Source organism: Xanthomonas sp. GPE 39, from assembly GCF_000963005.1.
In the GTDB taxonomy this organism is placed as follows: domain Bacteria; phylum Pseudomonadota; class Gammaproteobacteria; order Xanthomonadales; family Xanthomonadaceae; genus Xanthomonas_A.
In genome coordinates this window covers 544,412-600,956 of the sequence record NZ_JZHZ01000007.1, presented here as the reverse complement: position 1 = coordinate 600,956, position 56,545 = coordinate 544,412, and the positions used below count along the sequence as shown (strand labels likewise).

Below are 56,545 nucleotides of genomic sequence, written 5' to 3'. Positions count from 1 at the left end.
ACAGCATCCTCGACAACCGCCAGCACTGCGGCCACCGGCAAGTGCGACAAGGTTCCCGACCATCCCTACGACCTGCCCGCAGGGCGCTTCGATGAAGTCTCCCAACAACTGGCCCATGCCACCGGCTGCATGATCGTCTACCGCGACAGCACACTGGCGCCCATGCCGGTCAATGCCGTGAAGGGGCAGATCAGCATCCGCCAAGCGATGCACCAGGCAGTGGACGGCACTGCGCTCAAAATAGAGCAGGAACAAGCGGACACGATTCAGATCGGACGCCGCTGACCCTCGCAACGTTTCCATGCGAACATCGTCAGGCGATTGAATCGTCCATCCGACCTCCCAGACATCTTCCGTGATGCGCAGGCAGATTCAGCACCGTGCCAACATCATCCACAACGGCGCAACGTTTGTGCATCGCCTGACGCGCCTAACGCCGCACTGATCTGTGCCGCCGCCGCGCACATCGCCACCTGCGCATCCATCTGCTGCGCACCGCATTGGATGAACGCAACGATGGGCGCATAGCGTGCGCCACCGTCGCGACGTGACCGAGCAGCGCATCGAGACTGGTCGGCTCCTGGATTCAGGCGATGCGCATCAAGCCGCGTCAGCGGGCGTCGCGCGGATGGGCGACCACGCGCTGACGCTGCTGGCCCAGACCTTCGATCCCCAGCTCCATGACGTCGCCCGGCTTCAGGTAGACCGGCGGCTTCTGACCCGACCCCACACCCGGCGGCGTGCCGGTGCTGATCACATCGCCAGGCATCAACGTCATGTAGCGGCTGATGTGACTGACCAGCTCGGCCACGCCGAACACCATCGTGCGGGTGCTGCCGTTTTGGTAACGGTGGCCGTTGACCTCCAACCACATCGCAAGGTTCTGCGGGTTGGGGATCTCATCGCGGGTGACCAGCCATGGGCCGATCGGGCCGAAGGTGTCGGCACTCTTGCCCTTGACCCACTGGCCACCGTGTTCGAGCTGGAACTCGCGCTCGGACAGGTCGTTGATGACCGCATAGCCAGCGACATGATCCAGCGCCTGCTCCACGCTGACATCGCGTGCCACATCGCCGATCACCACACCCAATTCCACTTCCCAATCGCTCTTCACCGAGCCGCGCGGGATAATCACCGTGTCGTTGGGGCCGCACACCGCCGTGGTGGCCTTCATGAACAGGATCGGCATCTTGGGCACTTCCATGCCGGATTCGGCGGCATGGTCGGCATAGTTCAGGCCGACGCAGATGAACTTGCCGATGCGGCCAACCGCCGCGCCGTAACGCGGTGCACCGTCGATGATCGGCAACGTCGCGACATCCAGCGCGCGCAACCTGTCCAGGCCGGCACGGGTGAGGTGCTCGCCAGCGACATCGTCAATCACACCGCGCAAATCGCGGATATGGCCCTCGCCATCGATCAAGCCAGGAATTTCCTGCCCTGGGGAACCAATGCGTACAAGTTTCATGCAGGTGTCCTATGTAGAAAGGAAATCAGTTGGACCAACCGCCATCGATGATATGGGCCTGGCCAGTGGTGAACGACGATTCGTCAGACGCCAGGTAGCCCACCAACGGCGCAATCTCGCGCGGATCACCCAGCCGGCCCATCGGCTGGCGGTCGGTCAAGCGCTTCAACACCGCCTGTTCGTCGCCGCCCAATGCCTTGACGCGCTCGCCCAGCGATGGGGTCTTGATAGTACCTGGACAAATCGCATTGCAACGCACGCCCTTGGCAACGTAGTCGGCGCCGGCGGCGGTCATCAGGCAGCGCTTACCATGTAGCCGGCCGCTCATGCGCAGCTCCCCAGGGTGAACGATGACATGGCCATGGCGCAGTGCTCCTGCTGGTGCGGGACACAATCGGATCGGAAAGACGATCAACACGCGCCCCGCACAGCAGACAGTCATCAGCGAATACGGAAACCCATCGTCGCCTCCACCGCCTGTTGCCAGCCCGCGTACAACGCCTCGCGACGCTCGGCCGGCATCGTCGGTTCGAAGCGGCGGTCCACCGCCCAATGCTGTGCGATCTCGCTGCGATCCTTCCAGAATCCCGTCGCCAAGCCCGCCAGATAAGCAGCCCCCAGCGCGGTGGTCTCGGCCACCTCCGGGCGCAACACCGGCACATCGAGGATGTCGCTCTGGAACTGGGCCATGAAATCGTTGGCGATCGCACCACCATCGGCGCGCAGCTCCTTCAACTTGATACCGGCATCGCTCTGCATCGCCGTCAACACGTCGCGGGTCTGGTAGGCCATCGACTCGATCGCGGCACGAATGAAGTGTTCTTTGGTGGTACCACGGGTCAGGCCGAACACCGCGCCACGGATGTCGCTGCGCCAATATGGCGCCCCCAGGCCAACGAAGGCCGGTACCAAGTACACGCCATCGTTGTCGCTAACGCGCTCGGCATAGGCCTGCGAATCGCTGGCTTTGCCGAACATGCGCAGCCCATCGCGCAGCCATTGCACCACCGAACCGGCGACGAAGATCGCCCCCTCCAACGCGTACTCCACCTTGCCGTCCACGCCCCAGGCGATGGTGGTGAGCAAGCCATTGTTCGACGCCACCGCCTTTTCGCCCGTGTGCATCAGCATGAAACAGCCGGTGCCGTAGGTGTTTTTCGCCATGCCCGGCTCGAAACAGGCCTGGCCGAACAATGCCGCCTGTTGATCGCCCGCGATCCCCGCAATCGGCACGGCGTGACCGTAAAAATACTGACCCTGCGTACTGCCGTAGATTTCGCTGGACGAGCACACCTGCGGCAACATCGAAACCGGAATATCGAGCATGCGCAGCAGGTCTTCATCCCAGCGCAGTGCATGAATGTCGTACAGCAGGGTGCGCGAGGCATTGGTGTAATCGGTGACGTGCGCCTTACCCCCGGTGAGGTTCCAGATCAACCAACTGTCGATGGTGCCGAACGCCAGTTCGCCGCGCTGCGCGCGTGCGCGTGCGCCTTCGACATGGTCGAGGATCCACTTGATCTTGGTGCCGGAAAAATACGCATCGATCAGCAACCCGGTCTTGGCCCGCACCATGTCCTCATGACCATCGGCCTTGAGTTGATCGCAGATGTCCTTGGTCTGCCGCGACTGCCAGACGATGGCGTTGTAGATCGGCTGGCCAGTGGCACGGTCCCACACCACCGCGGTCTCACGCTGGTTGGTGATGCCAATACCGGCGATCGCACTCGCGTCCACCTGATGGGTGTTCAACAACTCGGTGATCGTGGTGTAGACGCTGGTCATGATCTCGCGCGGGTTGTGTTCGACCCAGCCCGGCTGCGGAAAAATCTGCGTGAACTCGCGCTGGGCCATGGCGACGCTGCGACCATGGCGGTCGAACAGGATCACGCGCGAACTGGTGGTACCTTGATCGATGGCCAGGATGAATTGCTTCTCCATCGGTGACTCCTGCAAGACATGCGGCGCGCGGCATGACGGCGCCAACGGGGAACGGATCGCGCATGTGGCGCGTGGCGAAAATAGCATCGGCCCTAGTGACGGCGCGCGGCGACATCCTCTTGCTGCGCTCTCAGCCGCGCTGGCAGGAACGGGTAGATCAACACCTGGTACGCGGCACCGCCGATCACACCACCGATCAACGGGCCGACAATCGGAATCCACCAGTAATGGCCGGCGGCAGGAAACGCCGAGGCATCCCAGCCGGCGAAATAGGCGAACAGGCGTGGTCCGAGGTCACGCGCCGGGTTGATTGCCCACGCCTCCAGATAGCCCATCGAGGCACCAATGGTCGCCACCAGCAGGCCGATGATCAATGCGCCGGAATTGGCGCTTGGCGCAGCGTCGTTGTAGCGCTCGGTGATGGCAAAGATGCCGAATATCAGCAACGCGGTCAGGATGATCTGATCGCACAGCGCATGCAGCGGCGTGATCGCCAAGCCCGGTGCGGTGAAGAACACGCCGGCCGCGCCACCATCGGCACGGGTCAGATGCTGCACCTGGTTGTAGTGGTCGATCACTGGCGCGAACAACAAATACACGATGCCCGCGCCAAGGAATGCACCGAGCACCTGCGCCGCGCAGTACGGCACGACCTTGCGCCATGGAAAACCACGAAACAGCGCCAATGCCAGCGTCACCGAAGGGTTGGCGTGGGTACCGGATACCGAGCCGGTGACGTAGATCGCGATGGTCACCGCCAAGCCCCAGGCGATGCAAACACCCCAATAGGCGTGCTGATATGGACTGGGGTCGTACAGCACGTACATACACGCCACCGAGCAGCCGAAGACGATGATGATCAGCATCGCGATCGCTTCGGAGATCAGTTCGCCCACCAGTTGCCGGCTCATGCGCGCGACTCCCGAATGACCAATGTACTGCCTGTCGATGTCGTCATCTTTTTCACCCTCCACGGTGACGTTCAGGTGTCTGCGCTGCGGCGGAAACCGTACTTACTCGCCATTGTTGTGTGCCTCCCACCGCACACCCTCCCACAATGGCGAGGACACCGGCGTCATGAGTGCGCTGACGCCAGCTTGGTCTGGCCCTGTTGCAAATAAGCACTTAGACGCTGGCGGCCACTCGCATCGATGCGCAGGCCAAGCTTGCTGCGTCGCCATAGTAGGTCGTCGGCTTCGACCACCCATTCGTGTTCGCGCACATAATCCACTTCCACCTGGTACAGATCGGCACCGAAATGCTCGCCCAACTGCTGCTGCGAAGTCGCCGCGCCGAGCAGCACGCTGGCACGGGTGCCGTAATTGCGCGCCAGCCGCTGCGCAGTGGCCTCGGCCAGCCATGGCCGGTCCGCGCGCAACTCCCGCGCCAACGCATCGATATCGGCGCGCTCGCCGCCCGGTAACGGTGCGCCGTGTGCGGTCCACGCTGGCGCCTTGTGTCCGGCGTGTGCGGTCAGCCGGTCCACCGCTTCTTCGGCCAGTTTGCGGTAGGTGGTGAGCTTGCCACCGAACACGTTAAGCAAGGCAGCACCATCACGCGCATCCAGTTCCAGCAGGTAATCGCGGGTGACCTCGGCGGCGTTGTCCTGCGCATCGTCGAGCAACGGGCGCACGCCGCTGTAGCTCCACACCACATCATCCGGGGCAATCTGCTTACGAAAATATCGGTTGGCCGCCGCGCAAAGGTAATGCGTCTCCTCGGCATCGATGCGCGGCGCAGCCGGATCGGCGCGGTAATCCACATCGGTGGTGCCGATTAAGGTGTAGTCCTGCTCATAGGGAATGGCGAAGACGATGCGTCGGTCGGGCTGCTGGAAGATGTAAGCATGGTCGTGGTCGAACAACCTTGGGACCACGAGATGGCTGCCCTTCACCAGGCGCAAGGCATGGTCGTGCCCGATCTGCACCACCTCATCCAGAAACTGCACCGCCCACGGCCCGGCGGCATTGACCAGCGCACGTGCCTGCACCTGCTCCCTGCGACCGTCCGCGCACTGCAGCCCGACGTGCCATGCACCGTCCACGCGCCGCGCACTGACGCAGCGGGTACGGGTGAGGATACGTGCGCCGCGTTGCGCCGCATCCATCGCATTGAGCACCACCAGCCGCGCATCCTGCACCCAGGCATCGGAATAGACGAAACCCGTGCGGAACTCCTCGCGCAACGGCGCGCCCACCGGATGCGTGCGTAGCGCCAAACGCTGCGAACCCGGCAAGGTGCGGCGACCGCGACCAAGGTGGTCGTACAGGAACAGGCCCGCACGCAGCATCCACGCCGGACGCAAATGCGGCTGATGCGGCAGCAGAAAGCGCAGCGGCCAGATAATGTGCGGTGCCAACCGGAGCAACACCTCGCGTTCTGCAAGCGCTTTGCCGACCAGGGCGAATTCGTACTGCTCCAGATAGCGCAGCCCACCGTGGATCAGCTTGGTGCTGGCGCTGGAGGTATGTGCGGCCAGATCGTCGCGCTCGCACAGGCATACCGACAGCCCCCGGCCCACCGCATCGCGGGCGATGCCAACGCCATTGATGCCACCACCGATCACTACGACATCGTAAGTCTCACGCATTGCCGACTCCGAAGAGGTCGCGTCCCGGATCAAGCGCGCCACCTGAAGCAGGACCAAAAACGAAAAGATCGCAATCGCAAACCAGTGCCTGCGAACATATCACGCCACACCGCAACGCGACCTCTACGGCATCGTGCACGCCACTTAAATGGGAGGCAACCTGGAGCGCGCCACTACAGCGGCGCACACCTCGACGCATCCCAGGTAGCGTCACACTCACTTCAAGCTGCATCGCACGCTCTAGACTACGCACCCCACCGAAGACAACGGCACTCCCCCAATCGGCCATGCTCAACAACGACATCCTGCGCTCCATCCGTTACATGCTCGATCTGAGCGACCAGAAGATCGTGGACATCGTGCAACTCGCCAACCCGGCGTTTCCCATCGAAAAAGCACAGATTCCCGCCTGGCTGAAGAAAGAAGACGAAGCAGGCTTCGTCGAATGCCAAGATGCGGTCCTGGCGCATTTCCTTGACGGGCTGGTATTCCATTACCGTGGCCGCGACGAGCGCCTGCCACCGCGCCCGGTGGAAACGCGCATCACCAACAACGTGGTGCTGAAGAAGCTGCGGGTGACGTTTCAACTCAAGGATCTGGACATGCACCAGATCTTCGACGCCGCTGGCATGCCGGTATCCAAGCCGGAGCTATCGGCGCTGTTCCGGCAGCCGGAGCACAAGAATTTCCGCCTGTGCGGGGATCAGCTACTGCGCAACTTCCTGAAGGGTCTTACCCTGCGCCTGCGCCCAGCCGGCTGAGCGCGGCCAGGCATGCACAGCACCGGCCAGAGCGGTTCCAGCGGCGATGCACGCCCCGCCCACAGCGATTCGGTCTAGGATGCGCCAGTTCCGCCACCAGGCGGGCGCGGCCGCCCAGCGCGCAGTGCCTGCTTCCCGTTCCATCTTGAGGCTTTCATGAAACTAGAGGCGCTGTTCGACCAGTTGCACACCCTGCCGACCATTCCCCAGGTGGCGCAGGACCTGATCCTGCAATTCGATTCCCCCGGCACCAGCCTGGATGCGGTTGCGCGCAACATCGAGCGGGATCCGGTGATCGCGGCCAAGGTACTGCGTCTGGCCAATTCGGCGCGTTTTCGCGGCGCACGCGATTCGACCACGGTGGAAGACGCCGCGCTGCGCCTGGGTTTCAACACCCTGCGCACACTGGTGCTGGCCTCCTCGATGACCGGCGCATTCCAGGCCCCCGCGCATTTCGACCTGCGCGGGTTCTGGCTGCATAGCTTCGAGGTCGCCGGGGTCTGTCGGTTGCTGGCACGGCAGAAGGGCCTGGACCCGGAAACCGCCTTCACCTGCGGGATGATGCACAACATCGGCGAACTGCTGATCCAGACCGGCGCGCCGAGCTATGCCGCACAACTGCACCCGGGCAGCTCATCCAGCGGCCGTGCGGCCGACGAAACCGTCCAACTGGGCTTCGGCTATCCCGAAGTGGGCGCGGAACTAGCGCGGCGCTGGCAGTTGCCGCAGGTGATCCAGACCGCCATCGCCTACCAGGTCCACCCGTTGCAGGCACCAGAAGGCGAACCGATGCCGCGCGTGGTCGCACAAGCCGCGCTGGTCGCCGATGCCCTGAGGCGCTACGGCGGCGCGACCGCCGAAGCACGCCAAGCGGTGACTGGGCCACTGTTGGAAGAGGTGGACCTGGACGCACTGTTCGCCGCCCTGCCCGAGGTGATCGAGGCCGACCGCGCCTTTACCGAAATGCTGCGCTGAGCACGGCCAAGACAAGGTCCCGAGTCGCTATCGGGCATGCGCGCGCGTCAGCAACCCAGCAACGCGCGAACGCCGCGCGTTGCTGAGCTGGCACACCGCCATCGAAGCAAGCACGTCGGTGTCGGCTACCATCGCAGCGGTCGTGCGCGACCGCCCGCCTCCTTGAGTTCTGCTTGCCCATGCCCCCCGACGCTCCGCTTCGCTCTACCGCCGCCCCCCTCCTCGGGCGCCTGCGCATCGTCTTCAAACTCGCCGCCTGCGTGCTGGCCAGCCTGCTGCTGATGCCGCTGCAATGGTTACTGATGCGTTTCATCCGTGGACGTGGCGCGTTCGTGCTGCCACAGCTTTGGTTCACCTGCCTGCGCCAAGCGCTGCGTCTTCGCATCGAGGTGGTCGGCCAAGCACGCGCCGATGGCGGCACTTTGTTTGTCGGCAACCACCTCTCCCACTTCGACATCGTCGTGCTGGGCAGCCTGCTGCACGCACGCTTCATCGCCAAGAACGACATGGAACGCTGGCCCGGCATGCGCCACATTTGCGCAATGGCGCAGACCGTGTTCATCAGCCGTCGTCGGCAGGATGCGGCCGCCGTCGCCGCCGCCGTCGCCGCGCAACTGCGCCCGGACCATGACCTGGTGCTATTCCCCGAGGGCACCACGTCCTCCGGCGAGTGCGTGGCGCCGTTCAAATCCAGCCTGTTCTCGCTATTCCTGGACGCGGACGCGAACACGCCGCGCTGGACCTTGCAACCGTTCACGCTGGAACTGCGCAGCGTGGACGGCCAGCCACTGACACAGGGCGGCAATCGCGATGCGTATGCGTTCTACGGCACGATGCAGGCCGGCGCACACGTAGCGCAGTTCCTGCGCCTGTCCGGTGCAGTGGTACGAGTGACCTTCCACACGCCGATCGCACTCGACCGCAAGGCGTTGGCCGCACATCTGCACGGCATCGTGTCGTCGGCGCTCACCGCACCGAGTCACCCGGTCACGCCATAACCTGCCTCTCTCCCGTGCACGGGAGAGAGGATGCAACACGACGGCTTACTTCTTTGCCCGGCTGGCGGCAACCTTCTTGCCCGCGCTCTTGCGTACAGCGGTCTTCTTCACCGTGGCGCCCTTCTTGGCGACCTTGGCGACAGTCTTCTTGGCCGCCTTCGCCACCTTCTTGACCGCCTTTTTGGCGACGACTTTCTTCGCGGCTACTTTCTTCACTGCTTTCTTGACCGCGACCTTCTTCGCGGCAACCTTCTTGACCGCCTTCTTCGGCGCGGCCTTTTTAGCGGTCACTTTCTTCGCCGGAGCCTTTTTGGCAACGGCCTTCTTTGCCGCCGCCTTCTTTGCGGGAGCTTTTTTGACCGCCGCCTTCTTGGTGGTCTTCTTGACCGCCTTCTTCAGCGCGGCGGCTTCGGATTGGGCGCTGGCCTTGGCCGCTTCCAGCTTCTTGCGCGCACTGGCGACTGTCTTCTTGACCGCCTTGCCGGCCTTCTCGGCACGCTTGGCGACGGCCTTTTCGGCCTGCTTCACCGCCTTACGGGTCTTGGCGACTTGGTCCTGCACACGCTTTTGCACGTTCTCAGCGGTGTGCTTGACGCTGGCGACAGCCTCGCTGGCGGTCGCCGCGATGGTCTCACCCACGTTGGTGGCGGTTTCTTTCATGTTCTCGGCGACTTGCGTCAGCGTCGCCGTTACTCCATTGCCATTGCTCATAAAACCCTCCTCAGGGTGTCGGTGTTTGATACCACACGGGCGATGCTATACCGATTGCAGCAAAGCGGGGAGCCAACGCGGGCGACATGTCGCGGATGGTCGACAAACGCGCGCCATCGCCGCAGGACACCGCCTTGCCCTGCGTCGATACGCCGGCACGCAGACGTCGCCTGCACGACTGAATACGACCACTCAACAAGGAGCACACGGGTCGCCGTGCCATCGCCCGGCATTGCCCCCCCATTGCCTCCAGATACAGCGACCAAGATCGCGGCAGGCCAGCAGTGGGCAGACCGGCCCTCAAGGCAATCAGCGGCATGATGACGATCACGGCACACGCCGACGAGGTGGCGGCTTTTCACTGAGAGTTAAACGCCGTGCGTTCATCTTGATTTATGCCATCAGGCGCCCATTTTCCCAATCCGTCTCCCGCGTTCCCCGGAATCCGACTCATGCGCCCGCTGCCCACGCTGCTGACCCTGACCGCCGCCGCTGCCTTCGGCGGTTTCGCTGCCACCGCGATCAACGCGCAATTGGACAATCGCGCCGATGCCGCGCCGACACCCGTGACGCGAACGGTGGCGAACACGGCCGCATTACCGACATCCGTCGCCGGCACCCCGCTGCCATCGCTGGCACCGATGCTGCAAACGGTCATGCCCGGCGTGGTGAGCATCAATACCAAGCAGGTGGTGCGGGTACGCAACCCGTTCTTCAACGACCCATTCTTCCGCCGCCTGTTCCCGGACATTCCGCAAGAACGCATCAACGAGTCGCTGGGCTCGGGGGTCATCATCGATGCCAAGAACGGCTACGTGCTGACCAACCATCACGTGGTGGAGAACGCCGACGATGTGCAAGTGACCCTGGCCGATGGACGCAGCTTCAAAGCCGAATTCATGGGCTCGGACGCGGATACCGACATCGCCTTGATCCGGATCAAAGCCGACAATCTCACCGACATCCGCCTGGGCGACAGCGACAAACTGCGCGTGGGCGATTTCGTCGCAGCGATCGGCAACCCATTCGGCTTCACTCAGACCGTAACCTCGGGCATCGTCTCGGCGATGGGACGCAGCGGCATCCGCGGCCTGGGCTATCAGAACTTCATCCAGACCGATGCCTCGATCAACCCAGGCAACTCCGGCGGCGCACTGGTGAACCTGCGCGGCGAACTGATCGGGATCAACACCGCCAGCTTCAACCCGCAGGGCAGCATGGCCGGCAACATCGGGCTGGGTTTGGCGATTCCATCGAACCTGGCCCGCGCGGTGGTCGCGCAGTTGCTCAAGAACAACGGCGTGATGATCCGTGGCACGTTCGGCATCGAGACCCAGAACCTGACCGCGCAGATGGCGCAAGGGCTGGGCCTGCCCTCCCCGCGCGGCGCACTAGTGACGCGAGTGCTGACCGGCTCGGCCGCCGCTGCGGCCGGACTGCAACCGGGCGACGTGGTGATCGGTGCCAACGGCGAACGTCTGGACAGCGCCGAGGCGCTACATAACTACGAAGGTCTGCAGCCGGTGGGCAGCACGGTGACGCTGGAAGTGCGCCGCGAGGGCAAGCCACTGCAGCTCAAAATCGGCCTGAAGGAACAGCCGCGCACGGTGAAAGGCGAATCGCTGGACCCGCGCCTGAGCGGCGCCACCTTCACCGATCTGCCCGAATCGCTGCGCCAGTCCGGCGTCTCCGGCGTGCTGATCGGCAACGTGGCGCGCGGCAGTCGCGCGGCGCAAAACGGCCTGGCCAGCGGCGATATCGTCGTCGCAGCGTCGGCGGGCGAGTTTGCCGACCTGGCCAGTTACCGCGCCAACTTCGCGCGCAAGCCAGCGCAACTGGTGCTACGCGTGGTGCGCGGCGGCGTGCAGGCCGATTTAATGATGCAATGAGCCGGTCGCATTCGGGACAGGCGCGCGGCGCGGCGACTCTCCGCGTGCATCGCCCGTGCCGGTTCGCTGACATTTTTTATACCTTGGCGATGTTATATGTCGCCTATATTTTCAGCAGCGCCCGCCACTGGCGGGCGGCGTGCTCCGCCCCCCGAAGGAGACATGTAGATGAATTCCAGCCCCACGAGCACCGATAACCTCAAGGACAACCTGAGCGAAGCCGGTGCGCATCTGAAGTCGGCCGCCAGCTACGCAGGCGAAGCGATCAAGGGCGCCGCCGGTGCCGCCAGCGAAGAGTTAAAACTGGGCAAAGCCAACGTCAAGGCCGAACTGTCCGACAGCGCACTGTCGGGACTGGCAGCGGCCGAATTCGGCGGGGCGGCGGCGAAAGAGCAGGTGGATGCACTCATGGACAAGGGCCGCGACCTGATCGACAGCGCCGCCGAGCTGATCCGTGAGCGCCCGCTGGCCTCGTTCGGGGTGGCCTTCGCCGCCGGCTGGATCATCGCCAAACTGGCGCGCAGCGGCGGCGACAAGTAAGCCGCGTGGGCGAGGAGCAAGCCTGCGCCGGCACCTCCGACGGCGCTGCGGCGGAACCAGCGGCGGCAACACCGTCGCTGGGGGAAGCGTTGCGCATATTCAGCACAGCCAGTCGCGAAGGCTTGCACGCCACACTGCATACCGGCCGTGCTCTGCACCGGCTGGTCGCCGCCGATCTGGCCTTGGCCCGCGTCGCACTGGTGCGAGCGTTGGTGTGGCTGACCGTTTCGGTGGCGTTCGGCGCCTCGGCCTGGATGCTGTTGATGAGCGCGTTGATCGCATTGCTGCATCGTATAGGCTGGTCGTGGCTGGCATCGATCACGACCACCGCGGGAGTCAGCCTCGTCGTGACCGCCCTCGGTGCCTGGCAGGCGTTGCGCTACATGGAGATGAGCAAACTCGACGCCACCCGACGCCAGCTTGCCAAACTGGGGATCGGCAACGGCGATGAGGACCACAACGACGCGTCCATCCCGACCAGCAAGGCATCCCCATGAAGCTGGATCAATTACAACACCGCGTCGCCCGCGCCGAAGCAGTGCTGGAAGGACGCCGGGAACAGGTGCGCACGCACTGGACCACGTTGCGGCAGGGCTGGCACGAAGGCTGGACGCCACTGCGCATCGTCGTGGTCGGGCTGGGAACGGGTTTTCTGGTGGGCCGCGCCGAGCCGGTCGCGGCGCTCGGCAAACTCGGCGGCAAAATCGGTGGCACGCGCTGGCTACAAATGCTCAGCACGCTCTACAAACTGTTCAATGTGGTCACCGCCAAGACAGGCTCAGACGCTGCCGAGCGCACCGCAGACACGACGCAGGCGGCGGCGGACACTGAGCCCGCGGACTCCAGCGACACGACCCGACGCAGCGATGCGCCTGCCGCGCACAGACCGGAAGCGCCCAACCCGACCGACACGACAGTGGCGCTGTCCGAGCCTTGAAACACCCCACGACCGCGCGACAACCAAGCGCTGGTCATACCGCGCCAGGTAGGATCGGCCTACACTGCGCTTCCTTTTCGAGGCCGGATGCTGCGGGTCTTACAACGCAGGCCAGGTCCACCGTAGCGCAGATGCGATGAGTAACGTTCCCGATTCCGCGACCAACGACCGCGACGCCCTACCGCCGCCACACAACGCGCGGCCACGCGGCCCGGTGTCACTGGTGGTGCTGGCGACCCTGGCCGTCGCATACACGCTATGGGCGGCACAACAGGTGATCCTGCCCGTCCTGCTCGCGGCCTTCTTCGCCCTGATCGGCAACCCGATCCTGCGCCTGCTGCGACGGCTCTACCTGCCACGCTTTCTGGCCGCGCTGGTCGTCCTGCTCTCGGGCATGGCGGTGGCGGCGGCGCTGACCCTGCAACTGGCCGGGCCAGCCGCCGCCTGGGTGCAACAAGCACCTGCACAGATGCGCCACATCGCCACGCAGGTGCACGACCTGACCAAACCGATGCAGTTGGCCAACCAAGCAGCGGAAAGTTTCGCACGCGCCGCCGGTGGCGAAGGCGGCCCCCGCGTGCAAGTGATCCGCACGCAGATGGACGACCCCTACCGGGCACTGGTGCGGACCCCACGACTGGCCGCCTCGGCCCTGGCAGTGGTGTTGCTGACGTTCTTCTTCATGGTGTTCGGCGAGAACCTGCAACGGCACGCAATCGCCCTACTGCCCAGCCGTCAGCAGCAGAAGTTCACCACCGACATCCTGCGTTCGATCGAACACGAGGTATCGCGCTATGTGCTGACCATCAGCGTCATCAACACCCTGGTCGGGCTGGTGTTCGCGGGCATTTTGATCCTGCTGAACATCACACCGCAGGAAGCGTTGCTGTGGGGCACGGTGATGGCACTGCTGAACTTCGCGCCCTACGTTGGACCGCTGATCGGCGTGGTGCTGATGCTGCTGATGGGCCTCGTCGCGTTTCGCGACCTGCTCAGCGCAATGCTGCCCGCACTGTTTTACCTGGCGCTGCATCTGATGGAAGGTCAGGTGGTGACACCGATCGTACTCGGCCGACGCATGGCGATCTCACCGCTGATGCTGATCCTGGCGCTGATGCTGTTCGGCTGGCTGTGGGGAATGATCGGCCTGCTGTTGGCAGTGCCGTTGCTGGTGTGCATCAAGATCGTGCTGGCACGGGTGGATGGCATGCAGCGCTGGGCGCGCCTGCTGGAGTAACGCCTGGATTGGCAACTCGGGAAAGATGGATCGCCCCGCTGTCTACCGGCAACACTGGGGCGCTACCGCGCATGACGTAAAATCCACGCGTGACTCATTCCCCGACTTTCCCCGTTCGCGCGATCACGCTGGATCTGGACGACACTCTATGGCCCTTCGCGCCGATCGGAGCGCGCATCGAACAGGTGCTGCACGACTGGTTGCTGCAACATAGTCCGCGCACCGCTGCACGCTTCCCGATCCCGGCCATGCGCCAGTTGCGCGACACGGTGGTCGCCGCACACCCGCATCTGCGCCACGACATGAGCGCACTACGACGCCTCACCCTGCGTCAGGCACTGCGCGAAAGCGGGGCCGATGAAGCGCTGGCGGAGCCGGCCTACGCGGTCTTCCATGCCGCACGCAACCAGGTGGAATGCTACCCAGACAGCCTGCCCGCACTGCAACGCATCGCCGCATGTGTGCCGGTGGTGGCACTGAGCAACGGCAACGCCGACTTGGCCACAATCGGACTGGAGCGGCATTTCGCCTTCCAACTCAGCGCTGGCGAACATGGCGCGGCCAAGCCAGACCCGAGTATCTTCCACGCCGCCTGCGCGCGTCTGGCATTGCCCTGCGCGCAGGTGCTGCATGTCGGCGACCACATCGAAATCGACGTGCTCGGTGCGATGCAAGCCGGCCTGCGTGGCTGCTGGATCAATCGCCAGGCACAGGTCTGGTCTCCGCCGACACCACCGGATCTGCAATTCAACACGCTCACCGGCCTGGCAGATTGGCTGGAGACCACGCAACCACTGCACACGGCGCACGCATAAGCAGCGCCGCACATCTCCAGCAATTCCCCCTTTCCCTCCCACGCGCAAGCAGGATCTCCCGAATGTCTTTGCCGACAGGCTTCACCGACGCCTCGCACACACCACTGCCGCTGTATGTGCTGGAACGTGAACATCTGGCCGAATGGCGCTCAGCGCAATCGCCGGCGTGGGTGGCGTGGATGGACACGCAGCAGTTCATGGCCGCGCCCGGCACGGTGCTGTTGCTGCCAGGCGCCGATGGCGTCGCGGCGGCGGTCCTGGGCATCGGCGATCGCGGCGATGCCTATGCCTATGCGCACGCGCCGTTCGCATTACCGGCCGGCAGCACCTGGCACTTAGCCAGTGCGCTGGACGCCGATGCGTTGGCCGCGCTGCACCTGGGCTGGGGCCTGGGCAGCTACCGCTATGACCGCTACAAGCAACCGGCACGCTTGCCGGCGTCGCTGATCGCCACACCGCAAGCGGAGGTACTGGATTTACTCCAAGCCTGCGTGCGCGTGCGCGACTGGATCAACACGCCGACCGAACACATGGGACCGGAACAGTTGGAAGCAATCGCCCACGCGATTGCGCAAGACCACGGTGCGCAGTTCGAGAGCATCGTCGGCGACGCACTGCTGGAGCAGAATTTCCCGACGATCCACGCGGTCGGTCGCGCCTCGCACCGCGCGCCACGACTGTTGATGCTGCGCTGGGGCGAGGACACGCACCCGCACGTAGCGCTGATTGGCAAAGGCGTATGTTTCGATACCGGCGGCCTGGATCTAAAACCAGCCGACGGCATGCGCCACATGAAGAAGGACATGGGCGGCGCGGCGCATGCGCTGGCGCTGGCCGGGTTGGTGATGGCACAACGTCTGCCAGTGCGACTGACGGTGCTGCTGCCAGCGGTGGAAAACGCGGTCGGCCCGAACGCATTCCGCCCTGGCGACGTCATCGCCACCCGCCAGGGCACGACCGTGGAGATCGACAACACCGATGCCGAGGGCCGACTGGTGCTGTGCGATGCGCTCGCCTACGCCAGCGAGCAGAACCCGGACACGATTGTGGATTTCGCCACGTTGACCGGCGCGGCGCGCATCGCCCTGGGACCGGACCTGCCGGCGCTGTTCTGCAACGACGACGCGCTGGCGCAAGCTTGGATCGAGGCCGGCGAGCGCCATCGCGATCCGGTCTGGCGCATGCCGCTGTGGCGTCCCTACCTGCGCTACCTGAGCAGCTCGGTGGCCGACCTGGCCAACGCGGGCTCGCGCATGGCCGGCGCAGTGACCGCGGCACTGTATCTGGAACGCTTCGTACCGGCGCGGCAGTCCTGGGCACATCTGGACGTGTACGCCTGGAACGACGGCGAGCGCCCCGGCCGTCCGGCCGGTGGCGAGGCGCTAGCGTTGCGCTCGGCCTACGCCATGCTCAAGGCGCGCTACACGCGATAGACCGTCGCCGCACGGCACACGCACGCCGCTGCAGGAAAACCAGGGGGCTTACGCTCGGCGCACGAGACCGCGCGCCGACATGACGCGCCTTGCGCACGAGGCAATCGCCGACGTTTCTTTCAGCGATTCAATGCCTGTAGCGAATCGCGCTCGATCCCGGCATAGATGGCGAACGCGTCATGCACCCTCGCTCCCAGCGCCTGCTCGAATGCGGCGCGGTTAGCGTGCGCCGTATAGCCGCGCTGTTCGCCGCCACCGAGATTGGACTGGAAGATGCCTGCGGCGCTGACCGGCAGGAAATCCTCGTAGACGATCGGGTCGGCACTGACCAGGCCCTCGGCGATCAACGCCTCGGCCGGCTTGCCGGCCAGCGCCTGCGCCCCGGCAGCACGACCGGCGTCGGTGAGTGCATAGCGAAAATAGCCCAAACCCTCGCGGCGCAGCGTGGCTTCATCGTCGGGGAAATCGGCGAAGACGGCCTGCAGACGCGCCATGTAATCACCAGCGGCGCTGCCGTCGGCGCCGCGCGCACGCTCCAGCAGCGCGTCGTACAGCGCGCGGCCTTTCGGCGTCAGCGCCAGGCCGCGTTGTTCGATCTCGCCGAAACGCGCGGTGTGGGTGCCGGCCTCGGCACTACCCGCAACGCAGGGAAAACGCACGGTTTCTTCCAGTGCCTTGAAACTGGTCTGGCGTAGCAGGATCGGGCAACGCCGACGCGGCGGCCCCTCGATCACCGCCTTGGCCTCGATGCCACGACGCAGCATCTGCGCCTGCGCCGCGTCGATATCCAGCGTGCGCGGAGTCAAATGGTTGATGTGCGGACCATGGAAGCTGACCACGTCGGCAATCAGTTTGTGCGCATCGCTCAGCGCGCGGTAGGTCGGCAAGGACACGGTCGCATCACTGTGCCAGCGGAAGGTCTCCAGCGCCTCGACGACGAAGCGTTGCGCGTCCACCTCGCCCAAACCACCATCGCGCTCGCAGCGCGCAATCAGTTGCAGCGCGCCATCACTGAAGATGCGTCGCCGCGCGAGAATCTGCGCCGCCTGCGCACGCAGTGCCGGGTCTTCGATCAACTCCAGTCGCAACAACGAGGTGAACACGCGGAATGGATTGCGCGCCAACGCTGCCGCATCCAACGGACGGAACGCGGTGGAATGCACCGGCACACCCGCCACCGAGAGATCGTAGTAATCAACCGGTGCCATCCCCATCACCGCGAACAGACGCCGCAGCATGGCCAACTCCTCCGCCGTGCCGACACGGATCGCACCATGCCGCTCCTGATCCAGCCGCGCGCGTTCGTCGTTGCGCCGCAGTTGCGCCTCAAGTGCAGGATCGGCGGCCAGGGTCTGCGCATTGACCTGCGCCACCAGCTCCATCAACGTGCCGTACAACGGCACCTCGGCGCGATACATGTCGGACATGGCCCGCGCGAACAAGCTGCGGATGACGTCGGGCGAAACGAAGGCAGTGGTCATCGGGCGCTCCGGAGCGACGGCAACACCGGCAGCGGGACCGGCTGGAGGGATATTCTCGCGCCGTCGCGACGCCACGACCAGTCGTGCGCTGCGTGCGATCAAATCCGGCGAATCGGATGCTGCGCCTGCGCCGTCATTCCGGTTGTGCAACGGTGCGCTCGCGCTGGGCGCGGTCGCCGAGTTGGCGGCGCAAAAGTGCGTCCAGCACGATCGGCCGGTCCCAATGATCGTCACTGGCGACGATGGCATGGCGTAGCGCGCGGTAGGCCAGCGACCCCGGCGGCGCCTGCAATGCCCGGGTCACCCGCGCCCAACCGACCTGCATGCCGGCGACACTACGGGCGCGCACCACCTCACGGTAGGGGCGTCCGATCGCTTTGGCCAGGAACGCGGCAACGTAGATATCGCGGGCGGGCCAATGGCATTGGCGCAACAACGCCTCAGCGTAGCCGCGCGGCATCTGCGCATAGCGCGCAACCTCGTCGAGAAAACTATCCGGATAGCGCGCGGCATAACGATCGATATCCAGCAACTGGCGATCAACCCAGGCATCGCCGCTGGCGGGCATCTCGGCCGGCACTGCAGCGTCGGATACAGACGCCGACACAGATGCAGGCTGCGCTGCGGCAATGCCGACAACACACAGCAGTACGAGCAACAGCGAACCAGTAGCATGCAAACGAAGCGGCATGCGCCAATTGTGCGGCATAACGTAGGCGCTGTCAGCGCGCCTGCACAGGCCCGCGCATGTGCAGGCGGCGCGCTGCGCTGCAGGTTCGCCGCGTGCCGGTCGATATCGCTCAGCGCTTACAGCCACTCCACGGCGATGAGCATCTCTCACAAACTTGTGCCGATTGCACGCAAGCGTATTGAGCGCAACAACCGCTTGGGCCGTCATCGCTGGGACGTGGAGCGAACGCCTGCCTGGTTGCAGATATGCGCAAACCGCGCATCCGCTTTGAACTGATAGGCCCAGGGTTGCGTAGACACTGATGCCCTTCGTTGCGCATAGCGCCGCTCGAACGCTACAGGCGATAAGTCGCCAGTTGAACCATGGCGACGTTTTGGGTTGCAAAACATCTCGATATAGTCGAACGCGCCGGCGCGTGCGGCATCTTTGGCGGGATAGATCGGCCGCCTGATCCGCTGGCGTTTGAGCAGACCGAAGAAGCTCTCCACGGGTGCGTTGTACCCCAAGGGCAGGCTTCGCGCTCGTGGCAGTTGCCGCGCCGACTTATGCTGCATGCCAAGCGCATTAGAGCGGCCAATAAAACCTCGCGAGAGCTGTCGGGCGGGTGCGAACAGCGCGCAGGAATCACAATGTAAGACGGCACATGAGGATTCCGAGCACTGCCCGCGCCCATCCGGCTGCGACGCAGTGGTTTTATTAACTACTCTTATTTTCCATCACTACCGCTGCCGCCAGCCATGCCAGCCTGATGCTTGGCGACATAGGCTTTGTATTCCTCCGGGGTAAGCTTGCCGTTATGGTCGGTATCGGCCTGGGAGAAAATCTGGCTCAGACCAGCGTTGACCTGCGCCTCCTGCTTGCTGATGGCACCATCTTTATCGGTATCGACATCGGACCAAGTTTGGCCTTGACCGGACGCACCAGATTTTGTCACCTGCCCAGTGGCACTAGTGGAGGAACGAGCCTGCTCCGCCGCATCGCCATGGGCATCCTGGGCGAACGCCGGCAAGGCCAGCGCAGCGGCGAGAAGGACAGCGGAACCGATCAACGGATTGCGAGTGCGAATGTTCACAGATGAATCCTCCTTACTTATGCTTTTTCGGGAAGCGACCATGTCCGGTGAATTCCGGAACACGCCGCTACCGTGCCTCCACCAAACTGAATCCATCCCCCTGCAAAACAAGCCACCAAACGGATTATTAACCACCGTACACAAAGAACGCGCTACGACATTGATTACAATCAAATGAACGCACTGTAATAAATAAATTGAAAAATTAAGATTATAGAAATAAACCGTATGCTTCAGCGTATTTCGTGATCATGATCGGCCGCATTCTCTTTTGAACGCGAACTGAATACGACCCAGGCTAACGCCACACCCGCAAGCGCTCCCCCAACCTCCAACACCACACGGGACCCCAATTCGTCCGGATCGTGGATGCTGCCCAGCGCAATGCGCGCATAAAGTGGCGATTCCAGGCGCACGATGCTGGTATAGAACAAGTTCCAGCAATCGACCCCTGCCGATGCCGCTACCGCCAGCAGGCATGCCCCACCCAGCCGCTGGCCCTCGGACCAGCGCAGACGCTGGCCCAGCCAATCCCACAGCGCATATAGCAAGAATCCAACCGCCAACGCGATCAGTGCGGCTTCCAGCGAGCCCAGCAAACCGAAGTGCAGCGGCAGGTTCATCGGATCGTATCCTCTGTGAGCAAGAACGCCAGTCTAGAGCGTGTCATACACATCGAAGCAAGTGCGACAGCATCTGGAATGCGTTGAAACAAACACCCCTACCCACATACATGACCGGCATGAGACGCGCACGGAGGACGACACGCTAGAATTCGTCATGCTCCATCGGCAGCGGCGACGACGACCACTGAGCCAACAATGGCTGGCTCAGCGCATAAAGAATGCGCAGATCTTCCGCATCGAACGCGGTAGCCTCATTGCCCCGGTAATGGTGATGGAACGCGCGCATGACGGCGGCGCGGTCACCGATTGGATAACCAATCAATGCCAGCGCCTGCCACGGATCGAAGCCGGACGGCGCCGGCGGCGCATCAGCGGCAGGCCAGCGACCATACCCGGCATCGGCCAACTGCTTCCACGGGAACAACGGACCAAGGTCGACCTTGCGCGACGGAGCGAAATCCTCATGCCCGACTATCTGGGTACGCGGAATGTGCAGGCGTGTACACAGATCCTGAAGCAACACCAGCAAACTATCGATTTGCGCTTGCGCAAATGGGGCCTTACCGTCGTTGTCCAACTCGATACCGATCGAGACCGAATTGACGTCGGTGATGGTGCCCCAGCGTCCGGCACCGGCATGCCAGGCGCGCAGTTGGTCGCTTACCAACTGATAGCGTTTGCCATCGCGACCGATCAGATAATGCGCACTGACCAACTCGCCCAAACTGTTTCGCGAACGCAGCGTATCCAAGCTTTCCTGCAATGAATTCTTGCCTGTAAAGTGGATCACGATTAGATCCGCGCGGCGCTGGTTATAATTGGGTGACGGAACCCACTGCGCTAGCGGATTGTGCGGCGGCGCATTTGCGCAGGCACCGAGCAATGTGAACAGAATCAACAACGACAGCCGCTGCACGACAGGCAGCACAGGCACAATCAAACGACCGATCATGAGCAACTCCAAGACGGATAAGCACAAAGACACATCGACAGGTCGAAATCATTTCAGCGCGCGACGGCCACTCTCGACATTGGCCAACCAATTTCATTGTAAAGTTCTTCGTTAGAATTGATTAGAACGCGAGCGACCATTGACGCGGAATGCAGCGCGATCACGATCACAAATTGACAGAAAAATCCGGGAATCGAATATCATCCTCTCGGCATGCGCCGCGCTCCGACATTCTTTCCATATCATCAGGATTTCATGACCACCATGCGCGGCTTGTGCCTGTTACTCGCCGCCGCATTGAACGGTGCGATGACGGCACGCGCCACGGATGCGCAGCCCTGGCAAGTGCAGACAGCGCAATTACAAGCCGACCACTGGATCGCGCGCCTGCATACATGGCAGCGCCCGCTATTGGATACGACTCAGGTACGCGCCTTCAATGCGCACCTGCTGCGTCACGACCCCTCCATGCACGACCTTGCGGCGTTGCCGACGCAGATCAGTGCGGCGCAGGTGCGCGCGCAGATTCTGGCAGTGTCCGCAATACCTATGCACACGCTTTACGACGCTCAGGGCAACACGCTCGATGCCAAGCGGTTGCAGACATTGCAATCGGCACTTGCTCTGCATGCCCTGCCGGAGCAGGTAACCCCGCGTTATGGTCTGGTCGTGCGCCGCGCGGATTTGCGCCGGTTCCCCACTGCGCAACGCGTGTTTAGCACCCCCGACGACCACGAGATCGACCGCTTCCAAGAGTCGGCACTGTACCCGGGCAGCGCGGTGGCGATCCTGCATGCCAGCCGCGATGGGCAATGGCTGTTCGTCCTGGCATCGAACGAGGCGGCATGGATTGCACGAGACAGCGTCGCCGAAGCCGAGCGCGCCACGGTGCTGGGCTACATACAGCGCGAACCACGGCTGCTGGTTACCGGCACCCGCGCGTTCACCGACTTTGCTCCAGAGCTGCCGGCCGCATCGCAGGTGCAGCTGGACATGGGCAGCACACTGCCGCTGCTGCAGCAATGGCCACCATCGCAACCCGTCAACGGCCAATCGCCGCTGGCCGCCTACGTGGTGCAATTGCCGCTGCGCACGCCTGACGGCCACCTGCGGTTGGCACCGGCGCTGATACCGCGCAGTGCCGATGCACACGATGCACCGCTGCCTGCAACCCCGCAGGTTCTACTGCAGCAGGCATTCAAGTTCCTCGGCGAGCGCTATGGCTGGGGCAACAGCTACAATGGGCGTGACTGCAGCGGCTTCGTCGGCGATGTCTACCGCAGCCTCGGCATTCTCCTGCCGCGCAATACCCAGGATCAGGCACGCAGCCCCAGCCTCACCGCCATACCCTACAACGCCAGCGCGCCGCTGCCGCAACGGCAAAAAGTGCTCGCGCAGTTGCAGGTCGGCGACTTGGTGTACATCCCCGGCCACGTGATGCTGGTGATCGGCCACGAGCACGGCGACACCTGGGTGATCCACGACGTGACCACGGCCAGCGCCCGCAACGCGGCCGGACAACTACAACAAGTGCCATTGAACGGCGTCTCGGTCACGCCGCTAGAATCGCTATTGCTCGCCGACGGCACTCCCTTCATCGACCGCATCACCCGCATCCAGCGCATCCAGCCGATTCCAAGCCAATGAAGATCACCGACATTCGCCTGGGCATGCTGCGCGTGCCACTGCACACACCGTTCAAAACCGCATTGCGCAGCGTGCAAGCAATCGAGGACGTCGTGGTGATGGTGCATACCGATAGTGACCATATCGGCTACGGCAGTGCCGCCGCTACGCCACCGATGACCGGCGACACCCATGGCGCGATCATCGCGGCGATCGAGCATTACATCGCGCCACGCCTGATCGGCGAAGACATCGCCGATTTCAATCGGATCATCGGCTTGATCCAGGGCGCGCTCGCGCACAACAACAGCGCCAAGGCCGCGCTGGACATCGCCATCCACGACCTCTGGGCGCAACGCTACGGCGCGCCACTGTATCGCCTGCTCGGCGGCGGCACTCCGGCGCTGTCCACCGACCTGACCATCAGCGCCAACACGATCGACACGATGGTGCGCGATGCGCAGGCGGCCATCGCACGCGGTTTCGGCGCGTTGAAGATCAAGGTCGGCCAGGACACCGCCGGGGACATCGCGCGGATCAAGGCAATCCACGACGCGGTCGGTGTCCGTGCGCAACTGCGGCTGGATGCCAACCAAGGCTGGACACCGAAACAAGCGGTGCACACCATGCGCACGCTGGAGCAGGCCGGCGTGGTTCTGGAACTGCTGGAGCAACCGGTCAAGGCACACGATCTCGATGGACTCAGGTACGTCACCGAACGGGTGCAAACGCCGGTCATGGCCGATGAAAGCGTGTTCACCCCCGCGCAGGCGATCGAACTACTGCGACAGCGCGCGGCGGACATCCTCAACATCAAATTGATGAAAGCCGGCGGCATCGCCAACGCGCGACGCATCGCCGATATCGCCGCATCGTATGGCGTGCCGTGCATGATCGGCTGCATGCTGGAGTCGAGCATTGCGGTGGCTGCGGCGGCGCACCTGGCCGTGGCGAAAGCGGACATCGTCACCAAGGTAGACCTGGATAGCCCATCGTTAGGCATGTTCGATCCAGTACAGGGCGGTGTACGCTTCGACGAGGCGCAGATCCACATCAGCGATGCGCCGGGGCTCGGCATCCGTGCGATTGGTGGCTTGGAGCCATTACCGCGCAGCGCATAATCGCCACGATCCAATCCCGCGCAGCCGAGAGGATTTCATGAGCGAAGATATTCCACAGGCAACACGCAGCAGCGGACCGCACCTGTGCCTGCATCCGTGGCGCGCACCCAACAAAACCAGCAGCGGCAACGCCGCGACCATACCGACCGACGTGCAGGAGCGGCCACCCGCTCGGTGCCCGATGGCGGCATCGCGCGACGTGTTGTCCTCGCATCGAGTCTCCGCTCGACGACGTCTGCGTCGGGCAGTCCAGGCGACACAATCCACGCCATGAACCGACCGACCGCGCCCGCCCTGGTCCGTGCGGTCAGCCGCTGGCAGATCGTCGGCCTGTCGATCAATGACGTGATCGGCAGTGGCATCTATCTGCTGCCCGCTGCCGCCGCTGCACTGCTGGGACCACTGAGTCTGTGGGCGGTGCTGCTGGCCGGACTGGCAGTGGCCTTGCTGGTGTTGTGCTACGCGCAAGCGGCCAGCTACTTCGACGAACCTGGCGGTAGTTATCTGTATGCGCGCGAAGCGTTCGGCCGCTTCGTCGGTTTCGAAATCGGCTGGATGATCTGGCTGACCCGGATCAGTTCAGCGGCGGCGCTGGGCAACGGACTGGCAGACGCTGTGGTGCGCTTCTGGCCGGCCGCCGCGCATGGCGGCGCACGCCTGAGCATCGTAGTCGGCGGGCTTGGCCTGCTGACTGCGATCAATGTGATCGGGGTGAAGTCGGCAGCACAGACAGGCGTGGCACTGGTGATCGGCAAGTTGCTGCCGCTGGCACTGTTCGTGGCAATCGGACTGTTTTATGTGGATCCATCGTGGATTTTCTCCGGCAAGACCCCGGACCTACACGATGCCGGCACGATGGGCGAGGCGGCCTTGTTGTTGCTGTTCGCCTATGCCGGTTTCGAAAATATCCCTGCCGCTGCGGGCGAATACCGCAATCCGCGCCGCGACGTGCCATTCGCATTGATCACGATGATCGTCACCGTCACCCTGATCTACGCCGCAGTGCAGGTGGTGGCGCAGGGGACGTTGCCCAACGTCGCGCAATCGGCGACACCGCTGGCCGATGCCGCCAGCGGTTTCGGCGGCGAGGCGCTGGCGCTCATCCTCACCATCGGTGCCACCATCTCCATCCTCGGCACCACCAGCAACACGGTGATGCTGGGGCCACGCTTTTTGTTCGCGCTGGCCAAGGACGGCTACGGCCCTGCACTCCTGGCGCGGGTGCATCCGCGTTTCCACACCCCGGCGGCGGCAATCCTGTTGCAGGGCGTGCTGTCGCTGGCGTTAGCGCTCTCCGGCTCGTTCGTGCGGCTGGCGCTGCTGTCGATGGTCACGCGCTTGTTCGCCTACATCGGCACTGCGGCGGCGGTCCTGGTACTGGCACGACGCTACCGCGACCGCCCCGGTGCGCTGCGCCTTCCCGGTGGGCCGCTGATTCCGTTGGCCGCGCTGTTGCTGGCGGTGGCGCTGCTGCTCAGCGCCAGTTGGCAGAACCTGGCCGCAGCGGGCGCGGCATTGCTGGTCGGCGCATTGTTCTACCGTTTTCCGCGCAAGACGCCGGGATGAAACGTGCTTGCGCGTGCGGCGCCATCGCGCGACAGGCATGCGTGCGCAGCCATCCCGACGCCATCGACCGTCACGCGCACCGTGCCGTCATCGAGCCTGCGCGAGCAACTCGAACCCTACCGGCTCGCCACTGGTCGCCGAGGCGCACACCCACAGATCGAATTGCCCCGGTTCGGCGGTGCGGCATCCATCACGACCGGTGAAGGCGAGCGCATGCCGATCCAGCGTGAACACCACCGCCATGCCCTGCCCTGGTGCCAGACGCACCTTGCGGAACGCCTTCAATTCGCGCACCGGACGCACCCGGCTGGCGACACGGTCGTGGATGTACAACTGCACCACTTCCTCGCCCTCGCACTGGCCGACGTTGTCGATGCGGGTGGTGACGGTCAGGGTGTCGTCCCAGCCTAAGCGCGTGCGATCGAGCTGCGGCACACCATAGGCAAAACGGGTGTAGCTCAACCCATGACCGAACGGATATAGCGGCGCGTTCGGCACCTCGCGCCAACGCGCCTTGAACTCGCGCATCGTCGGCAGTTCCGGTCGTCCGCTGCGCGGGTGGTTATAGAAATACGGCTGTTGCCCGGCATCGAGCGGGAAGCTCACCGGCAATCGCGCCGAGGGGTTGTAATCGCCGAACAACACGTCGGCCACCGCCGGGCCGGTCTGCGTGCCCAGGTACCAGGTCACGACGATGGCGGCGGCATCGCGCACCGCGCCCTGCAACGCCAGCGCGCGGCCATTGCGCAGCAACACCACCACGGGCGTACCGGTGGCGGCAACGGCCTCGGCCAGCGCCTGCTGCGCCGGCGGCAGCACGATCTGCGTGCGCGACTGCGCCTCGCCGCTGTAGCGCTGCGGCTCACCCAGCGCCAGCACCGCCACGTCGGCGGCGCGCGCGGCGGCCACCGCGGCGTCGATACCGCCGTCCAGCGGCGCCTCCAGCGCGCAGCCCGGCACCACGGTCAACGCCTGCGCATCGTCCAGCGCTGCGCGCACCCCGTCTTCCAGGGTCACATAACGCGCTTTGTCACCGAACAACGTCCAGCAACCTTCGATGTTGTCGCGGTCCTGCGCGAACGGACCAATCAATGCGATCTTCTGCCCGTGCTTGCGTAGCGGTAGCACCGGGCCATCGTTTTTGAGCAGCACGATCGAGCGCCGCGCCGCCTCGCGCGACAGCGCATCGTGTGCGGGGAGATGCGACTGGTCCGCTTCGCGTGCCGGATCCAACGAACGATACGGATCGTCGAACAGGCCGATGGCTTCCTTCAGCGCCAGGACGCGGCGCACCGCCGCATCCAGCAATGCCATCGGTACGTCGCCGTTTTCCACCAGCGAGGGCAGATGCGCGGCGTAGAAACCGCTCTGCATGCTCATGTCCATACCGGCGAGGAAGGCTTTTTTAGTCGCATCGCGCTCGTCGGCGGCGTAGCCATGCGCGATCAATTCCATATCGGCGGTGTAGTCGGAAATCACCACGCCGGGGAACTGCCATTGCCCACGCAGGATGTCGGTCAACAGCTCGTGGTTGGCGCTGGCCGGCACGCCATTGATATCGTTGAAAGACGTCATCACCGTCAACGCGCCAGCGCCGAAGGCCGCCTGAAATGGCGGTAAGTGCACGTCGCGCAGCGTCTGCGGGGAGATGTCCACGCTGGCGTATTCCATCCCCGCCGCGACCGCGCCGTAAGCGGCGAAGTGCTTGGGCGTGGCCAGCAACGCATCAGACGCACGCAGATCCGGCCCCTGGAAACCGCGCACGCGCGCGGCGGCGAACGCGCAGCCCAGCACGACATCCTCGCCCGCGCCCTCGGCGCCTCGTCCCCAGCGCTGGTCGCGGGCGATATCCACCGCCGGGGCATAGGTCCAATGGAGACCGGCAGCGGTGGCTTCGATTGCGGTGGCGCGCGCGGTGCGCTCGGCCAACTCCGGCTCGAAGCTGGCGGCCTCGCCGAGTGGGATCGGGAACACCGTGCGCATGCCGTGGATCACATCCGCCGCCAGGATCACCGGAATCCCCAGGCGGCTCTCCTCCAGCGCCACCTGCTGGATGCGTCGCCCCAGTTCCGCGCCCACGCCATTGAATAGCGACCCAACACGCCCGGCACGCACTTGCTGCATCACCTCGTCGGCATTGCTCACGTTCACTTCCGGATTCACGTCAGGCGCGAACGGGCGCACCATGTCGGCAAAGACACCGAGCTGGCCGACCTTCTCCTCGACGGTCATGCGAGCGATGAGCGATTCAATACGATCCGAAACCATGAGGCCCTTTGAGAAAACGCTTACATAACTGCCGAGTTTAGCGCTGGGGCAAGACGATGAGGCAAATCCCGGCGAGCGCACGCGCTGTTCGGAACATTGCCTCACGCCCCGCCACGATCCAATCGCCACCCAGTCGGCCTGCCGAGCCACTACCGCCCGACACACTGCCTACAGCAGCGGCGTGCCTGGATGCAGCGCAAGATCGTGCGCAGGACGGGCAGCATCGGCACCGATGCGCGAACGCCAGGAAACCACTTGCAAGCGCGGCGTCATGCACTGCGCCACTGGCAGTCTCAACACGCCTCGGCAGGCCAGGCACTCACGTCGACGTTCATCACATGCTCTGGCCGCTGCCGGATCTGGGGATCGCCGCAGCAGCGCTCGCCATCCGGCTTCAACGCACGCACGCCGGATGCGATGGCATCCCAGGCCACGTCATCCGCCCTGACGGCTGCGCTCGATCATCACGCCCACGGCCAGTGCGCCGCGCACCGCTCCGGGCTTGCTCAGCTTCAAGCGCAACCAGTGCACCGCGAACTCGTCCAAAATCATCGCCGCACAGCGCTCGGCCAAGGTTTCCACCAGGCCGTGATCGGATTGCTCGACCAACTCCACCATGCGCTTGCTGATCGCCTTGTAATTCAGCGTATCGGCGATGTCGTCGCTGGCGGCGGGGATGCGGTTGTCGAAACCCATTTCCAGGTCGAAACGCAGCGTCTGCCGGATCCGGCGCTCCCAATCGTAGATGCCGATCAAGGCATCGATTTCCAGACCTTCGATAAAGACTTTATCCATTACCATCACCTGAAACCCGGGATTCGCGCCCCGGAACAGCATCTGTTGGAGCATCGCCGGGGCCGTTGGTGCGCGCCTCCTGCGTCGGCAACCCGGCCACCAATGGCGGCAGCGACGCCATCTCCCAACGTGGAGTCACCAGCACGGCGTCCGTGGCGTCGCGCAGCCCGGCCTGCAAGCGCAATGCGCCAGCGAAGGCGATCATCGCGCCATTATCGGTACACAGCGCCGGACGCGGAAAGCAAGCGCGGCCGCCGCGCGCCTGCGCCATCGCCTGCAAGCGCGCGCGCAAGCGCTGGTTGGCACCGACGCCGCCGGCAACCACGAGGGTGTGACTCCCGGCCGCCTCCAGCGCGCGTTCACACTTGATCGCCAGCGTCTCCACCACCGCATCCTCGAAGCCGCGCGCGATATCCGCGCGCACCGCGTCGGATTGGTCGCAGCCCCGCCAGGCCAGCAGCACCTGGGTCTTGAGCCCGGAAAAGCTGAAATCCAGGCCCGGTCGGTCGGTCATCGGGCGCGCGAAACGAAAGCGCCCCGGCGTGCCCTGCGCGGCCAGCGCCGCCAACTGCGGACCGCCCGGATACGGTAGCCCCATCATCTTGGCGGTCTTGTCGAAGGCCTCGCCGGCCGCATCGTCCAGGGTCTCGCCGAGCAGCCGGTAACGACCGATGGCCTCCACCGCGATCAACTGCGTGTGCCCGCCGGACACCAACAGCGCCACGAATGGCGGTTCCGGCACACCGAGCGCCGGGTCCGGGTCTTCCATCAGTGGCGCTAGCAAGTGGCCTTCCATGTGGTGCACGCCGATCGCCGGCACTTCCAGCGCCCAGGCCAGCGCGCGGGCGACACCTGCGCCGACCAGCAGCGCGCCGACCAGACCCGGCCCGGCGGTATAGGCCACACCGTCCAGGTCGCGCACCTGCAAATCGGCTTCGGCCAGGGTCTGGCGGATCAGGGGCAGCAGCTTGCGCACGTGGTCACGGCTGGCCAGTTCCGGCACGACCCCGCCGTATTCGGCGTGCAGTGCGATCTGGCTGTACAGCCCGTGCGCGCGCAGCGCGGCCGCACCGGAGCGGGTGGTGTCGTAGACAGCGACGCCGGTTTCGTCGCAACTGGATTCAATGCCGAGCACATTCATCCGTGCATTGTGGGGCCGAATCGGCGGCAGGCCAAACCCCGTGCTTGCAGCGCGAGAATCCGTCGCTATAATGTGCGGCTCGCCGGGCGTGACCCGGTCACCATTGTGCCCCGGAGATTCCATGCCCAGCGTCAAAGTCCGCGAAAACGAGCCCTTCGAGTTTGCGCTCCGTCGCTTCAAGCGCACCTGCGAAAAGGCCGGCGTACTGGCCGAAACCCGCAAGCGCGAGTTCTACGAAAAGCCGACCCAGGAACGCAAGCGCAAAGCCGCCGCTGCGGTGAAGCGTCAACTGCGCCGCACCTCGCGCGACGTCACCAAGCGCCAGCGCCTGTACTGAGGATCGCGGCCTACGGTAGCGCGGCCTGCTGGTTTGGGCAGGCGCTACGGTAAGCCCACGAAGCCGGCACGCGCAAGCGTCGCCGGCTTTTTGCGTCTCCCTCGCCACACGCTGCAATCCAGGCGCTGTCGCAGCCAGGTTGTACCAGCCGCGCCATTCCCATGGGCAACGGCTTGTCGCGGTGGCGTTGCCTAGAATGCTCCCGTCTTTTTCCTCCACGGTGGAACCCGTCATGACCCTCAAACAGCAGCTCACCGACGACATGAAGGCCGCGATGAAGTCCGGCGACAAGCACAGCCTGGGCGTGATCCGGCTGATCAACGCGGCGATCAAGCAGAGGGAAGTGGACGAGCGCGTGGACATGGACGACGCTGCGGTGATCGCCGTCATGGACAAGATGGTCAAGCAACGCAAGGACTCGGTGAACCAGTACGAGGCCGCCGGTCGCGAGGATCTGGCCAGCATCGAGCGCGAAGAGCTCACGGTGATTGCGCGCTATCTCCCAGTCAAACTTGGCGAGGCCGAGATCATTGCCGCGATCCAGGCCGCGATCGCACAGACCGGCGCCAGTACTCCGGCCGACATGGGGAAATTAATGGGCGCACTGAAGCCGATGCTCGCCGGCAAGGCCGACATGGGCCAGGTCTCGGCCCTGGTCAAGCAGCAACTGGGCGGCTGATCCGGCGCATCACGCTTCACCCATTTTTCGCGCGGGGCTGCTACAACACCGGCAAGCCCGCGCTTTACCGCGCGCAGCGCGGGGCTGGCGTTGCCGACGCCGCGCGCCGAAGATCCTGCGCCCATGTCCCTATCATCCGCACGCCTGCATACGCATCTGGACCGCCTGCAGCAAAGCCTGCCGGCGGCACTGGCGCGGCGCTTCGCCGAGATCGACCTGATGACCCAGGCCGCCTCGCTGTCCTTCTACGCGCTGCTGTCGCTGGCGCCGCTGCTCGTACTGCTGCTGTGGCTGACCGCCTCGCTATATCCGCAAGCGCAGCAAACGCTGATCGCGCAGATTGGGCAACTGGCCGGGAACGGCGCACGCGAGGTCGCACAGACGGTGATCGACAACGCCAAGAACCAGCCCAGCATCGGCTCGCTGGCCGGACTATGGAGCACCTTATTGCTGTTCGTCGGCGCCACGGCGGTATTCGCGCAACTGCAAAATGCGCTGAATCTGATCTTCCGCACCGACAAGCAGCAGCTCGACGGCCTGCTGCCATGGCTGAAGAAACGCGTGTTCTCTTTCGGCGTGGTCTTCGCGCTGGGTTTCCTGCTGTTGATTTCGATGATCCTGACCACGGTGCTGCAGGTCGCCTTCGCACGAATGCCATCACTGCTGCCGGCGGTGGGCTACGCCTCCACGTTGGCGATCTACGTGCTGGCCTTCGCCGTGCTCTACCACTACCTGCCAGACCGGCGCGTGGCGTGGCGGCAGGCAATCATCGGCGGCGCCATCACCGCCTGTCTTTTCGTGATTGGGCGCTATGCGATCGGCGTGTACATCGCCACCGCCGCGCCGGGCAGCGCCTACGGCTCCATGGGTGCGCCCGTGATCCTGCTGGTGTGGATCTATTACGCCACGGTGGTGTTCTTCGTGGGCGCGCTGATCACCGCCGTGATCGACGAGCGCCAGGCGCGCCACGCCCGCTCCACCGCGCCGGAATCGACCCACCCAGCGCCATAAGCGCAGTGCCACCGCACTGAATCGGTCGCGCCGCGCAGCACCGGACCCGTGGCGAGGACACGCACGCGTGGCATCCTATGCCGATGGCCCGCATCCCCGACGCATTCATCGACGATCTGCTCGCACGCACCGACATCGTCGAGGTGATCGGCACGCGCGTGCCACTGAAGCGCCAAGGCAAGGAGTACGCGGCGCGCTGCCCGTTCCACGACGAGCGCTCGGCCTCGTTCACGGTCTCTCCGACCAAACAGTTCTATCACTGCTTCGGCTGCGGTGCGCACGGCACCGCGATCAGCTTCCTGATCAACTACGACCGCCTCGAATTTCTCGACGCGGTGGACGAGCTGGCCAAGCGCGCCGGAATGGAAGTGCCGCGCGACGCGCAACAACGCGGCGCCGCACAAGCGGCTGGCGAAGACCATCGCGACCTGTACTCGGCGCTGGAAGCGGCGACGAAATTCTTCCAACGCCAACTCGACACCAGCGACAAAGCACGCAGCTATCTGGATGGTCGTGGCGTGGATGCGGAGAACCGCGCACGCTTCCAGATCGGCTATGCGCCAGACGGCTACAGCGCGCTCAAGGATGCGCTAGGCACCGACGAGCGTCGGCATAAGTTGCTCGACCGCGCCGGATTGTTCTCCAAAAACGACCGCGGCCACATCTACGACAAGTTCCGCGACCGGGTGATGTTCCCGATCTTCGACCGCCGTGGACGGGTAATCGCCTTCGGCGGCCGCGTTCTGGACAAGGACGATGGCCCCAAATACCTGAACTCGCCGGAGACCGCGCTATTCCACAAGGGACGCGAGCTGTACGGGCTGTGGCAGGTGCGCCAAAGCAACCAGAAGATCGAGCGGCTGATCGTAGTCGAGGGTTACATGGATGTCGTCTCGCTGTTCCAGTTCGGCGTGACCCAAGCGGTGGCGACACTGGGCACGGCCACCACGCCGGAGCATGCCGAACTGCTGTTCCGCAATGCGCCGGACGTGTTCTTCTGCTTCGACGGCGACGCCGCCGGGCGCCGCGCTGGCTGGAAGGCGCTGGAATCGGTCCTGCCGCGAATGAAGGACGGACGCCAGGCATTTTTCCTGTTCCTGCCCGATGGCGAGGACCCGGACACCATCGTGCGCAAGGAAGGCGCGGCGGCATTCGACACGCGCCTTGCCCAGGCCACGCCGCTGTCGCAATTCTTCTTCGACGAACTTTCCCGCGAGATCAACCTGAGCACACTCGACGGTAAGGCGCGTCTGGCCGAGCGCGCGCGACCGATGCTGGCGCAGATTCCCGACGGCGCGTTCGGCGACCTGATGCGCCAGCGCCTGACCGAACTCACCGGCATCGGCGCGGCCGCACCCGTCACCACATCAGCGAACAGAAGCCCAGTGCGGCCCGTGCAGTCGGCGCACAAACGCAGCCTGGTCCGCGAGGCAATCGCACGTTTGCTGCAAATGCCGGCGCTGGCGCTGGAATTGCCACCACCCTATCCGTTCGCCGGCCTGCGCCTACCCGGCATCGAATTACTCATCGAACTATTGCAGATCGTACATACGCGGCCAGAAATCACCACTGGCGCGCTACTGGAACACTTCCACGAACGCGAAGAACTGGCCGCACTGCAGAAACTGGTGATGCAGGAGATTCCCGGCGATAGCGCGAGCTGGCGTCAAGAGTTACTCGACGTGATGGCGCAACTGGAGAAACAGACTTTGCAACAACGCCTGGACGAACTACAGGCCAAGCAACGCGCGCAAGGACTGGACGAAACCGATAAGTACGAACTGCGCGAACTACTGAAGGTGCTTGCGACGTTGCGCTGAGCGCTGCCCTGCGGATGCGCAAAGCCGAGCCAGAGGATGCGAAATCCGGATTGGGGCATGTGATCGACGCACGACGCACGACGCACGTTGAAGTGAGCGCAAAACCAGTCGCAATGGATTGAAACAAGCCATTGCAACAAGCCTGCATCGCCGAGGTCATGACAGCGTCTCACCGAACATTGCCGACACCTTCACTCGGTGAATTGGACCGAAAAAGCGTTGCAACGATAGATTTGCTCGTTGCCAACGCCGCACGTCCTGGATTGGCCTGCACCAACTGCATTTCCTACAATACAGACTGCATCGCACCATCCCATCGCATGATCAGCTCCTGGCTCGCCCGCCTGCGCATCGACCCCTTCACCGTGGCACTGTTGTGCACGGTGTCGCTCGCCTCGCTACTGCCGGTCTACGGGCCTGCGGCGGGAGTCATGGACGTGGTCACCGACCTGGCCATCGCCGCACTGTTCTTCCTGCACGGTGCACGGCTGTCGCGTGAGGCCATCCTGTCTGGCGCGCTGCACTGGCGCCTGCATCTGACCATCTTCGCCGCCACCTTCATTCTGTTTCCGCTGCTGGGCTTGCTGTTCAAACCCCTGGCGCACGTCCTGTTGACCCCTGAGTTGTACATTGGCGCGCTGTTCCTGTGTGCGCTGCCATCCACGGTACAGTCGTCGATCGCGTTCACCTCGATGGCTGGCGGCAACGTATCGGCCGCCGTGTGCAGCGCCTCGCTGTCGAGCCTGCTTGGCGTGTTTCTGACCCCGTTGCTGATGGGCCTGCTGGCCGGCGCACAGAGCGCCATGGCCAATCCGCTGGAAGCGATGGGCAAGATCATGCTGCAGTTATTGGTGCCGTTCGTCGCCGGTCATCTGTTGCGGCCATGGATCGGCGCCTGGGTCGATCGCCGCCGCGCGCTGCTGCGCTACACCGACCAGGGTACGATTCTGCTGGTGGTGTACACCGCATTCAGTGCGGCGGTGATCGAAGGTTTATGGCGTAAAACGCCGCTGCCGGCACTGCTCGGTGTGGCGGTCACCGGAGCCTTATTGCTGGCGCTGGCGATGTTGCTGATCACATTCGCTGCGCGGCGACTGGGTTTTTCCCGCGAGGACGAAATTTCGATCGTGTTCTGCGGCTCCAAGAAGAGTCTGGCCACTGGCGTGCCGATGGCCAAGGTACTGTTCGCCAGTGGCAGCCTCGGCGCGATCGTGCTGCCGGTGATGCTTTACCACCAGATCCAGTTGATCGTCTGCGCGGTGATCGCGCAACGCTATGCACGCGCGGCAAAGATGACACGCACGCAGTAAGCGGATGCGCCGCATCCGTGGCGCGGATCCAGCCGATGGCGCACACAGCCAACGATACCGTGATCGCGAGCACAACCAAAGTGGCATCAGCACAGATGCAAACGTGATGTGCCACAGCAGCGGTCACTGGGTAAAGTAGGAGGCCGCCCCAGTCGCGCCACCCTCCCCCTACCGGTGCCTCATATGAGCCGTATGCTCCGCCGTTCCGCCATGCTTTCCTCCAGTCTGGCCACGTTGCTGGCCCTGAGCGCCTGTGAAAAACCACCCGCTCCCGCAACGCCCAAGGCCACTGCGCCAGCCCCCGCAAAAGACAATACCGGCATCGCATGGCACGAAGGCGACCTCGACGATGCCTTCGCCGAAGCCCGTGAACAAAACAAACCGCTGCTGCTCTACTGGGGCGCGGTGTGGTGCCCACCCTGCAATCGGCTCAAGGCCACGCTGTTCAAGGACCCGGCCTTCATCGCACGTACTCGCGCCTTCGTCGCGGTGCATCTGGATGGCGACTTGGAAAGTGCGCAAGCCTGGGGCGAGCGCTTCGGTATCAAGGGCTATCCGACCATCATCGTGTTGGCTCCGGACCGTAGCGAAATCACCCGTCTGGCCGGCGACAGCGACACCGCCCATCTGGCCGAAGCGCTGCGCGTGGCCGCAAACCGCACCTCCAGCTCGGCGCAATTACTGCAGCAAGCCCTGAAAGAACCAGCCACGCTCAGCAACGACGACTGGACCATACTCAGCCAATACGACTGGAGCTTAGATGGCGCGCATTTGATCAAGTCCGAACACACTGCTGACGTGCTCGCACGCCTGGCTGCCGCCGCGCCACAGCCTGCACTGCAACGCCGCTTCGCGTTGTTGGCGCTGAGCATGAACGCAACCGACACCTCGCCGACACCCAAACAGCGCGCGACCAATCGCGCCCTACTGCAGGCCGTCGTGTCCGATCCTGCCGAAGTCCGCGCCAACCTCAGCACACTGACCGAATCGGCACACGAACTGATACAAGCCGGAGCGGCGAATGCAAGCGAGCGCGCCACGTTGTCCAACGCGCTGACACAGGCACTGGACAAGGTCTACACCGACAGTCGCTTACCGATCAGTGATCGCCTGGAAACTGTCTATGCCGACATCGCACTGGCGCGGCTGGCACAGGGGCAGCCGGCGGACCCAGGCCCGACGGCGCCTGCTCCTCCGCCACTGCCGGCTGCCGTGGTGGAAAAAATACGACAACGCGTGCACTGGGCCGAACAGGCTGCACACAGCGATGCCGAACGCCAGTCCACGATCAGCATGGTCGCCGACCTGCTCGATACCATCGGCGACAAAGCCGGCAGCGAACAGTTGCTGCTAGCCGAACTCGGGCGCAGCAAGACGCCTTACTACTACATGCCCAAATTGGCCGGTCTGGCCGAGGAGCGCGGCGACAAGCAAACCGCGCTGTATTGGCTGAAAAAGACACGCGACAGCGTCCAGAGTCCATCCCTGCGCTTGAATTCCGATACACGTTACGTCAATGGCTTGATCCGCCTGCAACCGGACAACGCAGCCGCCATCGAGAACGCCACAGCGCAAATGATCGCCGAACTGGCTCACCAGCCCGACGACTACCTTCAGCGCCACCGGCAACGCTTCGACACCCTGGGCAAGAAGCTGAAAGACTGGAGCAAGCAACACAACGGCAACGCCGTGCTGGCACGCCTGCAGCAGAAAATGCAGCAAAACTGCAGCAAACAGGAACGCGACAATTGCCCACACTGGCTGAGCTGAGCTGAGCCGCAGTCGCGATGGACGCGGCGCCGACGGCGCCGCCTCCTAGCCCGGCAACACCCAGTGATCGACCAGCAAGAATGCAAACAACGCCATCAGGTACACGATGGAGTAGCCGAACATGCGCATCGAAAACATTTCGTCTGGCGGGTCGAGCATGCGCCAGGCGTACCAGAGAAACACCGCATCCAGCACCAGGGTGCCGCCGAGATAAAACACACCACTCATCCCCACGACCACCGGCAGCAACGTCGCCACGACCAGCAGCAGCGTGTACAGCAGAATCTGCTTGCGCGTGTGCGCCACACCATGGGTGATGGGTAACATCGGAATCGCCGCTTTGGCGTAATCGGCGCGACGGAAGATCGCCAACGCCCAGAAATGCGGCGGCGTCCATACGAAGATGATCAACACCAGCAACGAGGCGTAGGCCCAGTCCCACTGCCCCTGCATGCCGGTGATCGCGGCCCAGCCCAGCAACGGCGGCGCCGCGCCGGCCAGGCCACCGATGACGATGTTCTGCGGCGTGGTGCGCTTCAGGAACACCGTATAGACCACCGCATAGCCAATCAACGAAGCGAAGGTCAATACCGCGGTGATGACGTTGACCCACACCACCAATACCGTCATCGACAGCGTGGTGAGCAACGTGGCGAACAACAGCACCTGCCACGGCAACACCTTGCCCACCACCAACGGACGCCAGGAAGTGCGGGCCATCTGCGCATCGATGCGCGCATCCAACAACTGGTTGATTGCCGCCGCCGCCGAAGCAGCCAACCAGATACCAAAGAAACCGAGTAACCCGGTGCGTACCTGTGTCCAGGTCGGCAGACCCGGGATCGCCAGACACATACCGACCAGCGCGGTGAACACGATCAGCGCCACCACCTTGGGTTTGGTCAGATCCCAGTAATCGCGCCAGTAGACGCCACGCGCACTCATTGCGGCGCTCGCAGCCGTGCCAGCAACGACACCAGCACGAACAACAACGCCACCGCCCCGGCGTTGTGCAACACCGCCACGGGCAACGGCAACGCCAACTTAACATTGAGAATGCCAAGACCGATCTGAGCAACCAACAACGCCAGCAACGCCACCACCCAGCTGCGCATGCCCGGCGAGCGGCTCAAGCGCCAGCCCAGCCAGAGCAGATAAGCGGCGACGCCCATCGCCATCATCCGGTGCGCCATCTGGATCGCGATGCGCGCCGCGCCGTCGAGGACACCGCCTTCGTAGTCCACGCCGATGGCGCGCCATAAGGTGAAACCGGCGCGGAAATCGTGCGGCGGCCACCACTGGCTGACGCAGCGCGGAAAATTGTCTGGCGACCAACTACCGCCACCGCAGGCCAATGCCGCGTAGTTGGCGCTGACCCACCCGCCCAGCGCGATCTGCACCAGCAACAGCGCCACACCGATACGCAACAACCACTGCAACTGGGTCGCATCGGCCAGGGTGATCGGCAAGTGCGTGGCACGCCAGGCCATCCACACCAGCAACGAAAAAAGCGTCAACGCGCCCAGCAAATGCCCCATCACCACGATCGGCTTGAGCAGCATGGTGACCGTCCACATGCCCAACAACGCCTGGAAAATCACCACCGTCAGGGCCAGCACCGCCACGCGGGCGAGATCGGCATTGGACCAGCGCCACGCTGCCAGCAACAGTATCCCCTCCGCGCTCACCGCCAAGAGCATCGCCAGTGCCGGCCAGCCGGACATATACAGCGGGATCGACAGCGCTACCAGCAGCGCCGCAGCGAGGATCCGGGCAATCCCCAGCCGACGCCGGCGCGCCGCCAGCAGCGACAACACCAACACCTCCACCCCCAGCGCACCGGCGAGAAAACGGTGTATCTGCTCACGCCAGACTTTGCGCGTCTCCAGCGGACGGATCTTGCTGGCCGTGTGGGTGTTGGCTTCGGCACTGGTCTGCGGCCAAGTCACCCGACCGTAGCAGGTCGGCCAGTCCGGGCAGCTCATGCCCGCATCGGACAGGCGCACGAACGCGCCGAACATGACGGTGCTGGCGGTGAACAGCGCCGCCAACCAAGCCATGCGGTGGAAGTGACGGAACAGCGCCGGCGGCGCGAACAAGCTCATAGGCAGGTGGCTCACAGAAGTTTCAACAGTTTCGCCAGATCGCTACGCAATCCAGCCGGGTCGAAACCAGGGGCATAGCGCAGCACGACGAAGCCATTGGGATCGATGACGTAGACCGGCACCCCTGCAGCATCATGTGCTCGCGGCAGCGCGGCCAACAGCGCCGGGTCCGCGCGCAGCACCCGCACCGGGGGTAGCGCCCGGATCCATGGCGAAGGCGTGCCGATCCACAGGATCTGCACGTGATCGGCGTCGTGGCCGAACAATTCCCAGACCTTGTCCAGCTCGCGCGCCAACGCGTCGCAGACACTGGCACATTCCGCCGGCGGCGCCAGCGCGATGCGCCACAGACGCTGCTGCGGCCGCCAGGCATAGAGGCTGCCATCGGCCAGCCGAGGTTGCAGCGCACGCAGGTCGGCCGGTGGCCTCAGCAATTCTCCATGATTGCGGCGCGCCGGCGGCTGCCAGCCGGAAAAGCGCAGCACACCAGCGGCCAGCATCGAGCCGAAAAACAGGACGAACAGCGCGACCAACGGCCAGCGGCCGCGCGCGGCCGCCTCACGCGGGATCGGAGGGGAAGCAGTCATGCCTGGGATTTTCTCATGCGCGCGCACTCAGCGCCCGCCCCGTCCCCTGTATGCCCGCCAACTGAGCAACGCGGCCGTGGCCAGCACCAGCAGCGCCAGACCGAACCACTGCACCGCGTAAGCCAGATGGCGCTCGGGCGGCAGCGTGTTCGGCAACAGGTCCAGATCGCGCGGATAGCCCAGCGGCAGGGCCGGATCCAGGCGCAGCACCTGCGACAAAATGTCGCGGCGGCCGAGCGCCACACCAATCGCCGCCGGCTCGATCCGCATCGCCAACCAGCGCTGCGGCGACGGCGCGGCGACCAGCGCCGGGCCCAATGCCAGGCCATGCGACGGTGGCGGCCCGAGCAAGCCGACCAACACGTACCGGCCTTGCAGCGCTACCGGACTCGGCAGAGCACGATCAGCAGGCAGCGGCAACCAACCCAGTTCCACCAGCACCGGGCCCGACAGGCCATCGGGCAAGAACGGCTGATATACCTTCACCCCGCTACGGCCCTGGCGTATCTGGTTGTCGAGCAGAATCTGCCCAGGCAGGAAACGGCCTGCGCCGTGCACCCAGGCCAGCCGTCCAGCTCGTCCTGTGTGCAGCGCATCGGCCAGCGCCTGCGGACGATCACGCACATGCGCCGCCTGCGCGAGTAGCGCCTGCTTCTCATACATGCGCTGGACCTGCCAACGCCCAAGGGCACAAAACCCCAACGCCAACACCAGCGCAATACTCCAGCCAAGCCACCACGGCATGCGCCGCTGCCCACTCGCACGCGAGGCAGCGACGAGAGTCATAATGCGGACACACCATGCGCCGAGATGCCCATGAACGACTCGCTGAAAACCCTGCTGATCGTCGCGTTCCTGCTGGTCATCCTATGGAACCTCGGCGCCGGTCTTTACTACTTGCTGGTGGACCGCGGCCAAAGCAAGCGCACGGTGAACGCATTGACCTGGCGCATCGGCTTGTCGGTTTGTCTGATCGTATTGGTGATCTTGGGCATCTATACCGGTGCGATCAAGCCACACGGGCTGGGGCAATAAGAGCCCCAACAGCGGCCATGCCGTGCGACACCCCATCGCGATCACGCGATGGGGTGGAAAAAAGAACGCATCTGGCAAACACAACCACCGTGCCGTAGCGGCCGTTTCGCAATGGTGTGCAGCCACGAGGCATCGCCATTGGGCAAACCCAGCTCACTAGAACATCCGCAACGTCGGTATGGCGCACATGCGCGCAAGATCGCACAAAGCGGCGCACGCGATCAAAGCACATAGACGAACAGGAACAGCGCCAACCACACCACATCGACAAAGTGCCAATACCAAGCGGCGGCTTCGAAAGCGAAATGATGATCGCGACTGAAGTGTCCGCGCGCCGCGCGCAGCCACATCACCAGCAGCATGATCGTGCCCAACAGCACGTGCGCGCCGTGGAAGCCGGTGAGCATGAAGAACGTGGAGCCATAAATACCCGACCCCAAGGTGAGATTGAGCTCTTTGTAGGCGTGGATGTATTCCTTGCCCTGGCAGTACAAGAACGTACACCCCAGCAACACGGTCAACGCCTGGAACACCAGAAGACGCGTGCGCTGCCCCGCCTTGAGCGCATGGTGGGCAATGGTCAGCGTCACCCCGGAGCTGAGCAGGATCAGCGTGTTAATCAATGGCAATCCCCAGGCCTCGATGGTCTGGAAGTGCCCACCGATCGCCCCTGGCCCGTTGGTCGGCCACGCCGCGGAATACCCATCCCACAGCAGCGCGTTGGTCATCACGCGATAGCTTTCCCCGCCCAGCGTCGGCAGGATGAAAGTCCGGGTATAGAACAGCGCGCCGAAGAACGCGCCAAAGAACATCACTTCGGAGAAGATGAACCAGACCATCCCCATCCGGAACGACACGTCGACCTGGCGGTTGTAGTGCCCGGCGATGGACTCGCGGATCACATCGCCGAACCACATGAACAGCGTCGCCAGCAACATTGCGATGCCGGCGAAGAACGTCCACTGGCCCCAGCCCGCGTCGTTGAGCCAACTGGCCACCCCAATCATCGTCACGAACATCGCGATGGAACCGATGAACGGCCAACGACTCTGGCTGGGCACGTAATAGGCGGTGGCGTCGGTGCTGGGCTGGGCCATGGCAGGCATTCCGGTCGGGAGTCAGAGCGCTGCGCGCGGGGAAGCGGCCAGTTTCGGCGATTCCAGTTCCGCGCTCAGCGCATCGTTCTTGTAGAAGGTGTAGGACAGGGTAATGGTGGTGATGTCGCGCGGCAGGTTGGGATCGACGATGAAGCGCACCGGCATGTCGCGCTTCTCTCCAGCCTGCAAGGTCTGCGCGGTGAAGCAGAAGCACTCGGTCTTGGTGAAGTAACCAGAAGCACGTGCCGGCGCCACCGACGGCACCGCGCTGCCGACGATGGCATGACCGCTCTCGTTGCGCGCGTAGTACAGCGCTTGATTGAGCTGGCCGGGGACCACCTCCATGGTGAGCTGCTCCGGATGGAACGACCATGGCAGTTTGGAATTCACCCCACCATCGAACTGCACCTTGACCGTGCGCTTGCCGACCAGCGACGTGCTCGCCTGCGAGCCGTCGCCCGGACCACGCTCCAGGCGAATGCCGAACACCTTTTCGCAGGCGATGCGGTACAACGGCACCAGCGAAAAAGTCAGCACGAACACCGCCAGCGCCACACCGACTAGCTTGAACAGTCCGGCACTACTTGGCACATGCGGTGACGGCGCGCTCATCGCCCCAGCACCCCGGAGAGGATGAAGCCGACGTAGATCGCCAGCGCGACCAAGCCGGCCACCAAGGCGGTACGCGCCGCACGTTTGCGGCGCAGGACCAACTCATCGAGCGGCGGTTGCGCAGTCATCAGTGGCCGATGTCGTCGTGGGCCAAATCGCCAGGTTTGAGCACCGGCGGCAGGGTGAAGGTATGCGCCGGGGCCGGCGATGGCACCGTCCACTCCAGGCCGCGCGCACCTTCCCACACCCGCGCCTGCGCCTGCGCGCCGTTGCGCAGCGACGCCAGCAGAATCGAGGCCATCAAAAACGGGGTGACGAACATGCCGAACGCACCAATCGAACTGACCAGGTTCCAATCCGCGAACACCACGTTGTAATCCGGAATACGCCGAGGCATACCGGCCAGGCCGAGGAAATGCTGCGGGAAAAACAGCAGATTGACGAACAGCATCGTCCACCAGAAATGGAACTTGGCCCAGCGCTCGTTGTACATGTGCCCGGTCCATTTCGGCCACCAGTAGTACACCGCCGCGATCAGCGCGAACACCGCGCCGGTGACCAACACATAGTGGAAATGCGCCACCACGAAATACGTGTCGTGGTACTGGAAGTCGGCCGGCACGATTGCCAGCATCAACCCGGAAAAACCACCGATGGTGAACAGGATGACGAACGCCACCGCCCACAGCATCGGCGACTCAAAGCTCATCGAGCCTCGCCACATGGTGCTGATCCAATTGAATACCTTCACCCCGGTGGGAATGGAGATCAGCATGGTGGCGAACATGAAGTAGATCTCACCGCCCAGCGGCATGCCCACGGTGAACATGTGGTGGGCCCAGACGATGAAACTCAGGAAGGCGATCGCCGCAATCGCATAGACCATCGCCTGGTAGCCGAACAACGGCTTGCGGCTGAAAGTCGGAATGATCTCGCTGATCACGCCGAATGCCGGCAGGATCATGATGTAGACCTCGGGATGGCCGAAGAACCAGAAAATATGCTGGTACATCACAGGGTCGCCGCCACCGGCCGCGTTGAAGAACGAGGTGCCGAAGAACTTGTCGGTCAGCAACATGGTCACCGCGCCCGCCAGCACCGGCATCACCGCGATCAGCAGGAACGCGGTAATCAGCCAAGCCCAGCAGAAAATCGGCATCTTCAGCAGATAGATGCCCGGCGCGCGCATGTTGAGCACGGTGGCGATGATGTTGATCGCGCCCATGATCGAACTGATGCCGGCCACATGGATGGCGAACACCGAGAAGGCCACGTTGTACCCTCCCTGCAGCATCAGCGGCGGGTACATCGCCCAGCCGGCGGCTGGCGCGCCACCGGGTAAAAACAGGGTCAGCAACAGCAGCGTAAATGCCACCGGCAACAGCCAGAACGACCAGTTATTCATGCGCGGCAAGGCCATGTCCGGCGCACCGATCTGCAGCGGAATCATCCAATTGGCCAGGCCGACGAAGGCCGGCATCACCCCGCCGAAAATCATCACCAGCGCATGCACGGTGGTCATCTGGTTGAAGAACTCGGGCTTGACGAACTGCAACCCCGGCTGCGCCAATTCGGCACGAATCACCACGCTCATCGCCGCACCGATGACGAACATGGTGAAGCTGAAGAGCAGATACAGCGTGCCGATGTCTTTGTGATTGGTGGAAAACAACCAACGCGCGACGAAGCTCTGCGAATGCCCGTGCTCGTCGTGGTGATCGACTGCGGAATGGGCCATGGCGGCTACCTCAGAAAGGGAAGGCTGGACATCAGGTGGCTTGCACGGTCAGGTGCGAACCGGGACGAGGACGCGGGCGCGATTGTTGCGCCTGCGGTGGCACCGTGGGCGCCGCCGTGTTGTTCGGAGTGGACGCCGCCGTAGGCGCAGTTGCTGGAGCGGCCACCGGCGCGGACGCGGGCGCTGCAACCGCAGGCGCGGGCTTGCGCGATGCCAGCCACTTGCGGAAATCCTGCTTGCTCATCGCCTCGACCACGATCGGCATGAAGCCGTGGTCCTTGCCGCAGAGGACGGCGCACTGACCGCGATACACCCCGGGGGTGTCGATGCTGGTCCAGGCTTCGTTGACGATTCCAGGAATGGCGTCCTGCTTCCAGCCCAGCGCAGGCACCCACCAGGCGTGGATCACGTCATCGGCGGTAATCAGGAAACGGACCTTGGTGTTCACTGGCAGCACCAGGCGGTTATCCACATCCAGCAGATAGTGCGGATCGTGTTCGACGGTCGGCACCGCACCGCTCTGGCGCATGCGGTCGGAACTGCGCGCCAAACGACTGGTGAAGGACACGTTCTCACCCAGGTATTCGTACCGCCACATCCACTGATAGCCGGTGATCTTCACCGTCATTTCGGCATCGCGGGTGTCGTACATCGCGATCAGCTTGGCCGTGGCCGGCCAGGCCATCACGATCAGGATCAACACCGGGATCACCGTCCATACGATCTCGGCCTTGGTGTTGTGGGTGAACTGCGCCGGCACCGCACCCTTGGACTTGCGGAAGGTGAACAGCGCATACGCCATCGCGCCGAACACCAGCACGCCAATGACCACGCACACCCACAATGCGAGCATGTGGGCATCGTAGGCATTGTGTGCGCTCTGGGTGACGCCACGGCCCATGTTGAGTTGCCACGGCTTCGGATCGGCCGCTTGCGCCCACGCCAGAGGCGCAGCCACTGCCGCCGCCAGTGTCATTCCAGCCTTAACTGTCTGTTGCACCCATCTGCCGCATTGCTTCATTGCCTAGACCCCTTAGCGTGTCATCGGTTGCGGCCAGTCGCGGCCGCCAGCAAGCCTTGCAGGGTGTGCGCCAGTTCGCGGCGCTCGTCGGGACCGAGGAACTCGCCTACCCGAACCTGCTTGCCGCTGGAAGCCAGCACCACCCTGTCGTCGCCTTCGATCCGCAACCGCACCCAATGCGGATGAGCGCGGAACGCTGGCGTTTCTGCATCTGGATGGGTCACTTCCACGCAGGCCGGACCCACCCGGATCTCCTCTTCGCGCTCGCCCACCCGCCATAACCAGCGCAGTGCAAGCGCCACCATCATGCTGTGCAACAAAGCGAATACAGGCGCGAACACATTGCCTGCGAGCCATCCAACTCCTGCCACGGCCCACATCGCCCCGGCGAGCGCAGCGAACAACAAGACGAACTGTCGGGCGTTGAGCGCCCGCGGCGGGCGCAGCCGTAGCTGCGCACCCGACCCCTCCGGAGAAAACGGAAACATTTCGATCATGTCGAACCGCGCTTCCGAACCGCCTCGCCTTTAAGTCGCGAGTACGCCTGGATGGTAGCCCTGGGCCTGCCCTGCGGCAAGCACGGGTACATCACAAAAAATGCTGCAATGCAACCAGATCGACGCGCCATGTCGCCCGGCATCGCCGCCGGACCCGCGCAGCACGCGCGGGCGCTGACATAAAATGATCGCTTCCATCCCTGGCCTTTCCCGCATGAACGCTCTGTCTGGCGCCGGCTCTGCCTCGCCGATTCCATCGGCCTCGCCTTCGCCGCTGCTCGCCCCCGAACTTCCGCCCGCCGCGCACGCTCTGCGCGCCGCGATCACCGCCGCCTGGCTGAAGGACGAAGCCGAGCACGTGCGCGAACTGCTCGAACACGCACGCCTGCCGACCGCCGAGCAGGCCAAGGTACAGGCGCTGGCCGCCGATCTGGTCACCCGCGTGCGTGCGCGTGCGCAGAATCAGGGCGCGATCGAAGCGTTCATGCGCCAATACGATCTGGGCAGCGAGGAAGGTGTGCTGCTGATGTGCGTGGCCGAGGCGCTGCTGCGCATCCCCGATCAGGACACCGCCGACAAGCTGATCCGCGACAAACTCGGTGATGCGGACTGGAAAAAGCATATGGGCGAGAGCGATTCGATCCTCGTCAATGCATCCACCTGGGGCCTGATGCTCACCGGCAAGCTGGTGCAGATCAACGACCTCACCCGTGCCGACGTGTCTGGCGCATTCAAACGCCTGATCGGCCGCGTCGGCGAGCCGGTGATCCGGCTGGCGGTGCGTCAGGCGATGAAGATCATGGGCCATCAATTCGTCATGGGTCGCACCATCGGCGAGGCGCTGGCGCGCTCGAAGAAGGGCGACAACGCCCACTACCGCTATTCCTTCGACATGCTCGGCGAAGGCGCGCTGACCATGCGCGACGCGCGGCGCTACCTGGACGCCTATCGTCAGGCAATCCACGCCATCGGCACGCATTTCGCCAAGCAACCCCAGCGCGATAGCGGCAAGGACGCGGTCTTCGCCGCGCCCAGCATCTCGATCAAACTCTCCGCGCTGTACCCGCGCTACGAGCACGCCAAGCGCGCACGGGTGATGGCCGAACTGGCACCAGGCGTACTGGAGCTGGCGCAGCTCGCAAAGTCCTACGGCATCGGCTACACCGTCGATGCCGAAGAAGCCGACCGTCTGGAATTGTCGCTGGATCTCATTGAGGCCACCTTCTCCGATCCCTCGCTGGACGGCTGGGAAGGCTACGGTCTGGCGGTACAGGCGTATCAGAAACGCACGCCGTACACGATCGATTTCCTTGCCGATCTGGCGCGCCGCGTCGGTCGTCGTATTCCGGTGCGGCTGGTCAAGGGCGCTTACTGGGACGCGGAGATCAAGCGTGCCCAAGTCGAGGGCCATCCCGGCTATCCGGTGTTCACCCGCAAGCAAAACACCGACGTGTCCTATCTGGCTTGTGCCAAGCGATTGTTCGCGCACAGTGACGCGCTGTACCCGATGTTCGCCACACACAACGCGCAGACCATCGCGGCGGTGCGCGCCATCGCCAACGGCAGGGACTACGAACACCAGAAGCTGCATGGCATGGGCGACGATCTCTACGCCGAGGTCATTCCCGCCGACCGCCTGGGCGTGCCCTGCCGGGTGTACGCGCCGGTCGGCTCGCACGAGGATTTGTTGCCGTACCTGGTGCGGCGCCTACTCGAAAACGGTGCCAATTCCAGCTTCGTCAACCGCATTACCGACGAGAACGTGGCCATCGAGGATCTGATCCGCGATCCGCTCGAAGCCGTGTCTGCGTTCGCCTCCATCCCGCATCCGAAAATTCCGCTGCCAGTCGACCTGCTGCGCAGCCAGCATCACAACAGGAAAAATTCCATGGGCGCCAACCTCGCCAACGACAACGACCTGCGTGTACTGGCCGATCAACTCAACGCCGCGCTCAAACCCTGGCACGCCGCACCGTTGGTGCCCGGCACGGTGATCGCCAGCGAAGCGTTGCCCGTGACCAACCCCGCCAACCGCCGCGAGGTCGTCGGCCGTTGGCAGCCAGCCGATGCCGCGAGCGTGGAAAAAGCGCTCGCCAATGCCGTCAACGCACAACCGGCCTGGAACCGCACTCCCGCCGCCAGCCGCGCCACCATCCTCGAACACGCCGCCGACCTGCTGGAAGCGCGCATGCCCGAGTTCATGGCGCTGTGCGTCAAGGAAGCCGGCAAGACTTTGCCCGATGGCGTGGCCGAAGTACGCGAGGCGGTGGATTTCCTGCGCTACTACGCTGGCCAGGCACGCGCCCAGTTCGGCGCGCCCGAGCGGCTGCCAGGGCCGACCGGCGAATCCAACGAACTGCAGTTGCACGGCCGCGGCGTGTTCGTATGCATCAGTCCGTGGAACTTCCCCTTGGCGATCTTCCTCGGCCAGGTCGCTGCGGCGTTGGCCGCTGGCAACAGCGTCATCGCCAAGCCCGCCGAACAGACCAATCTCGTCGGGCATGCGGCGGTGAAGTTGCTGCACGAAGCCGGGGTGCCGGAAGCCGTGGTGCAGTTCCTGCCCGGCGATGGCGCCACCGTCGGTGCCGCGCTGACTCGCGATCCGCGTGTGGCCGGGGTCGCCTTCACCGGCTCCACCGAGACCGCACGCGCGATCAACCGTGCGCTGGCCGCGCGCGAGGCCGCCATCGGCGTGCTGATCGCCGAGACCGGCGGCCAGAACGCGTTCATCGCCGATTCCTCGTCGTTGCCGGAAGCGGTGGTCAAAGATGCGATCGCCAGCGCGTTCATTTCCGCCGGCCAGCGCTGTTCTGCCGCGCGCGTGCTGTTCGTGCAGGACGACATTGCCGACAAGGTGATGACCATGCTGGCGGGCGCGATGGCCGAATTGAAGATCGGCGATCCGGGCCTGCTCTCCACCGATGTCGGCCCGGTCATCGACGCCGATGCGCTGCAACTGCTCACCGAGCACGCCGCACGCATGGACCGCGAGGCGCGCCTGATTGCCGTGGCTGGCACCGATGACAGTACCGCGCACGGTAACTTCTTTGCTCCGCGCGCCTACGAATTGCAATCGCTGGCGCAATTACAGCGCGAGGTCTTTGGCCCCGTGCTGCATGTGATCCGCTGGAAAGCCGACCAGCTCGACGCGGTGATCGACCAGATCAACGCCACCGGCTACGGCTTGACCCTCGGCGTGCACTCGCGCATCGACGAAACCATCGAGCGCATTGCCGCGCGCGTGGCGGTCGGCAACGTCTACATCAACCGCAACCAGATCGGCGCAGTGGTCGGAGTGCAACCCTTCGGTGGCCAGGGCTTATCCGGCACCGGTCCCAAAGCCGGCGGCCCGCATTACTTGCTGCGCTTTGCGACCGAGAAGGTCGTCACCGTCAACACCACCGCCGCTGGCGGCAATGCCTCGCTGCTGACACTGGGCGATTGAATGCTGCGCGAGCAGCACGGATCACGCAGCGCACCAACCGGAGCCTGCGTCTGAGCCCTCGCCATCTGTCTTACACACGGCGCTGAGCGTGGAGCGCTGGAGCACCCCACGACGCCAGGGACGACGGCACAAAAAAAGCCCCGCAGAAGCGGGGCTTTTTCATCGTTGCTGTAGCAGTTGCGATCAGAACTTATAGTTGAACGAGGCCGCCAGCACGTTGGCGTTCACGTCGTAATGACCGACCAGCGTACTCCCTGTCGCACTGGTGGTGGCGATTTTCGGATCGTTGATGAACAGATGGGTATAGCCAACGCTGTACTCCACATGCTCGAACGGCCTCCAGCTCAGACCCAGCGAAGCCCACTTGCGGCTTGCGTCCGGCACGCGCACATCGCGGTGCTGATCGGTGGTCGGGGTTTCGTCGTAAGCCACGCCGCCGCGCAGGGTCAATGTGTCGCTCATGCGGTATTCGGTACCCAGCGAGACAGCGGTGGTATCGCGGTAGTCGAACGTCAGCGTGTTTGCAGGCTGATTGGAAGCGAAGTCAACCGTGATCTTGTCGAACTTTTTCCAAGCGGTGCGGGTGACATCGGCCATCACCGTCCACTGCTCGTTGAAGTTGTGGGTGAAGCTGGCGGTGGCACTGGCAGGCAGCTTGACCGTGGCGCGGCCCTTGGTGTCGACAAAGGTACCCGGCGCGGCAACGGCCAGCACAGTGGCGGCACTGCCCCAGACGGTGAAATCGACGTCACCATTGGTGATCTTGTGCTCTACCTGCGAACGATAGCTGAAGCCGATATGGGTGTTCTCATCGACGCTGAACAAGCCACCCAGGGTGAAGCCGACCGCAGTGTTATCGCCCTTGATACGCGAGAAGCCATCGGCGCTGCCGGGCGCGAAACCCGGCACGCGGCGTGCGGCTAAGATGCTGCCGAAATCGACCGCATTGCTCAGTTCCATATTCAGGCGCTCGGCAAACACAGAGGCGCCGAAGGAGACATATGGATTGATGTCGTAGGAGAAGGCGGCGTTCAAGTCGATCGTGCGCATTTCGGTCTTGACGCCGTTGTAGCGGCCAAACCAATCGCGGTCGTACTGGGTCTTGAAACCGAATGGCGCAGTCAGCGATGCGCCGAAATGTATGTTGTTTTCTGCGCCGAACGGCATGTGGAAATAGACCGCCGGAACCGGCGCGATCATGCCGGCGTCGCCGCCGTTACCACCGGAGATCGGCGCGCCGTTGGCATAAGTCGCGCCGTTGCCACGGTACTTGGCGGAAAATTGAATCGCGCTGATATCAGCCTGGAACACCGTGCCATCGAGTTGGCGCATGCCCGCCGGATTGACGGCGATGATGGAAGCGTCGCCCGGCGCACTCCCAGCACCGGCGAAGGCACGACCAAGTCCCTTTGCACTGTTTTCCTTGAGTTGGAAGGCGGCGCCATGCGCCTGACCCATGGTCAGTGCACCGACGATAGCCGCGGCCAGGGCCGTGAAACGGACGAACTGGGTTGCGTTTTGCATGGTTCTTCTCTCCGGACAAAGGGACATCTGTGTTCGCACCTGCACATTGCCGGCCTGAGAAGTCGAAGATGTATCCCGGAATCCTGTCCTGACATACGGCGCGGCATGCGGCATGACGTCTTGCGTTAACTCAACTATAACAATATTCAGCATAAACAATTTGCTGTGTTCAGGTTCGTATGGAGCGCGCCTAGGTCCTGCCGCATGAAGCCGGTATCTTTGCCATCCGAGGCTTTCCGGTATTCGCATGTTCGTTTCCATCCCCACCCGCGAACGGACCAAGCTGCGCTGGGCCGCGCCGTTGCTGTTGGCATCGATATGGCTCGCCTTCCTGTGGTCCACCAATCTCCCCAATGAAACACGCGCCACGTTGTGGCTGGACTGGGGGGCGTTGTCGGTCGGCACAAGCCCACGCGACTGGCTTGCGCCCCTGCATGACGGCAGCGTGCTGCGCCTGTTCACCGCACTGTTTCTGCATGCCGATTGGTCGCACCTGCTCGGCAACTTGGTGTTCCTGCTGATTTTCGGCCTGCCCGCCGAACGTGTGCTGGGCCCGTGGCGCTTCCTGCTGCTGTTCCTGAGCGGTGGTGCGATCTCCAACCTGGCCGCCATGTTCGCGATCGACACCCCTGATCGCGTCATCATCGGTGCCAGCGGCGCGGTCTCGGCCTTGATCGGCACCTATCTGGCACTGTTCCCGCGCGCCAAACTCGGCGTGGTCCTGCCTCTGGGGCTGTTCCTGGAGTTCGTCCGTGCTCCGGCAGCGTTACTGATCGGCACCTGGGTCGCATTGCAGGTCGTGTTCGCCTACATCGGCCCAGCATTCGGCATGGTGGCGTGGTCGGCACACTTGACCGGCTTCGCCTTCGGCATCGGTTACGGGTTGTACGTGCGCGCTACGCTTGGATAGGCGCAACCTCGTTTGATTCTGAGCCACGTCCGACGACAGCGCGTCTTATACTTCGAGCATGTTCAAACATCTCTACAAAGTGATCTTCCTCAACCACGGCAAGGTCTACGAACTGTATGCGCAACACGTCGGCAGCAGCCATCTGTGGGGGTTCACCGAGATCGGCGCGCTGGTGTTCGATCTGCACGATGGCGTGGTGATCGATCCCACCGAGGAACGCCTGCGCGAAGAGTTCGGCAACACCCAAACGTTGCACCTGCCGATGCAGAGCATCGTGCGGATCGAACAGGTGGAAAAGAAGGGCCCGTCGGCGATCCGCGAAGCTGCCACCGGCGAGAAGGTGGTCACACCATTCCCGATGCCCGGCAAACCCCGCTGAGCCAATGCGCATTCTGATCGCCGACGATTATCAGGATGCGGTAAGACACCTGCCCTGCTTCCGTCGGCTGCAAGGGCATCGCGTGCAGATACTGACCGCGCCGTCGCCCGATCCAGAGACCCTCATTCGCCACGCTGCCGAGGCCGAGGTGCTGGTGCTGATCCGCGAGCGCACCCACATCGATGCCACGCTGCTGGCGCGGTTGCCGGCGCTGCGCCTGATCAGCCAGACCGGCAGGATCGGCGAGCACATCGACTTGGCCGCGTGCACCGCACGCGGCATCGCTGTGGCCGAAGGTGTCGGTTCACCGGTGGCGCCGGCAGAGTTGACCTGGGCACTCCTGATGGCGGCCAGCCGGCGCCTACCGGCGTACCGCGACGCGTTGCTGACTGGGCATTGGCAGGCCACCGGCACTGCGGAACTGGGACGCCGCCTGGAAGGACTGACCCTGGGCGTGTGGAGCTACGGCAAGATCGGTCGCCGCGTCGCCGCTTATGGCCGCGCATTCGGCATGCGCGTGCAGGTCTGGGGTAGCGAGGATACCTGCGCGCATGCACGCGCCGACGGTTTCGAGATCGCCGCAAGCCGCGCCGCCCTGTTCGCCGACAGCGACGTGCTCAGCCTGCACCGTCGCCTGGTCGCGGCCACCCGCCACCAAATCGTGCTGGACGATCTGCTGCGCATGAAGCCCGATGCGCTGTTGGTCAATACCAGCCGTGCCGAGCTGCTCGCCCCCGGCGCACTGCAAGCGGCGCTGGCTGCCGGACGCCCCGGCCAGGCAGCGCTGGACGTATTCGAACAGGAACCGCTGCTGGACCCGCAGCACCCGCTGCTACGGCATCCGCAGGTACTGGCGACACCGCACCTGGGCTACGTCGAGCAGGCCAGCTACGAACTGTACTTCGGCGCTGCCTTCGACAACGTGCTGGCCTTCGCCGCCGGCACGCCACAGCATCTGGCCAATCCCGAGGTGCTGACGCTGGGCTAAATTCGGCAGAGACACCGACGCCAGCGGGATGGCTACGCAGCGCCGCTGGCTCAGGAACCGGGCGTCGCCGCTGCCGGCTCAGGTTTTTCCGGTTTGGCCTTGCCGGGCGCAGGCGTCTGCGGCGTCGACTTGGTCGAGGGTGTCCCCGGTTTGTGCATCGGTACTGCGGTCGGCTTGGCTTTCGGCTTGACCGGCTTGGCGGCGGCGGCCCTGGCCACCGCGCCGGGCTGTTTCAGTTCGGCAAGCGCCTGCGCGATCGGTGCATCGCCCGGCAGCGGGTCGCCGGCGCTGTACCCCTCGGCGCCCTCGTCGTCGCCGCGTAGATGACCCGGCAATGTGGCTTCGCTGTAGTCCGCAATCGCCGCTGGCTTGTCCGCATCCTCCGCCTCGCCCTCAGGGTGCAACACCACGTCGGGGACGATGCCGCTGGCCTGAATCGACTTGCCGCTGGGCGTGTAATAGCGCGCCGTGGTCAGCTTGACCGAATCGCCGTTGTCCAGCGGCAGCACAGTCTGCACCGAGCCCTTGCCGAAGGTACGGCTGCCGACGATACGCGCGCGCTTGTTGTCGCGCAGCGCGCCAGCGAGCACTTCCGAGGCGCTCGCCGATCCAGCATCCACCAGCACCACCATCGGCGCACCGTTGAGCAAATCGCCTGGGGTGGCATCGAACTTGGAATCGCTGACCGAGATACGCCCGCGCGTGCTGACGATGTTCCCCTTGTCGAGCAGGTCGTCGGCCACCTGCACCGCCGCGGTCAGCAATCCGCCGGGATTGCTGCGCAGATCAAGCACCAGGCCGCGCAGCTTGCCGCCGGCCTTGGCAAGCAACTGCTGCAACTGCTTGCGAAAATCCGCGCCGGTATCGGCCTGGAAGGTGCTGATGCGGATGTAGCCGTAGCCAGGCTCCAGCATGCGGCTACGTACACTGGCCACACGGATGGTCTGCCGGGTCAGCGTGACGTCGAAGGGTTTATTGATCTTGTCGCGTTCGATGGTCAACACCACCTTGCTGCCTGGCTTGCCACGCAGCGGTTCCATCGCCTTGACCGCACTGATCGGCTTGCCGTCGATGGCGATGATGATATCGCCCGAGCGCAGGCCTGCACGCGCGGCCGGGGTGTCATCGATCGGCGACACCACCTTGAGGGTGTTGTCCGGCAACTGCAGCAATTCCACGCCAATGCCATCGTAGGCACCGCTGGTCTGCTCATCGAAGGCTTCGGCGTCTTCCTTGCTGAAATAGGTACTGTGCGGATCGAGATCGAGCAACAGGCCACGGATCGCAGACTGCATCAGTTTTTTGTCGTCGACAGGATCGACGTAGGCTTCCTTCACCGCGTTATAGACCGCGACATAGCGACGGATTTCGTCCAGCGGCACTTTCGACGTGGCCGACTCGGTTGCATCCGGATCATCGGCGCTGGCCGCAGGTGCCGTGGATGTCTGCGTGGCGGCATGCTGCGCCATCAGCGGCAGCGGCGCCAGCGCAAGCAACAAGGCAACGGACAGGACTACGCGCATGAAGCACTCCGATTGGGGAAGGCCTGCGCCATCGATGACACAGTTGGCACGATTATGCGCGAAATCACCCTAAACACGCGTTGACCGCACAGCGACGCTGTATTCAGCGTCGCTGCAGCCACGACGCCGGATCCACCGGCTGGCCGTTGTGACGCAATTCGAAGTACAACGCCGGGCGGCCCTGACCGCCGGAGTTACCGACCTTGGCCACCGGATCCCCGCGTTTGACCCGGTCGCCCGCATCGCGCAGCAAGGTATCGTTGTGCGCGTACAGGCTCATGTAGCCGTTGCCATGGTCCACGATCAGGATCATGCCGTAACCGGTCATCCACTCGGAGAACACCACCGTCCCGTCGGCCACCGCAGTGATGGTGCTGCCGGCTGGCGCAGCGATCAGCACACCGTTGCTGGTACGCCCATCGGGCAGCCGACCGCCGTAACGCGCGAGTAAATCGCCAGACAACGGCCAGCCGAGCCCGCCAACCTTCAACGGTGGTCCCGAGGCCGCCAACTTAGGTGGGACCTTGCCGCCAGCGTGTGGGTTATTGCCAGCCCTGGCCTGCGCGGCCTGTTCGGCGGCGGCACGTTTGGCCGCGGCACGCCGCTCGGCCTCGGCACGCGCGGCAGCCGCGCGCAGATTGGCCAGCAAGGTTTCCAGGGCCTTCGCGTCCTGACCAAGCGCTTTTTCGCGTTCGCTACGATCCTGATACCGCTGATCAAGTTCCGACACCACGCTAGCGCGCTGCTTGCGGTCACGCTGCAATGCGGCCGCCTGCTCTTGCTGACGACGCTGCGCTTCGCTCAACTGCTGCCGCTGCTGCGCGACATCGCGCTGTACCTGTTCGAGGGCCTGCAGTTCATGGGTCAAGCTGGCGATGCGTTGCGCGCGTTCGCGCTGCAGATAACGGTGATAGGTCAGTAGCCGATTGGCATCGGCCACGCGATCCTGCGCCAGCAAGAGTTTCAAAGGTGCATTGTCACCGATGGCATAGGCGGCCCGTAGCCATTGCGCCAATTCGGCGTGCTGGCGGGTCAATCTGGCGCGCAATGCATCGCGTTTGTGCTCCAGTTCGGCCAGGGTCTGCTGATGCTGACGCAGTGCCTGCTGGGTCTGTGCCAGGCTGCGTCCGGTAGCGGCGACTTTTTCGTCGGCATCGCGCAATTGTCGCGCGGCGTCGCCGCGCTTGCCCTCCAACTGATGACGCTCCTCGGCTACGCTCTTCAGCTCGCCACGCACTTTCTCCAAGCGACGCTCGGCGTCACGCGGGTTCTGTGCGGCAGCCAGGCCTGCAGTTAGCCACAACAGCGCCATCGCCACGACAGGCATGAACTTGCGTGACTGCAGCCAGACACACCGATGCGTCGCGCCAGACAGGGCGGAACGCGAGAGAACGGAGCTGGCAGCGGACAAGGGCAGATCCAATGACTTCAGGCAGGTGTGGATTGTAGCGAAGCGTGTTGTGATCGCCCCACGATGACTCGCAACCGGATGGCCGGTGTTAGGGGAGGTGGAAAATAATGAAACCGATGCATCTGGCCGTGCTGTTGGTCATTGCCCTCACCGCCGATTCCGCGCTGGCGGCCGAGGACATCAGCAAGGTCAACGGCAGCATCAAGGCCATTGCCGGCAAGCAATATGGAAACCTAGCCATCGTCAACGGCAACATCAGTGTCGAGTCCGGCGCACGCGTGGGCAGCGTGGAGACGGTCAACGGCAATATCAGCGTCGCCGACAATGCCCAGACCAGCGGCTTGTCCACAGTCAACGGCAACATCAACATTGACAAACGCGCGCAGATCGATGGCTCGATCAAAACCGTCAACGGCGGTATCTTTGTCAATCGCGGAGGACACGTCGACGGCGCGATCGAGAGCGTCAACGGCAGTATCGGCGTGATTGCCATGCAGTTGGATCGCGGCATCGAGACGGTCAACGGCGACGTCACCGTGGGCCATGACGCGCATCTGGGCGGCGGGATCACGATCAACAAGCCAAGCTTCAGCATGTCATTCAACCCGACACGCACACCACGCGTCATCGTTGGGCCACATGCGGTAATCGACGGTCCGCTGCGATTCGAACGCAAAGTCACACTGTACGTCCATCGTAGTGCCAAGACCGGGCCGATCAGCGGCGCCATCGCACAGTCATTCGATACCGACATCGCGCCGGGCAATTGAGCCGGACGCTCAGTCTCACGCCAACATCTCCCAAAGCGGTCAGACGCGCAAATAGCCTCTAGCGTGTTGTCAGGAGTTTGCCAGCGGGCGTTATTTTTTGAGGATGCGCATGTTGCGCGTCAGCACGAGGCAGACATCCAGTTACTGGAGCGTGCGGTGTCGACGGTGAGTGATGTTGCGGTGTGCATGAGCTCGCCGTTGGTTGCTCGACGCTGGGCGGCGGCGGCGTTGCAGCGTGGGGTTGTCGGTTGAGGGGGATGTTTGTTTTTTGGGCAATAAAAAATCCCCGTCCTGTTGGGACGGGGATTTGGGGTAAAGCCCCTGGCGATGACCTACTCTCGC

53 protein-coding genes and 2 pseudogenes (1 of these 55 only partly in view) are annotated in these 56,545 nt (G+C 63.9%); 27 read left to right on the top strand and 28 right to left on the bottom strand.

Annotated elements, in window-relative coordinates; all coding sequences use genetic code 11:
- On the top strand, positions 1–285 hold the 3' portion of the coding sequence (locus XALGPE39_RS02435) for an STN domain-containing protein (protein ID WP_045726840.1). Its footprint begins 87 nt before the window's first position; 285 of the gene's 372 nt are visible here — the last part of the coding sequence; its start codon lies off the left edge, out of view; it ends in the stop codon at positions 283–285.
- A 325-nt stretch (positions 286–610) separates the two neighbouring features.
- Here XALGPE39_RS02435 and XALGPE39_RS02430 read toward each other — a convergent pair whose 3' ends face one another.
- The 5 genes from XALGPE39_RS02430 to glpD form a co-directional block, all read right to left on the bottom strand.
- A complete protein-coding gene (locus tag XALGPE39_RS02430; RefSeq protein ID WP_045726839.1) occupies positions 611–1,468 on the bottom strand; it encodes a fumarylacetoacetate hydrolase family protein in 858 nt (285 codons plus the stop codon).
- Positions 1,469–1,493: 25 nt separating this feature from the next.
- A complete protein-coding gene (locus tag XALGPE39_RS02425) occupies positions 1,494–1,796 on the bottom strand; it encodes an SDR family oxidoreductase (protein WP_255352704.1) in 303 nt (100 codons plus the stop codon).
- 113 nt (positions 1,797–1,909) lie between these two features.
- A complete protein-coding gene (glpK, locus tag XALGPE39_RS02420) occupies positions 1,910–3,409 on the bottom strand; it encodes a glycerol kinase GlpK (protein ID WP_045726838.1) in 1,500 nt (499 codons plus the stop codon).
- Positions 3,410–3,501: 92 nt separating this feature from the next.
- A complete protein-coding gene (locus XALGPE39_RS02415; protein WP_045726837.1) occupies positions 3,502–4,320 on the bottom strand; it encodes an MIP/aquaporin family protein in 819 nt (272 codons plus the stop codon).
- A 164-nt stretch (positions 4,321–4,484) separates the two neighbouring features.
- Entirely contained in the window at positions 4,485–5,999 is a 1,515-nt protein-coding gene (gene glpD, locus XALGPE39_RS02410; RefSeq protein ID WP_045726836.1) for a glycerol-3-phosphate dehydrogenase, read from the bottom strand.
- A 287-nt stretch (positions 6,000–6,286) separates the two neighbouring features.
- On the opposite strand from glpD, the gene XALGPE39_RS02405 reads away from it, so the two are divergent.
- From XALGPE39_RS02405 to XALGPE39_RS02395, 3 genes are all read left to right on the top strand, one after another.
- Positions 6,287–6,760: a DUF1456 family protein gene (locus XALGPE39_RS02405; protein ID WP_045726835.1), complete on the top strand. Its 474-nt coding sequence runs from the start codon at positions 6,287–6,289 to the stop codon at positions 6,758–6,760.
- 156 nt (positions 6,761–6,916) lie between these two features.
- A complete protein-coding gene (locus tag XALGPE39_RS02400) occupies positions 6,917–7,735 on the top strand; it encodes an HDOD domain-containing protein (RefSeq protein WP_045726834.1) in 819 nt (272 codons plus the stop codon).
- A 179-nt stretch (positions 7,736–7,914) separates the two neighbouring features.
- Positions 7,915–8,733, top strand: a complete 819-nt coding sequence (locus XALGPE39_RS02395; RefSeq protein ID WP_045726833.1) for a lysophospholipid acyltransferase family protein — start codon at positions 7,915–7,917, stop codon at positions 8,731–8,733.
- A 45-nt stretch (positions 8,734–8,778) separates the two neighbouring features.
- On the opposite strand, the gene XALGPE39_RS02390 is transcribed toward XALGPE39_RS02395, so the two are convergent.
- Positions 8,779–9,444, bottom strand: coding sequence for a hypothetical protein (locus XALGPE39_RS02390; protein WP_045726832.1), 666 nt, complete (start codon positions 9,442–9,444; stop codon positions 8,779–8,781).
- 452 nt (positions 9,445–9,896) lie between these two features.
- Here XALGPE39_RS02390 and XALGPE39_RS02385 point away from each other — a divergent pair, with 452 nt between their 5' ends.
- The 7 genes from XALGPE39_RS02385 (at position 9,897) to XALGPE39_RS02355 (ending at position 16,295) form a co-directional block, all read left to right on the top strand.
- A complete protein-coding gene (locus tag XALGPE39_RS02385) occupies positions 9,897–11,333 on the top strand; it encodes a Do family serine endopeptidase (protein WP_045726831.1) in 1,437 nt (478 codons plus the stop codon).
- A gap of 168 nt (positions 11,334–11,501) precedes the next feature.
- A complete protein-coding gene (locus tag XALGPE39_RS02380) occupies positions 11,502–11,873 on the top strand; it encodes a hypothetical protein (RefSeq protein WP_045726830.1) in 372 nt (123 codons plus the stop codon).
- A gap of 5 nt (positions 11,874–11,878) precedes the next feature.
- Entirely contained in the window at positions 11,879–12,370 is a 492-nt protein-coding gene (locus XALGPE39_RS02375) for a hypothetical protein (RefSeq protein ID WP_045726829.1), read from the top strand.
- A complete protein-coding gene (locus XALGPE39_RS02370) occupies positions 12,367–12,810 on the top strand; it encodes a hypothetical protein (protein ID WP_045726828.1) in 444 nt (147 codons plus the stop codon). The genes XALGPE39_RS02375 and XALGPE39_RS02370 overlap by 4 nt, the downstream gene beginning before the upstream one ends.
- A 136-nt stretch (positions 12,811–12,946) precedes the next feature.
- On the top strand, positions 12,947–14,047 hold the full coding sequence (locus XALGPE39_RS02365; protein ID WP_045726827.1) for an AI-2E family transporter: 1,101 nt from the start codon (positions 12,947–12,949) through the stop codon (positions 14,045–14,047).
- Between the two features lie 89 nt (positions 14,048–14,136).
- On the top strand, positions 14,137–14,862 hold the full coding sequence (locus XALGPE39_RS02360) for an HAD-IA family hydrolase (protein WP_045726826.1): 726 nt from the start codon (positions 14,137–14,139) through the stop codon (positions 14,860–14,862).
- A 62-nt stretch (positions 14,863–14,924) separates the two neighbouring features.
- Positions 14,925–16,295, top strand: a complete 1,371-nt coding sequence (locus tag XALGPE39_RS02355; protein ID WP_045726825.1) for a M17 family metallopeptidase — start codon at positions 14,925–14,927, stop codon at positions 16,293–16,295.
- A 119-nt stretch (positions 16,296–16,414) separates the two neighbouring features.
- On the opposite strand, the gene XALGPE39_RS02350 is transcribed toward XALGPE39_RS02355, so the two are convergent.
- From XALGPE39_RS02350 to XALGPE39_RS02330, 6 genes and pseudogenes are all read right to left on the bottom strand, one after another.
- Positions 16,415–17,776 (bottom strand): VOC family protein, encoded by a 1,362-nt coding sequence (locus XALGPE39_RS02350; protein WP_045726824.1) that lies wholly within the window; start codon positions 17,774–17,776, stop codon positions 16,415–16,417.
- 133 nt (positions 17,777–17,909) lie between these two features.
- Positions 17,910–18,467 (bottom strand): hypothetical protein, encoded by a 558-nt coding sequence (locus XALGPE39_RS02345; protein WP_045728910.1) that lies wholly within the window; start codon positions 18,465–18,467, stop codon positions 17,910–17,912.
- 302 nt (positions 18,468–18,769) lie between these two features.
- Positions 18,770–19,026: pseudogene (locus XALGPE39_RS15040) on the bottom strand (IS3 family transposase); the annotation flags it as partial.
- Positions 19,027–19,173: 147 nt separating this feature from the next.
- Positions 19,174–19,539, bottom strand: a complete 366-nt coding sequence (locus tag XALGPE39_RS02340) for an EF-hand domain-containing protein (RefSeq protein ID WP_045726823.1) — start codon at positions 19,537–19,539, stop codon at positions 19,174–19,176.
- A 233-nt stretch (positions 19,540–19,772) separates the two neighbouring features.
- Positions 19,773–20,162, bottom strand: a complete 390-nt coding sequence (locus tag XALGPE39_RS02335; RefSeq protein WP_045726822.1) for a hypothetical protein — start codon at positions 20,160–20,162, stop codon at positions 19,773–19,775.
- Positions 20,163–20,307: 145 nt separating this feature from the next.
- Positions 20,308–21,117, bottom strand: coding sequence for an N-acetylmuramoyl-L-alanine amidase (locus XALGPE39_RS02330; protein ID WP_082061925.1), 810 nt, complete (start codon positions 21,115–21,117; stop codon positions 20,308–20,310).
- A gap of 255 nt (positions 21,118–21,372) precedes the next feature.
- Between XALGPE39_RS02330 and XALGPE39_RS02325 the strand changes: the two genes are divergently transcribed.
- The 3 genes from XALGPE39_RS02325 (at position 21,373) to XALGPE39_RS02315 (ending at position 25,430) form a co-directional block, all read left to right on the top strand.
- Positions 21,373–22,764: an SH3 domain-containing protein gene (locus tag XALGPE39_RS02325; RefSeq protein ID WP_045728908.1), complete on the top strand. Its 1,392-nt coding sequence runs from the start codon at positions 21,373–21,375 to the stop codon at positions 22,762–22,764.
- Complete coding sequence (locus XALGPE39_RS02320; RefSeq protein WP_045726821.1) at positions 22,761–23,864, top strand: dipeptide epimerase; 1,104 nt, start codon at positions 22,761–22,763, stop codon at positions 23,862–23,864. The genes XALGPE39_RS02325 and XALGPE39_RS02320 overlap by 4 nt, the downstream gene beginning before the upstream one ends.
- Before the next feature lie 270 nt (positions 23,865–24,134).
- Entirely contained in the window at positions 24,135–25,430 is a 1,296-nt protein-coding gene (locus tag XALGPE39_RS02315) for an APC family permease (protein ID WP_045726820.1), read from the top strand.
- Between the two features lie 87 nt (positions 25,431–25,517).
- On the opposite strand, the gene XALGPE39_RS02310 is transcribed toward XALGPE39_RS02315, so the two are convergent.
- The 3 genes from XALGPE39_RS02310 to tsaD form a co-directional block, all read right to left on the bottom strand.
- On the bottom strand, positions 25,518–27,698 hold the full coding sequence (locus XALGPE39_RS02310; RefSeq protein ID WP_045726819.1) for a glycoside hydrolase family 3 N-terminal domain-containing protein: 2,181 nt from the start codon (positions 27,696–27,698) through the stop codon (positions 25,518–25,520).
- Between the two features lie 435 nt (positions 27,699–28,133).
- Positions 28,134–28,493 (bottom strand): dihydroneopterin aldolase, encoded by a 360-nt coding sequence (gene folB / locus XALGPE39_RS02305; RefSeq protein WP_045726818.1) that lies wholly within the window; start codon positions 28,491–28,493, stop codon positions 28,134–28,136.
- The gene (tsaD, locus tag XALGPE39_RS02300) at positions 28,486–29,634 is read right to left on the bottom strand and encodes a tRNA (adenosine(37)-N6)-threonylcarbamoyltransferase complex transferase subunit TsaD (RefSeq protein WP_045726817.1); all 1,149 of its coding nucleotides are present in this window, start codon (positions 29,632–29,634) and stop codon (positions 28,486–28,488) included. Before tsaD ends, folB begins: the two co-directional genes overlap by 8 nt.
- A 121-nt stretch (positions 29,635–29,755) precedes the next feature.
- On the opposite strand from tsaD, the gene rpsU reads away from it, so the two are divergent.
- From rpsU to XALGPE39_RS02270, 6 genes are all read left to right on the top strand, one after another.
- The gene (rpsU, locus tag XALGPE39_RS02295; RefSeq protein ID WP_003465342.1) at positions 29,756–29,971 is read left to right on the top strand and encodes a 30S ribosomal protein S21; all 216 of its coding nucleotides are present in this window, start codon (positions 29,756–29,758) and stop codon (positions 29,969–29,971) included.
- Between the two features lie 232 nt (positions 29,972–30,203).
- Positions 30,204–30,650: a GatB/YqeY domain-containing protein gene (locus XALGPE39_RS02290; RefSeq protein WP_045726816.1), complete on the top strand. Its 447-nt coding sequence runs from the start codon at positions 30,204–30,206 to the stop codon at positions 30,648–30,650.
- 123 nt (positions 30,651–30,773) lie between these two features.
- Positions 30,774–31,661 (top strand): YihY/virulence factor BrkB family protein, encoded by an 888-nt coding sequence (locus XALGPE39_RS02285; RefSeq protein ID WP_045728907.1) that lies wholly within the window; start codon positions 30,774–30,776, stop codon positions 31,659–31,661.
- Positions 31,662–31,744: 83 nt separating this feature from the next.
- A complete protein-coding gene (gene dnaG, locus XALGPE39_RS02280) occupies positions 31,745–33,481 on the top strand; it encodes a DNA primase (RefSeq protein WP_045728906.1) in 1,737 nt (578 codons plus the stop codon).
- Between the two features lie 320 nt (positions 33,482–33,801).
- Positions 33,802–34,791, top strand: coding sequence for a bile acid:sodium symporter family protein (locus XALGPE39_RS02275; protein WP_045726815.1), 990 nt, complete (start codon positions 33,802–33,804; stop codon positions 34,789–34,791).
- A 183-nt stretch (positions 34,792–34,974) separates the two neighbouring features.
- Positions 34,975–36,561 (top strand): thioredoxin family protein, encoded by a 1,587-nt coding sequence (locus tag XALGPE39_RS02270; RefSeq protein ID WP_045726814.1) that lies wholly within the window; start codon positions 34,975–34,977, stop codon positions 36,559–36,561.
- Between the two features lie 45 nt (positions 36,562–36,606).
- Here the strand turns inward: XALGPE39_RS02270 and cyoE are convergent, their stop codons facing one another.
- The 4 genes from cyoE to XALGPE39_RS02250 are packed head-to-tail and all read right to left on the bottom strand — an operon-like array spanning position 36,607 to position 40,039.
- A complete protein-coding gene (gene cyoE / locus XALGPE39_RS02265) occupies positions 36,607–37,506 on the bottom strand; it encodes a heme o synthase (RefSeq protein ID WP_045726813.1) in 900 nt (299 codons plus the stop codon).
- Positions 37,503–38,666: a COX15/CtaA family protein gene (locus tag XALGPE39_RS02260; RefSeq protein WP_045726812.1), complete on the bottom strand. Its 1,164-nt coding sequence runs from the start codon at positions 38,664–38,666 to the stop codon at positions 37,503–37,505. Before XALGPE39_RS02260 ends, cyoE begins: the two co-directional genes overlap by 4 nt.
- A gap of 11 nt (positions 38,667–38,677) precedes the next feature.
- Entirely contained in the window at positions 38,678–39,253 is a 576-nt protein-coding gene (locus XALGPE39_RS02255; RefSeq protein WP_045726811.1) for a hypothetical protein, read from the bottom strand.
- 27 nt (positions 39,254–39,280) lie between these two features.
- On the bottom strand, positions 39,281–40,039 hold the full coding sequence (locus XALGPE39_RS02250; RefSeq protein ID WP_045726810.1) for an SURF1 family protein: 759 nt from the start codon (positions 40,037–40,039) through the stop codon (positions 39,281–39,283).
- Positions 40,040–40,069: 30 nt separating this feature from the next.
- Here XALGPE39_RS02250 and XALGPE39_RS02245 point away from each other — a divergent pair, with 30 nt between their 5' ends.
- The gene (locus XALGPE39_RS02245; protein ID WP_045726809.1) at positions 40,070–40,288 is read left to right on the top strand and encodes a twin transmembrane helix small protein; all 219 of its coding nucleotides are present in this window, start codon (positions 40,070–40,072) and stop codon (positions 40,286–40,288) included.
- A gap of 221 nt (positions 40,289–40,509) precedes the next feature.
- Here the strand turns inward: XALGPE39_RS02245 and XALGPE39_RS02240 are convergent, their stop codons facing one another.
- The 6 genes from XALGPE39_RS02240 to XALGPE39_RS02220 are packed head-to-tail and all read right to left on the bottom strand — an operon-like array spanning position 40,510 to position 45,253.
- Complete coding sequence (locus XALGPE39_RS02240; protein ID WP_045728905.1) at positions 40,510–41,385, bottom strand: cytochrome c oxidase subunit 3; 876 nt, start codon at positions 41,383–41,385, stop codon at positions 40,510–40,512.
- Positions 41,386–41,406: 21 nt separating this feature from the next.
- Positions 41,407–41,997 (bottom strand): cytochrome c oxidase assembly protein, encoded by a 591-nt coding sequence (locus XALGPE39_RS02235; RefSeq protein ID WP_045726808.1) that lies wholly within the window; start codon positions 41,995–41,997, stop codon positions 41,407–41,409.
- A complete protein-coding gene (locus XALGPE39_RS16560; protein WP_255352371.1) occupies positions 41,994–42,125 on the bottom strand; it encodes a hypothetical protein in 132 nt (43 codons plus the stop codon). Before XALGPE39_RS16560 ends, XALGPE39_RS02235 begins: the two co-directional genes overlap by 4 nt.
- The gene (gene ctaD / locus XALGPE39_RS02230; protein ID WP_045726807.1) at positions 42,125–43,735 is read right to left on the bottom strand and encodes a cytochrome c oxidase subunit I; all 1,611 of its coding nucleotides are present in this window, start codon (positions 43,733–43,735) and stop codon (positions 42,125–42,127) included. Before ctaD ends, XALGPE39_RS16560 begins: the two co-directional genes overlap by 1 nt.
- A gap of 31 nt (positions 43,736–43,766) precedes the next feature.
- Entirely contained in the window at positions 43,767–44,756 is a 990-nt protein-coding gene (gene coxB, locus XALGPE39_RS02225) for a cytochrome c oxidase subunit II (RefSeq protein WP_045726806.1), read from the bottom strand.
- 20 nt (positions 44,757–44,776) lie between these two features.
- Positions 44,777–45,253: a DUF2244 domain-containing protein gene (locus tag XALGPE39_RS02220; RefSeq protein WP_045726805.1), complete on the bottom strand. Its 477-nt coding sequence runs from the start codon at positions 45,251–45,253 to the stop codon at positions 44,777–44,779.
- 214 nt (positions 45,254–45,467) lie between these two features.
- On the opposite strand from XALGPE39_RS02220, the gene putA reads away from it, so the two are divergent.
- The gene (gene putA, locus XALGPE39_RS02215) at positions 45,468–48,698 is read left to right on the top strand and encodes a bifunctional proline dehydrogenase/L-glutamate gamma-semialdehyde dehydrogenase PutA (protein WP_045726804.1); all 3,231 of its coding nucleotides are present in this window, start codon (positions 45,468–45,470) and stop codon (positions 48,696–48,698) included.
- A 183-nt stretch (positions 48,699–48,881) separates the two neighbouring features.
- Here the strand turns inward: putA and XALGPE39_RS02210 are convergent, their stop codons facing one another.
- Entirely contained in the window at positions 48,882–50,156 is a 1,275-nt protein-coding gene (locus XALGPE39_RS02210) for an outer membrane protein transport protein (RefSeq protein WP_235429855.1), read from the bottom strand.
- 313 nt (positions 50,157–50,469) lie between these two features.
- On the opposite strand from XALGPE39_RS02210, the gene XALGPE39_RS02205 reads away from it, so the two are divergent.
- Genes XALGPE39_RS02205 through XALGPE39_RS02195 form a run of 3 tightly spaced genes read left to right on the top strand, consistent with a single transcriptional unit; the run spans position 50,470 to position 52,499 of the window.
- The gene (locus XALGPE39_RS02205; RefSeq protein ID WP_045726802.1) at positions 50,470–51,132 is read left to right on the top strand and encodes a rhomboid family intramembrane serine protease; all 663 of its coding nucleotides are present in this window, start codon (positions 50,470–50,472) and stop codon (positions 51,130–51,132) included.
- Between the two features lie 58 nt (positions 51,133–51,190).
- Positions 51,191–51,511, top strand: a complete 321-nt coding sequence (locus XALGPE39_RS02200; protein WP_045726801.1) for a DUF1820 family protein — start codon at positions 51,191–51,193, stop codon at positions 51,509–51,511.
- A gap of 4 nt (positions 51,512–51,515) precedes the next feature.
- Positions 51,516–52,499 (top strand): D-2-hydroxyacid dehydrogenase family protein, encoded by a 984-nt coding sequence (locus XALGPE39_RS02195; protein WP_045726800.1) that lies wholly within the window; start codon positions 51,516–51,518, stop codon positions 52,497–52,499.
- A gap of 50 nt (positions 52,500–52,549) precedes the next feature.
- Here the strand turns inward: XALGPE39_RS02195 and XALGPE39_RS02190 are convergent, their stop codons facing one another.
- Complete coding sequence (locus tag XALGPE39_RS02190; protein ID WP_045726799.1) at positions 52,550–54,022, bottom strand: S41 family peptidase; 1,473 nt, start codon at positions 54,020–54,022, stop codon at positions 52,550–52,552.
- A gap of 103 nt (positions 54,023–54,125) precedes the next feature.
- On the bottom strand, positions 54,126–55,349 hold the full coding sequence (locus XALGPE39_RS02185; RefSeq protein WP_082061807.1) for a peptidoglycan DD-metalloendopeptidase family protein: 1,224 nt from the start codon (positions 55,347–55,349) through the stop codon (positions 54,126–54,128).
- A gap of 191 nt (positions 55,350–55,540) precedes the next feature.
- On the opposite strand from XALGPE39_RS02185, the gene XALGPE39_RS02180 reads away from it, so the two are divergent.
- On the top strand, positions 55,541–56,203 hold the full coding sequence (locus XALGPE39_RS02180; RefSeq protein WP_045726798.1) for a hypothetical protein: 663 nt from the start codon (positions 55,541–55,543) through the stop codon (positions 56,201–56,203).
- A 42-nt stretch (positions 56,204–56,245) separates the two neighbouring features.
- A pseudogene (locus tag XALGPE39_RS16350) lies at positions 56,246–56,455 on the top strand (methylglyoxal synthase); the annotation flags it as partial.
- Positions 56,456–56,545: the final 90 nt, after the last annotated feature.

Excerpts from the sequence above, each read along its gene's own strand:
- XALGPE39_RS02430 (WP_045726839.1), bottom strand. The coding sequence starts at position 1,468 with ATGAAACTTGTACGCATTGGTTCCCCAGGGCAGGAAATTCCTGGCTTG.
- XALGPE39_RS02425 (WP_255352704.1), bottom strand. The coding sequence starts at position 1,796 with ATGAGCGGCCGGCTACATGGTAAGCGCTGCCTGATGACCGCCGCCGGC.
- glpK (WP_045726838.1), bottom strand. The coding sequence starts at position 3,409 with ATGGAGAAGCAATTCATCCTGGCCATCGATCAAGGTACCACCAGTTCG.
- XALGPE39_RS02415 (WP_045726837.1), bottom strand. The coding sequence starts at position 4,320 with ATGAGCCGGCAACTGGTGGGCGAACTGATCTCCGAAGCGATCGCGATG.
- glpD (WP_045726836.1), bottom strand. The coding sequence starts at position 5,999 with ATGCGTGAGACTTACGATGTCGTAGTGATCGGTGGTGGCATCAATGGC.
- XALGPE39_RS02405 (WP_045726835.1), top strand. The coding sequence starts at position 6,287 with ATGCTCAACAACGACATCCTGCGCTCCATCCGTTACATGCTCGATCTG.
- XALGPE39_RS02400 (WP_045726834.1), top strand. The coding sequence starts at position 6,917 with ATGAAACTAGAGGCGCTGTTCGACCAGTTGCACACCCTGCCGACCATT.
- XALGPE39_RS02395 (WP_045726833.1), top strand. The coding sequence starts at position 7,915 with ATGCCCCCCGACGCTCCGCTTCGCTCTACCGCCGCCCCCCTCCTCGGG.
- XALGPE39_RS02390 (WP_045726832.1), bottom strand. The coding sequence starts at position 9,444 with ATGAGCAATGGCAATGGAGTAACGGCGACGCTGACGCAAGTCGCCGAG.
- XALGPE39_RS02385 (WP_045726831.1), top strand. The coding sequence starts at position 9,897 with ATGCGCCCGCTGCCCACGCTGCTGACCCTGACCGCCGCCGCTGCCTTC.
- XALGPE39_RS02380 (WP_045726830.1), top strand. The coding sequence starts at position 11,502 with ATGAATTCCAGCCCCACGAGCACCGATAACCTCAAGGACAACCTGAGC.
- XALGPE39_RS02370 (WP_045726828.1), top strand. The coding sequence starts at position 12,367 with ATGAAGCTGGATCAATTACAACACCGCGTCGCCCGCGCCGAAGCAGTG.
- XALGPE39_RS02365 (WP_045726827.1), top strand. The coding sequence starts at position 12,947 with ATGAGTAACGTTCCCGATTCCGCGACCAACGACCGCGACGCCCTACCG.
- XALGPE39_RS02355 (WP_045726825.1), top strand. The coding sequence starts at position 14,925 with ATGTCTTTGCCGACAGGCTTCACCGACGCCTCGCACACACCACTGCCG.
- XALGPE39_RS02350 (WP_045726824.1), bottom strand. The coding sequence starts at position 17,776 with ATGACCACTGCCTTCGTTTCGCCCGACGTCATCCGCAGCTTGTTCGCG.
- XALGPE39_RS02345 (WP_045728910.1), bottom strand. The coding sequence starts at position 18,467 with ATGCCGCTTCGTTTGCATGCTACTGGTTCGCTGTTGCTCGTACTGCTG.
- XALGPE39_RS02335 (WP_045726822.1), bottom strand. The coding sequence starts at position 20,162 with ATGAACCTGCCGCTGCACTTCGGTTTGCTGGGCTCGCTGGAAGCCGCA.
- XALGPE39_RS02330 (WP_082061925.1), bottom strand. The coding sequence starts at position 21,117 with ATGATCGGTCGTTTGATTGTGCCTGTGCTGCCTGTCGTGCAGCGGCTG.
- XALGPE39_RS02325 (WP_045728908.1), top strand. The coding sequence starts at position 21,373 with ATGACCACCATGCGCGGCTTGTGCCTGTTACTCGCCGCCGCATTGAAC.
- XALGPE39_RS02320 (WP_045726821.1), top strand. The coding sequence starts at position 22,761 with ATGAAGATCACCGACATTCGCCTGGGCATGCTGCGCGTGCCACTGCAC.
- XALGPE39_RS02315 (WP_045726820.1), top strand. The coding sequence starts at position 24,135 with ATGAACCGACCGACCGCGCCCGCCCTGGTCCGTGCGGTCAGCCGCTGG.
- XALGPE39_RS02310 (WP_045726819.1), bottom strand. The coding sequence starts at position 27,698 with ATGGTTTCGGATCGTATTGAATCGCTCATCGCTCGCATGACCGTCGAG.
- folB (WP_045726818.1), bottom strand. The coding sequence starts at position 28,493 with ATGGATAAAGTCTTTATCGAAGGTCTGGAAATCGATGCCTTGATCGGC.
- tsaD (WP_045726817.1), bottom strand. The coding sequence starts at position 29,634 with ATGAATGTGCTCGGCATTGAATCCAGTTGCGACGAAACCGGCGTCGCT.
- rpsU (WP_003465342.1), top strand. The coding sequence starts at position 29,756 with ATGCCCAGCGTCAAAGTCCGCGAAAACGAGCCCTTCGAGTTTGCGCTC.
- XALGPE39_RS02290 (WP_045726816.1), top strand. The coding sequence starts at position 30,204 with ATGACCCTCAAACAGCAGCTCACCGACGACATGAAGGCCGCGATGAAG.
- XALGPE39_RS02285 (WP_045728907.1), top strand. The coding sequence starts at position 30,774 with ATGTCCCTATCATCCGCACGCCTGCATACGCATCTGGACCGCCTGCAG.
- dnaG (WP_045728906.1), top strand. The coding sequence starts at position 31,745 with ATGGCCCGCATCCCCGACGCATTCATCGACGATCTGCTCGCACGCACC.
- XALGPE39_RS02275 (WP_045726815.1), top strand. The coding sequence starts at position 33,802 with ATGATCAGCTCCTGGCTCGCCCGCCTGCGCATCGACCCCTTCACCGTG.
- XALGPE39_RS02270 (WP_045726814.1), top strand. The coding sequence starts at position 34,975 with ATGAGCCGTATGCTCCGCCGTTCCGCCATGCTTTCCTCCAGTCTGGCC.
- cyoE (WP_045726813.1), bottom strand. The coding sequence starts at position 37,506 with ATGAGTGCGCGTGGCGTCTACTGGCGCGATTACTGGGATCTGACCAAA.
- XALGPE39_RS02260 (WP_045726812.1), bottom strand. The coding sequence starts at position 38,666 with ATGAGCTTGTTCGCGCCGCCGGCGCTGTTCCGTCACTTCCACCGCATG.
- XALGPE39_RS02255 (WP_045726811.1), bottom strand. The coding sequence starts at position 39,253 with ATGACTGCTTCCCCTCCGATCCCGCGTGAGGCGGCCGCGCGCGGCCGC.
- XALGPE39_RS02250 (WP_045726810.1), bottom strand. The coding sequence starts at position 40,039 with ATGACTCTCGTCGCTGCCTCGCGTGCGAGTGGGCAGCGGCGCATGCCG.
- XALGPE39_RS02245 (WP_045726809.1), top strand. The coding sequence starts at position 40,070 with ATGAACGACTCGCTGAAAACCCTGCTGATCGTCGCGTTCCTGCTGGTC.
- XALGPE39_RS02240 (WP_045728905.1), bottom strand. The coding sequence starts at position 41,385 with ATGGCCCAGCCCAGCACCGACGCCACCGCCTATTACGTGCCCAGCCAG.
- XALGPE39_RS02235 (WP_045726808.1), bottom strand. The coding sequence starts at position 41,997 with ATGAGCGCGCCGTCACCGCATGTGCCAAGTAGTGCCGGACTGTTCAAG.
- XALGPE39_RS16560 (WP_255352371.1), bottom strand. The coding sequence starts at position 42,125 with ATGACTGCGCAACCGCCGCTCGATGAGTTGGTCCTGCGCCGCAAACGT.
- ctaD (WP_045726807.1), bottom strand. The coding sequence starts at position 43,735 with ATGGCCCATTCCGCAGTCGATCACCACGACGAGCACGGGCATTCGCAG.
- coxB (WP_045726806.1), bottom strand. The coding sequence starts at position 44,756 with ATGAAGCAATGCGGCAGATGGGTGCAACAGACAGTTAAGGCTGGAATG.
- XALGPE39_RS02220 (WP_045726805.1), bottom strand. The coding sequence starts at position 45,253 with ATGATCGAAATGTTTCCGTTTTCTCCGGAGGGGTCGGGTGCGCAGCTA.
- putA (WP_045726804.1), top strand. The coding sequence starts at position 45,468 with ATGAACGCTCTGTCTGGCGCCGGCTCTGCCTCGCCGATTCCATCGGCC.
- XALGPE39_RS02210 (WP_235429855.1), bottom strand. The coding sequence starts at position 50,156 with ATGGGTCAGGCGCATGGCGCCGCCTTCCAACTCAAGGAAAACAGTGCA.
- XALGPE39_RS02205 (WP_045726802.1), top strand. The coding sequence starts at position 50,470 with ATGTTCGTTTCCATCCCCACCCGCGAACGGACCAAGCTGCGCTGGGCC.
- XALGPE39_RS02200 (WP_045726801.1), top strand. The coding sequence starts at position 51,191 with ATGTTCAAACATCTCTACAAAGTGATCTTCCTCAACCACGGCAAGGTC.
- XALGPE39_RS02195 (WP_045726800.1), top strand. The coding sequence starts at position 51,516 with ATGCGCATTCTGATCGCCGACGATTATCAGGATGCGGTAAGACACCTG.
- XALGPE39_RS02190 (WP_045726799.1), bottom strand. The coding sequence starts at position 54,022 with ATGCGCGTAGTCCTGTCCGTTGCCTTGTTGCTTGCGCTGGCGCCGCTG.
- XALGPE39_RS02185 (WP_082061807.1), bottom strand. The coding sequence starts at position 55,349 with ATGCCTGTCGTGGCGATGGCGCTGTTGTGGCTAACTGCAGGCCTGGCT.
- XALGPE39_RS02180 (WP_045726798.1), top strand. The coding sequence starts at position 55,541 with ATGAAACCGATGCATCTGGCCGTGCTGTTGGTCATTGCCCTCACCGCC.